Below are 57671 nucleotides of genomic sequence, written 5' to 3'. Positions count from 1 at the left end.
ATGGTGAGAAACCCCCGACGGTCCATGCGGCCACTCCCAACCAGGTCAGCCAGTGCCTCGACGGTACCGGCCTCGGTCCAGGGAGCGGTGAGCCCGGTGACTTCCCATACGGGGAGCCAACGCGGCCATCCTTCGTCCTGGACCTGTTCGTACGGGACGCGCAGCAGGTCAGCGAGGACGCGCTGAGCGTCGGCGTCCGGCTCCTGGCCTTGCTCCCACTTCCATACGGTTGTGCGATTGGTGGCCAGGGGGATGCCCAGTTCCTTCCCCCGCGCCTGCATAAGCCGGGCGAACTCTGCCTTCCCCCACCCGCTCGACTGGCGGACGAAGGTCAGTGGGTGCACTGCTAACGACTCGCCGGCCACGTCATGCCTCCCCGTCAACCTCATTCGATAATTGGGAGGTTACCCACGCTGACGTGCACATGAGCACCCTCAGCGTCGAGAGAAACCCCCTAGAAACGTTCCCGCCTGGTCACCGGATGGCTTGACTGATGCACCAGGCCGCTCAGCTGTCGAGCCCGAGGACCAGGACGTGGTCGGGTCGCAGATACCCCGCCGGCCAGTGAGCCCGGTTCTGCACGAGATCACCGATCTACTGATGGAGCCTCGCCATGCGCTATCCGGCGACGAGCACCCCCTTGTCGACGAGTCGGCCCGCGATCACCACACACCCGGTGGGCGATGTACTGCTTGGCGCCTCCATCCGGCGGGGTTCATGGACGGAGGACATCAGCAACTCCGGCGAGATGCGAGACGCCCGCCGGTGCCGACGCTGCCAATGCATCCTCAGTCGGTATAACGAGGAGCCGTACTGCAGCGGCTGTTCACGCAGGGCACGGCATCAGCCTGAGCCAACTCCCTGCGTGCCGACTGCAGTATGGGCGCGTGCGGACGTTCGGGAAGCCCTGCTCGCTCGCGACTTCGGCAGGCTGTGCCAACTGGTGCGCGTGGCCGGCGATCTACGCCAGAGCGACATGGCCGAGCTCACCGGACTGAGTCAGGCATTCTTATCCATGCTGGAGTCAGGCACACGAAGGCTGACTAACATTGACAAGATTGTCGAGCTCCTTGGCGGACTCAACACTCCGGCGGAACTTACTGGGCCCATGCTCCGAATGCCGAACCGGATGGACGAGCCCGACGGATGGCGCGCCGTGCACGAATGATTGAATATTGAAGGGGAATCCGCCCGTGGCCAACACATCGCCAAAAGCCACAGGATAGAACTAACAACATCACGTGAATGGTCCCGTACCCCCGGCCAAAGATCACAGGGTGGGCCATGTGGATCACGGGCCAGCGCCATCACCTCCATGGTGGGCAACGGAGATGCTCGGGCAGCGCACCTAAGAGGTCTGACCTCACCATCAGCGTGACGGCAAGTTCGCTGTCCACCTCTGCGAACCCGCGATTGTCTCGAACCGATACCCTCGACTCGTTCCTGTCCGCCCTCTGAGGCTTCGGTCGTAATGTGCCGACCAGGTGAGGAAGAGACGATTGGCGTCCCTTCATCCTCAGCAGGCAGCCGAAGGCAATGGAGTATGTGCCCTCGGACAGGACGAGGGCGAAGCCGAGTGATGGGGAGCAGCATGGACTTCCGGCCGATCGAACGCGCTTCTGAGGCGTTCCAGCAGTCGGTGACCACCAAGGAGATTCAGGCGATCTGCCAACGTGTCTTCGGCATCGATGCCCGAGCCCTGTCTGCCACCGAGTTGGGTGCGGGCATGTACAACAACACCTACCTCATCGAACTAGAAGGCCAGGAGCGGCCAGTCATCCTGCGAGTTGCGCCGGAACCAGGGCGGCAGTTCCGCTCCGAGCATCAGTTGATGCGCAACGAGTACGCCAGCGTGCCGTGGCTCGCAGGAATCGCATCGCTGATGCCGCGAGTGATCGCTGCGGACTGGTCACACGAAATCATGGGCCGGGACTACATGGTTCAGAGTCTCCTCGACGGCGTCCCGGCACCGGAGCGCATCGGCGACTATCCCCGCACGCTCTGGCCGAAGTTCTTCCTCCAGATGGGCACGATCGCGAAGGCCGTGCACGCGGTGCGTGGCCCGCACTTCGGGCCGGTATCGGGACCGGCGTATCCGACATGGAGTGCGGCCGTGGTTGCTTCTCTGGAAGAAATCGCCGCCGATGTCGACAGCCTTGGACTGGACGCTACGGACCTGCGCGAAGTTGCTGCTGTCGCTTGCCATGACAAGGCTGTCCTGGACGAGATCACCGAGCCGCGGATGATCGCTGGTGATTTCTGGACCGTGAACGTGATGCTCGACGCCGTTGCGCCGGAGCCAGTGATCACTGGGGTGCTCGATTTCGACCGCACGTGGTGGGGCGATCCCGAGGCCGACTGGACGATCTACATGGCGAGTAAGAAGCCCGGCACCGAGCGGGATGCTTTCTGGGAGTCCTACGGGCCGCGGCCGTCGACTGCGGGTGCAGCCCGGCGGTCGGACATCTATCTGGCGAGGCACATCGGTGCCATTCGTCTGGAGCGGCATCGGCTCGGGAACGTCGACCTGGTGCCTGAGACTTACAAGGAGATGCAGGACGTACTTGGCCGGCTTCAGGCGTGATCTGCGACGTCGAACTGCTGAGGAGGTTCACGCCTCGGCGTGGATGTCAGCTCCGTCTTGTGCGGATCGGAGTTCGGTCACGAATTGGTCCTGTGGCGTGACGTAGGCGCGCAAGTCGATGTCATGCAGTAGTACGGGGAGCCGGTCCAACAGATAGGCGCCGGCGGCGATGAGGAAGGTGCGGACTGTGGCGTCACTGCCTCGTTTCCTGCGCGGCGCTTGGTAGAGCAGGTACGCAGCCTGCAACCAGGCCGTCAACGCAGAGGCGGCGGAAGCGTGGTCGCGGGCGAGAAGGATCATTGCGTTGTGAAAGATCTTCCCGCAGTCCGCTTCCGGGGCGCTGGCGACGTAGATCAGGTGTCCGTCGGTGATGATGCGGGACGTGTCCCCGCCCCGTGCTGCGATCCGGGCGACCATTTCGGTCGCTGCGCGGTGGGCGGCATTGCCCCGCAGCAGTTGCATTCCGTGCACCACTTCGCCGTCGTGCATCGTGACTCGGTTGCGCACAACGTCCGTGTCCGGTGTTTGGGAGAACCTCGCGAAGGCTTGGGTACCGAACTGCCGCATGGTTCGGCTGGCTGGAGTCTCAGTTCCTCTGAGGTAGGTCCGCGTCGTCGGGTCCCAACGGGTGCCCTCCCGGAGTCTCTCGTGTTCGCCGAGCCGGAAGAGGTTCGGATTGTCGTCGGTGACTGGTGTGCGAAACCGCTCTGTCCAGGTTGAGCCGTATCGGCCGACAGGCTGAGGGCTGGCCTCTGCGATCCGGTACCGCCAGTCTTCTGCTGCTTCGAACACCTTGCTGAAGACCGTGGTCCGATCGTCGATGTCCCGGGTACCGCGTAGACCGTCGTCGAGTGCCTGATGGAGTGAGGTTGCGACCTCGGCTTGTTGGTAGGCGAACTTGCGCAGGCTTCGCTGTGCGGTCGGATCGTTGGTGCGCAGGATGAGAGCCGGTGTCGGGAAGCACTCAGCGGTGATCGACGCGGGAGTTGGATGAGGCACTGTCAGACTCCCTGCGTGGCGTGGCTGTCCGTAGGTTCGACAGGCTCGACTTCGATGCGGATCTGGGCGAGCAGATGGTCTGCATATGGGGAGACCGTGTCCCGGTTGGGGCCGACCACGACGAAGCTGCCGAGGCGGGTGGCATTCCTTTGGGCTCCGTAGACGACTTGTCCGGTTTCCGCGCGCAGCCGGACGATCGGGACTCGTGGCCCGCGCTCAGGTAGCCCGGTCATCGCGGCTATGCGCCCGCGGCGAGGGCTGGTGAGGAACCGAACGGTGGCGTAGCCGTTGCTGGTTGGGGTGAGGTCGGCCGCACGGCCCATGGCCGTGTCGAGACAGGCTGCCCATGGATCTATGCCGAGCGCGTGCTGGATGAGAAAGCCGATCTGGCCGGCGCCGATACGGGCTCCAATTTCGATGACAGTGCATCGGCCGTCCGTGCCCACGATTACCTCGGTGTGGGAGGCGCCGTTGCGGATGCCGACTGCGGCGATCGCCTTCTCCACTTCGTGGTGCACGTTCTGTTCTGCGACGGGCGGCAGTGCCGCGGGAAGGCTGTGGCCGGTTTCGACTCGGTACGCACCGCGCGTGACGGCTTTCTCGGTGATGCACAGGTGCGTCGTGATGCCGTGCCGTGTCATCGATTCGATGCTGTACTCGGTGCCGGCAACGTAATCTTGGACCAGGACGTTGGCGTCGCAGGGCGTCCCGTACATGCCGTGCGGTGCGTGAGCAGCCCGCCAAGCCGCTGGTACCTGCGCCAGATTGGTCAACACGGTGACTCCGGCGGAGCCGGCACCGTCGACCGGCTTAATGACGCACGGAAAGGCGATGGCTCCTGCGGCGCACAGGGCGCGTAGCTCGTCCTCGCTACTGACAAGACGGCTGTACGGAGTGGTGACGCCTGCAGCGGTGAATGCCCTGTACATGGCTGCTTTGTCGCGTGCCGCGGCTGCCAGAGCTGGGTCGTTGCCCGGCAGCCCAAGGTCTGCACACACATGGGCGAGGAGCTCGGTGAGGTACTCGTTGGTCGTAAACACCGCGTTGATGTCTTGGTTGCGGACGTAGGCGACGATGTCGCGCAGAGTCTGGTCGGGGCGGTCGAAGTCAGTGAGCAGGCAGCCGGACAGTAGAGCCTTCAGCTCGGCGTCGTACGTGGCGTGTATGGCCGAGGTTGTGGCTGCGTGCACTCGGTAGCCGGATCTAACTGCGGTCTGAACGATCGCACCGGACTCGGGGCCGCCCGCCTCAAGGAGTAGTACGCGGGTTGTCACGACAGATAGTCCTCGTGGGAGCCGTCACGGACCGTGTCGAGGGTGAAGCAGTGGAAGCCGCCGCCGAAGAGCCGACGGTGCCGGTGCCGTACGGGAACGACGGTGAAGCCTTCGCTTTCGAGGGCCTTGATCAGGTTCGTGCAGTCTTCGTTGACGAGCACCATCTCCTCGTTGATGGACAGGACGTTGAGGTCGATGTACGGGCTGGTGAGGACCAGGTCGGTGTCGTCGTAGGCGGGGAACGCCCCTGGGTCGGGCTCGGGCGGGACGATGAACTTCCACGCTTGTAGGGCCTCGGGCAGCAGGTCGCGGATGCCGTCGTGCCGGGCGAGGAACACCCCAGGTCGCAATGCCAGCAGCATCGAATCGATGTGGTTGTCGGCCATCCGGTGCACCCGATGGATGCGGTATCGGTCGCCGAGGTGCCGCTCCAACCAGTCCACGCCCTGGCGGTGGTTCTCCTGGGCGATGTTGACGACCAGATCGCGGCCCAGGCGCAGGACCTGGGCGCCGTCGAGCATCATCTCGAAACCGACGTCGTACGGGCTCGGTTGTGGGTCGGCGACGGGCTCGGTGGGTCCACCCAGGGTTGTCGCGGCATCCCTGGCGTAGGACAGGTCGAAGGAGAGATCGGTGAGGGTGGGGCGCGGCATGGTCGTCCACCGGGCGCCAGCCTCGTAGTAGCGGCGGAAGACCGGGGCCAGGAGGCGGGTCTCCAGGTAGCGGGAGCGGATCGCCGGCGGTGTCTCGATGATCTCGTCGCCAAGGATCAGCGTGTTGTCGCGGATGTTCAGGGCCGGGGTGGGCTCGGCCTGCCAGCCCAGCCCGGCGATGGACGCGGCGTTCGGCGGCAGCGGCAGAGGCCGGTGCACGGTGACGCCGAGATCGGCGAGCGTGGCGGCCAGTGCCTCGACGTCCTGGTGGAGTTCCTCGGTGAAGCGCCGCTTGATGCTCCAACTCTGCGGCGTACCGCCGCCTGCGGCGGTCAGGCGGGGGTAGGCCCAGTCGGAGCGGAAGCCGGTCAGGTTCTCGTGGTGGAACAGTTCGAAGGTGACGTCACGCTCGTGGGATAGGTAGTTCTCTGCGGAGCCGACGATGATCTCGCGCAGGGGAGTGAAGTCGTCGTAGCTGGTCAGCTGCATGGGGTTCCTCATCTGCGACGGGGAGGGATTCGGCAGGGCGTTTACCGGGTGCTCGCCGCGGCCGGCAGGCGGCGTTCGGTGAGCTGGCGGCCGTGGCGGGCTCGCAGCACCACGCCGTCGTCGGTGAGCTGAAGGGTGCGCTGCTCGCTCCACCCGGCGAAGCGGAACTCGCTCTGTCTGACCGGGACAAGGGCGAAGGTCCGGTCGGCGGTGGTCAGGCTGAGATGTCCGTCAGCCTCGCTTAGCTGCACGGGTTGAAGGGGACCGTCCAGCGGCTGGTCGTGATCGAAGTCGGTGAGGCCGCTCGGAAGGCTGGCGGGGTACGGGAATGCGATGGGGCAGGGCGCGGCTGCGGGGGCGGGCTGGTTGAACAGCACATCGGCACGGGCGAGGGCGACCTGCCAATCGACGGGGAACAGTTCGGCCAACTCGCGGGTGAGCAAAGCGTCGATGACTGCGTGCACCCGGGTCGCCGGTCCCGTGTTGCGCACCAGGTGCTCCCGGGAAAAGTCTCCGTACCAGAAATCGCCCGGCTGCCAGCAGTGCTCCACGCCGTCGAGGACGAGGACCGCGCCGGGGTGGGTGACGAGGGGGATGTGCAGGCGCATGAAGCCGCGGTGCAGCGCGTACTTCGGGTCGCAGTGGGGCCGGGAGACGGCTCCCGGGCCGAGCGCCATCAGCCGTACGGCGTTCAGCGGCGCCGGAACTCCATCGAGGATCTCGCGCAGGTACGGCAGCCGGTCGATCCACACGGTGGGCGCGAAGTCGACCGGGCCGGGGCCGCCGGGGTCGGTACGGTCCGGGTCGCCGTCGGGGCTGCGCAGCGGCAGCACCCGCCAGTCAATGGTGGCCGCCTGGCCGATGCTGCCGCCGGGGGCGTGGATGCGCTGGGGCTTCCAGCGGTGGCCGGTGACCTTGGCCAGCTCGCTTTGGAGACGGTCTGCGTCGAAGGAACAGGCGAGCCGAGCCGCCTCGGCGAGCGGTGCGGGCTGGGTGCGTTCGGGTGTGCTCATCACGGATTCCCTCTCCAGGTCCGGGGTCAGCAGCGGGGCCGGGCCGGTACGCCGACGTGGTCGCTCGCGGCAAACGTGTCCGCGGGGACTGTCGCGAACCGCTGGTCGAGCGCGTCCCACATCGCCTGGCGATCGGCGTCGGTGGCGTAGGCGAGGCAGAACACGAACTGGGCGCGCCCGGGTTCGATGGGGATGACCGGCATGGAGACGATGACGCCCGTGCGGGTGGCGGGGTCATAGCCGCAGCCGAGCTCATGGGCGGCCTCGAGAAATGCGTCGAAGTCGGGGACGGCCCAGGTCGGGTGGACGTGATACTCCACCACCGACCGCTCGGGGGCGGCTGCGGTATCGACGATGCGGTGGGCAATGGCCTGGTAGATGTGCAGGCTTCCCGAAACCTGAGCGTTGACCTCGGTGAACACCACCCGCCCGTCCGGCAAGGCAATCGCGTCCGCACTCAGGTGCCCGCGATAGCCAAGCGCCCGGTAAACCTCCGCCAGCCGCGTCCCGCCCTCCAACAACTCCTCACGGATGTTCTCGTCCACCCCGCGCAGGGGCACGATCTGGTGGCTCAGGCGCCGCCCGACGTACAGCAGCATCCCCATCTCCGTCGGCTGCGTTCCGTCATCGGCGGCGTAGTGCTCCGAGTACACGGACGCCGCGTCAGGGACGAACTCCTCAATGACGGCTGGGAAGCGACCGGAAGCGGAAGCCCAGTCCCAGCGTTCCTTCCAGTACGCCTCAATCGCCTCCCTGCCCCCACTGTCGAGGTGGTAGAGGTGACGCGCGCCGACGTGGTCGGACGCGAGGGAGGCGTCGCGCACCAGGAGCTGGTTGCCCACGCCCGCCCCGTTGTGGGCCTGCTTGACCATGACGGCACCGACCTCGTCCAGCAGGGTGGTGGTGGCGTCGATGGCCTCCCGTTCGCTGCGGGCAATGGCTCCGGCGGGGATCTGCACTCCGGCTCCGGCCGCGAGCGCGCGGAAGGTCGCCTTGTTGTTGCCCAGTTCCCCACCGCCCTGAGCGAAGAAGTCAGCCCCTGGGAACCGGTCTTCGATGCCCAGCGCGGCGGCAAAACGGGCCACGTGCGCCGACGGCCATAGAGCGAAGACCTCCTCGACGCCGCCTGGCCCGCGCTCACCGAGTACGTCGCGGACGGTACGGACGAACTTGTCACTGGTGAGGCTCTCGGGGTCCAGCAGGCGGCCGCCATGGCGGCCGATCGGAGGCACCAAGATATGCAGGTTGGCCGGGTCCACGCCCGTGAACGAGGCCTGGTAGGTGAGGAACTGCGGGTCGGGCTCGTCGCACAGCACGACCACGTCGCCTGCCCGGGCGAACCACAGCACACGCTGTGTCCAGGCCCGCAGGTCGCCACGGTCGCGGATGGCAGGGTCGATGTGATTGGCGATCAGGATCCTCACCTGTGTACTCCCGTCTCGGGGTGGAAGGCGGCGGGCAGCACGTCGAAGGCGCGCATCGTCGCGGCGCGGCGGCGCTGCGGCTCGGCAGCCGCTTTCAGAGGCGCCGCGTGCTCCACCAGGCTGGACACCAGGGCGCGCAGGGCCATCTGGGCGGGCACTGTGCCGATGCAGGCGTGGGTGCCCCAGCCGTAGCCGAGGTGGCGGTTCGGCGAGCGGTCCAGCAGCAGCCGGCCGGGGTCGGGGAACTGAGCCGGGTCATGGTTGGCTGCGGCGAACAGGACCGTCACGGTCTCGCCCGCCGTCACGGTGACGCCGCCGATCTGGCAGGTCTCGGTTGCGATCCGGCTCGTGCCCTGCACCGGCCCGTCGTAGCGAATCAGTTCGTCGACGCCGCTGCGGAGCAGGTCCGTGTCACGCATTCGCTGAAGGGCGTGGGGGTTCTGCAACAGAGAGTGCACGGCGTTGCCGATAGCCGCGACCATCGTGCTGTAACCGCCCTGGAACATCACCCGGGCCGTGTTGCGTACGAAACGGTCGAGGCCGGCATCGGAGGCATGGCGGGCGTGCTCTCGGACATGCGATAACAGCCCAGGTCGGCCGCTGGTAAGGAACCACGACTCCACCAGCATGCTCAGCTCCTGTCGGGCAATCCGGCCCGGCTCGACGACGGATGGATCGAGGCCGCCGTCCATGCTCCTCATGATCGCGTCCGACACCTGGGCGAAGGAGCCGTGATCGGGCTCGTCGACGCCCAGCAGGTCCGAGATGACTGCCACCGACAGCGGCGCCGCGATCTCCGCCATCACGTCGAACTCCGCGCGGCCGGAGAGCTGATCGAACCGGGCGGCCAGCAGTTTTCGGGCACGCACCTCAATGGCATCGAGGTCCTGGGCCCGCAGCGCGTTCATGAACAGTGAGCGCACCGGCGCCTGCTGCGGCGGGTCCATCGACTGCACGCTCAAGGACGGCTCCGGCACCTCGGCGCCCATGCGCCGCCGGTCGCGGGCGAACCGAGTGTGGTCGCGGAGCACGGCGACACAGTCCGCGTACCGGGTCAGGGCCCAGGACCGCATGCCCTCATGCCAGAACACCGGCTTGGTCTCCCGCAGCGCGGCAAGACGCGGGTAGGGGTCGGCGAGCGTCGCCGGATCCAGGGGGTCATACGTGAGCATGGGGACCGTGGGTGGCATGGGCTCTCCTCGCGAGTCAAGGCGGAGTGTCCAGAGCGAGCCGGGGCCAGTGGGTGCCGGCCCCGGCCCGACGCTGGGGATCAGTGGTCGTACGTCATGGCCGTCCTCCTTCCCCTTGTTGCTGGTTGGCGGCGGTGCAACGGGCCCGGGGGACCCCCCGGGCGGCCCGCCCCTTGGACGGGGGCGGGAGTCCTGAGTGGGCGGCCGTTCATAAGCTGGTCTGCTGCGGTAATGCGCAGCTGGGCCCAGCTCCTTCTGCCCCAACAGCGGGCGTCGGCGCGGGTACCCCGACCGGCGAGGCGGCACGAACAACCGCATCAGGTGTGCCGCAGGCGCAGCGGGATCAGCTGACCTCCGCTGTCGCCGCACGACGCCTCAACCATCCAGTCGTGTAGGCCCGGACGCACGCGAGCCCCGGCTGACGGGCTGGCACCCGCTGACGCGTTGGCCCGTCCTAGAGGGTGCTCTGGAATCATCGGAAGGGCACATCTCGGCGGTGATATCACGGGGGTGATAGTCGACGGCGCGCCGCGTGATCAGTGTTGTTCTGCATGTCTAGTCGTCGTCTGGTTCTGCAGTCGAGGAGCGCAGCATCGGACCGGTGAGTTCGGCTGGCGTACCCAGTCCATCGAGGAGAATGATGATCTTGTCGATGTTCGTCAGACGGCGTGCACCCGTTTCCAGCATCGACAGGAACGGCTGACTCAGCCCGGTTAGCGTGACCATGTCATCTTGACGTAGGCCGCTGACTGCCCGTACGAGAGTGCACAACCTCCCGAAGTCTCTGGCGGCAAGCGCCGCCTGAACACCCGCATCCGTCCACACCTCGGGCAGCACTCGCGGTTGCCTCGGGGGTAAACCCGCGGGGACTCGCTGACATCCACCACAGCGTGAATCGCCGTTGTAGCGGCTGAGGCGGCAGCCGCACCGAGAACAGCGACGGTAGCGTTCGGTGATCGCATTCGCCCCGGCATAACCTTCTTTTAGCACCGCTATCCCCTCGTCCCCGTCGGGCATGCTGATTTGTTCGCATCCATCGATGCCGCTGCGCCGCTCATTCCACCCAGGCCCCTCGGCGATCAACGCGGTAGGGCCCAACGCCACCACGCGATCGACACTCTGTATGCGGACGGTTACCGTCGAAAGGGTGGACATGGGGGTCACTTCAAGTGCCCCTGCGCTGTCCCCGCTGTCCGCCCGCGAGGGGTCGATTCTGCGTGCAAGACTCGTCTGACAGAGAACGCCGGACGGATGAGATGGAGGGCACGGCATGATCGACGACCGCCCCGTCTGGTCAAGGCGCATGGAGTCCGAGCGCGCCGCCCGTAGCTGGAGTCCCCTCGATGCAGCCCGTGCCATGCGCGCCCACTCAAGCCACGATCTACCCGATGAGCGGACGCTCGCGCGATCCTGGCGCCGCTGGGAGTCCGGGGCAGTCGAGCCCCGGGACCACAAGGCGCTGATCGCGGCCGTCTTCGGCACAACGACCCACGCCTTCTTCCCGGTAGACCATCTCCGGGACGGGAACGCCGAGGTGCGGGACGTCTCCGGCATGGACACCGTAGAGATCGTCGCCCGGCTGCGCGCCTCAGACGTCGACGAGGCCACCTTGGATGCGCTCCGTATCACCGTGGACAGGCTCTGCTCGGAGTACGCCTACATGCCCGGCGACCAACTGCTGGTCGAGGGCAGAGCCTGGCTCCACCGAGTCGCTGGCATGCAGCACCAGCGCCTCACACTCGGACAGCACCGAGACGTCCTCGCCCTTGCAGGCATGCTCACCTTGCTTGTGGGCTGCGTCGAGTACGACAGCGGAGGTGCGACCCGCACCCACGCGGAGGCCACTCGGCAGGCCGCACTGTCGATCGGTCGCGAGGTCGGACACTCAGGAATTCAAGGGTGGGCGCACGAGATGCGCGCCTGGTTCGCACTCACAACCGGAGACATGCGCGGCGTCCTCGCCGCGGCCGACGACGGGCTCGCCATTGCCCCCAACCAGTCCGTGGCAGTCCAGTTGTTGGCTCAGAAAGCTAAGGCCTGGGCGAGGATTGGGGACCGGCGGCAGACGGAGGTTGCCCTCGACGCCGGGCGCCGCCTCCTGGAGGCTTTGCCGTACCCGGAGAACGTGCAGAATCACTTCGTGGTGGACCCCGGCAAGTGGGACTTCTACTCCATGGACTGCTACCGCAAGGTCGGCGACAACCATCTCTCCGAGAACCTGGCCCACGAAGTCCTTCGAGCTGGTACGGACTTCGACGGTACGGAGCGTTCACCCATGCGCAACGCCGAGGCCCGGATCACCCTGGGCGTAGTCGCTGCCCGAGGCGGTGACCTCGGAGCCGCCCTCGCTTACGGCGAGCAGGCCCTCCAAGGTGACCGGCAGTCCCTGCCTTCACTGATGATGGTGGCCGGCGATCTCAGCGCAGTCCTAATCCAGCAGTACGACGGCGATCGCGAGGCACGCGAGTTCGTCCAGCACATGCGCACTCTGCACTCCCGCTGAGTTTTCGGAGGGATACTGGGCGGTCGTTCACCGAGCCCTACGGCGATGGGTGTTCGAATGACCCCGGAGGGCTTCGCTGGGAGTGGGGTGAAGCCATCTGGAGGTCTCATCATGAGCCCACCGGCACATCGAGACCATCGAGCAGCCGGACGATCTGTTGATCAGCTCAACGGATGGCATGGCAGACACGAGTGACCGCTTGGTCCAGCCATCAACTACTTGAACCTGCCTTCTTGGCGAGCATCGTGACGAAGCCCTGCCCACCGGCTACGGGGAGGCCGAAGGACAGGGCGGCTCGTGATCAGGACCCGGCAATGTCGAGACCAGGCGCTGACAGGTCTATCGCAGTTCACGCAAGAGCGACTCGGCGATCGTGGCCATGGTGTCCGTCAGCGGCGCCTTCCTGCCCGTCCGCCGGTATGCACGCTCGACGTTGGCGCACAGCAGCAGGCGAGACAGCTTGCCGCTACGGCTGGACAGCTCGTCGGAGAACAGGGACAGGACTCGCTCTGCAAAGGTCGGCACGGCCAAGCTTGCGGACCACAGACAGGCTGCATCCCAGCCCGCCGGCCCCATGCCCCAGCTCTCCCAGTCGATGATCGACAGGCGGGGCCCGCACAGGTTGGCGAAGCCGAGGTCGCCGTGGGCGCAGGCCCAGTCGTTGATCGTGGTATCGATGTCGTCGCCGTACACCTCGTGGATCCGTCGGGTCAAGTGAGATTGCCCCATGGACACGCGATCCGTGGAGTGCTCCGAGAGGTTGGTGAGGGCGGTCCGGAGGTCGATCCACCACTGCTCAGGCAGTCCCGGGTCCTCAGTGATGTCGCTCGTGGAGGAGAGGGCCCCTTCGTCCACGAGCGTCATCTCGTCCGCACGCCACACCACGCCGCGTGTCTGGTCGGTCCAGAGGGCCGCTGCCGACCATCCGGGCCGAGGCACGCCATCGATGGCGGCTGCAGCCTCGAAGCCGGTCCAGGCCTGGGTGTCGATCTTCTCTGCACGTCGCCAGGCGAGCCGGACCCATGTGCCTTCGTCGGTTCGGAATCCGGCGGTGCCGTTGTACTTGCTGAAGTGGCCGTCCTCGCGCTTGAGCTGACGACCGAGCCGCCGCTCGACGTCGTCGAGGACGTCGTCGAGCGGAACGGTCGAGAGATCATCCAAGGTGGCTTGCACTAGTGGTCCTTCCTGGACGGGGCTCCTGCGCTCACGGTAGCCCTCTCGCGCAGCAGTGCTCGATACACCGCCACCGTCTCAGTGTTGACCTCAAGTCGCGAGCCACCGACAGCTTCAGCGAGGTGCTCGACTCGGGAGGTGCCGACCGCGAGACGGGTGACTTCGGGGATCGCGAACGCTGCGGCGACGCCTGCCTGAAGCGTGCTGCACTGCTGGCCCGGGACGAGAAACGTGGAGGTGTCCACTGTCTGCCAGATCGAGTCGTCCGCGTTTCCCGCGAAGGGAGCCATGCCCCACAGCTCTGTGATCCTTGCGCGGTCGACGAGTTCGTCCACCGCGTTGAGGATCCCGGCGGAGACGGTCAGGCCGGCGCGGACCATTGCCACGTCCGGGCGTGGAATCTCCCAGCCGGCATTGAGGAGAGGCCGAGGGTCCCAGGTGGAGAGCCCCCAGCTCTTGCAGATTCCCGCCTCGCGCATCTCCAGGAGCGCGGCGCACGCGTCGGCGAAGCCGTCGACCGAGGACTCGGGGTTGTGCAGGAGCACTGTGTCCGGGGTACGGCCGAGTTCCTGGGCCGACTGCTCGACGGCAGCGCGAATCCGCGCCGGGTCGAGGTCGTGGCCGTCGGGGAAGTAGCCGACCTTCGTGGAGATGTTGAAGGCGGCGAGCAGATCGTCGGCAATCGCCGCGAGGGTACGGTGGGAGGTGAAGTGGTGGTAGTTGAACGCGGTGTCGAGGTCAGTGACACCCTGCTCCAGGGCGCCCTCTAGAAGGTGTCGGGTGTGACGAGTTCGGTGTAGGCCGAGAGCGATTCGACGGTCAGCGGTGCGCACAGCCCCTCCTGGATCAGGTTCTCGGCGAGCGTGGTGAGGTCTTGGTCGTCGTCGGTGAGGCGCACCGGGTGCCCGGACAGAAGACTGCGAAGGGCGGGTTCCGCGCGGCCGTGGAAGGTGAGGCGCTTGCCGCCGCCGACGACCTGGACCGTGTCGCCAGAAGGTGTGATGACCGGTTCGAACTCGGTGACAGCCGCGGTGTATTGGAGCGGGCCGAACACCGGGATGTGGGGCATGTGCCGAGCGGGGGGCGTGTTCGCGCGCAGTTCCGCGAGGTATCGCTTGGGGTCGTACTCGCGGGCGAGGTCGGTCAGCTTCGTGGCGAGCACGTCGCCGTCGACGCTGTCGTCGCTGCGCTCCAGGTCCGTACGGAAGTCCTCGTCGGCGCGCGCGGCGTCGGACAGGAAGTTGGCCCAGGTCACACCGGTCCGCTTGGTCAGGCCGAAGGTCACGTGGAGCGAGTGGCCGTCGTCGCCGGAGCCGATCCTCGTTGCGGTGTGCCAGAAGCCGCGGGGTATGTGCATGACGTCGCCGGCCTGCATGGTGCCCTTCCAGAGCACTTCCTCCGACGGAGTGAGGTTGCGTTCGGCGTCGCGGTACATCGGTGCTGGGCGGGAGGGGCCTCGGACCTCCCAGGACTTCTCGCCGGAGAGCTGGACGGCGATCACGTCGTGGTCGTCCCAGTGCAGGTTGAAGCCGTCCGTGTCTCCGGCGGCCAGGTAGGCGTTGGCGGAGGTGAGCTCGCCGGACCACCAGCCCAGGGCGCGGCAGGCGACTTCGAGGGTTGGGTCGAAGGAGTCGACGTGGTCCAGGACCACGGTTCCGCCGCCGTTGAGGATCCGGCCGAGGGCCGCCATGTCGGCCTGGCTGACGGCCTGCCTGCGCCGGTTGACGTTGGTCGACAGGAAGAGTGAGGGGTGCACCTCGTCTCCCTCGGCGTAGCAGCGCAGCTGGGGGTTGGCGAGCTGGCGGTGCCGGATGGTCTCCAGCAGCCGGTTCGGGGTCATCAGCTGGGTTGTCAGGTGCGGGTCGGCGAGGTGCCCGCGAGCGAACGCGGTGCCCACGGGCCCCGGCCCGCCCCAGCCGAGCGCCTTCTCGATACCTGTGACGAGCCGGTGCTCCATGGGTTCCTCCTACTCCTTGGGAAGGTTCAGGTCGCGGTTGTCGCCGTCATCGCCCGCGCTGTTCTGCGAGCTGGTGATGTCGGACCGCTCCGCCTCGCTGCGGTCGTGGGCCACGGCGAGCTGCTCGACGGTGACCAGCAGGTTGACGCTGGTCCCGCCGCCCTCCTTCTTGGCCTTCGTGCTCTTCGCGGTCGGGGTCACTCGGCACTCCTCTCATCGGGACCTCTCGGCAAGCGAGTGGCCTGGGGATCCTGCGGATGCACGAGACGCAACCGCTGAGTGGTGTGGTGCAATCTGGCGCGATACGCGTCAGAAACCGCCTCCGGTGTCCGTGGTGCTTGGGCGGAGCAGAGGCGGGGCCTGTCGACGGCGCGATGCGTTGCGGTCGTGCCGGCGTTGGTCGTCTGCACTCCAGGAACGATGCGCTCCGGACGTCACCCGATACTTGTGGGCTGCTCGTCCATGGTCTTAACCCTGGTTCTGATGAGGGGACTTCGCACATCACGGCCGTGATATCACCAGGGTGATCGGAGGGTGCTCGTCATCGGCTGAGCTCCGAGTGATGCTCAGGGGAGACGAGACCTTGTAGGTTTTCGACGGGGGAGCGGTCCTCGGCGAGCAGGGAGGGCGAGAGCGAGTGATCTCAACGCGGGCATGGGCTGATGCTCGGCGGCTGTGGGACTTCCAGCAGATGGGCCATGAGCCGCGCCCTTGTTCCGTGGCTATCGGACTAGGAAGCCACGACCTGGGAGTTGCCGACACTACCGTCGACCTGTACCGACGCGGGATGATGCCGCTCATCGTCTTCACTGGGGCCACCAGCCGTACGACGCGCGAGCGCATGCCCCGTGGCGAAGCCGAGCACTACCGAGAGCGGGCCATCGAACTCGGGGTTCCCGTGGACGCCATCCTCGTCGAGCCACGGGCCCGGAACACGGGCGAGAACATCCTCTTCTCTCGCGCCTTGATCGAGGACCGGGGCGTTCCTGTGTCCTCAGTCCTGCTGGTCAGCAAGCCGTACGAGGAGCGACGGGCGTACGCAACGGCGCGGAAGCTCTGGCCGGATGTCGAGTGGGTGAGCGCGTCCACATCCATGACGCTTTCCGAGTACGTCGATTCGATCCAGGACGCACGCCTCGTCTTCGACATGCTGGTCGGAGCTCAACAGAGGCTCATGCTGTACCCCCGACAGGGGTTCATGATCGAGCAGGCGATCCCCGACGACGTGGCGGCGGCTTTCGAACGGTTGCATAGCGACGGTTTCACGAGCCGACACGTGCAGGCAGGGCCGGCAGGGGCCTGAGATAGGTCCGCAACCTGCCTCAGGCCGGGTCCTAGCACGTCGCGTCGGTGATATCGCTCGGGTGCCCCGGCGACTCAAATGGCCGCATCACTCCGGTGATATCACCCCCGATATGTGCGGCGATTGAGCTCGACGAGCACTCTGGGGCGGTGCTCAACATGTCATGTGAGCACGCCAGTTGAGGGATGAACACACAGTCTCCTGCGCGACGACGAGTGACAAAGCGTCATCGCCGCAGCCGGGTCTGAATTCGGTCACATGTCGCTTGTGACCGCATCTCGCAGCGGCTTCCGCGGAGTTGAAGCCGTGCTCAACCAAGGGACCACGTCCGGCGAAGGGGCCGATGATGACCTTGACGCTCAACACCGAGCAGCCAATGAGCACATCTCGACTGCTGTGCACCCTGGCCATCGAAGCGATGACCGCCAACGAGGCGCGTCGCCTCGCGCGTGGCCATGTCGACAGCCACCGGCCGGTTGATGACGAGGGTGTCGCCGTTGAGGCGATCCACCAGATCGGTGGCAAAGTGCCGCTGAGGGATAGCGCTGAAGCCTCCGAGACCAGCTGGCAGCTGGCGTTGGTCACTGAACTTACTCGGAACTGGAACTGGACGCAGACCCCGGGCGGCAAGGCCGTGTGCGCGCTCAACTGTACGAAGTTTGACGGCCGTGCCGTCGCGAAGCCCCGACCAGCCGAACGCTGCTGAGCCCACCACTTCTTGTCACGTGCTGCCCGTAGTACAGCCATGCCGCCTTTCATCCCAATTACGAAGAGTGAGGCACTATGGGAATCTCTTTACCAGGGTGCGGCCCAGACTCGACCCCCTTCCGGCGCGCCATCGTCACTGGCGGCTGTGGGTTCGTCGGCTCGCACCTGTGCGATCTGCTGCTCGACAGCGGTGTCGACGTGGTGTGCGTCGACAACTTCCTCACGAGCACGGCGGACAACGTCGTGCACCGTCAGCCGGACGACCGGTTCGAGTTACTGATCCACGACGTCACGGATCCGATCTCGATACCAGGAGACGTTGACCTCGTACTCCACCTCGCCTCGCCAGCCTCCCCTCAGGACTACCTGCGTCTGCCGGTCGAGACGCTGCAGGTCGGTTCCCTCGGAACCTTCAACGCGCTGGAAGTGGCCCGGGAGAAGCAAGCACGCTTCGTGCTCGCCTCCACCTCCGAGGTCTACGGCGACCCGCTGCAGCACCCGCAGCGGGAGTCGTACTGGGGCAACGTCAATCCGGTGGGGCCGCGCAGCGTGTACGACGAGGCGAAGCGGTTCGCGGAGGCGGCCACCACCGCCTACCGCACCAAGCACGGTGTCGACACCGCAATCGTGCGGATCTTCAACACCTTCGGGCCGCGGATGCGCGCGGAGGACGGACGGGCGGTTCCGACCTTCATCCGCCAAGCGCTGACCGGTGAGCCGCTTACAGTCACCGGCGACGGATCGCAGACCCGGTCACTGTGCTACGTCGACGACACCGTCCGCGCCATCCTCGCCGTCGCCGCAGGCAGCCAGCCCGGCCCTGTCAACCTGGGCAATCCCGCCGAGACCACCGTGCTCGAACTCGCGCACCTGGTGCGGGAACTGAGTTGCTCCGCCGCGCCGATCGAGTTCATCGACCGGCCGGCCGACGACCCCGGGCGTCGCAGGCCCGACATAGCCCTCGCCTGGGAGCAGTTCGGCTGGAAGCCGGAGACCGATCTCCGCAAGGGACTGAGCACCACCATCGACTGGTTCGCCACGCAGCTCAACGACACCGCAGCGAGGGAACGATGACGCGACACGCACCGCGACAGGCAGAGGCCGACGAGGCGCCGTTAGAGAACCACCTGCCTGATGACGGGCTCCAAGGCTTCATGACGGACGGCTACGCCGTCTTGCCCCAGAGGATCACGGAGGACGTGCTTGGGGCCCTCCGGACCGAGGCTGACGGCCTGATCCGGCGCTTCGCCCAGGACGGGTTCCGTTCGGACGACTACTGGCACTTCACGCCCGCGGGTACGGACGCGCCCGTTCTCTTCCGCATCCACAACCTGGAGAATCAGGGATGCCCGGCGGCGGCACGCCTCTACGCCGGCGAAGGCCCCCTGCACTCGATGGCCGCTTCCATCCTGGGCGTGCCCGTACGCGCAACCGCCTGCGCCATGATCGTCAAACTGCCGGGGGTGGCCGCCCCGGTGCCCTGGCACCGCGACCGGACCAATGTTCCGCCGCACACCGTTTGCAACCTGAGCGTCTTCCTCGACGACTCCGACAGGGGCAACGGATGCCTCGAATTCGTCCCCGGCTCCCACCTGGCGTCCGGTGCGGAGGAGGCCGAGGTACTCCAGGCGCAGGGCCCGGTCCGTGCTCTCCCGCTCGCGGCCGGCGACGTCGCCGTACACGACGTGCGCATCGCCCACGCCTCGCGCCGCAACACCTCCCCGCGGATCCGGCGCAGCATCGTCATCGAGTTCGCCCCCGCCGACCTGGAGCTGCCGTGACCAGTCCCAACCTCACTGGCCAGAGCCCCAAGGTGCGGGTGGCGACCATCACTGTGGGCACCAACGAGCGCCGCTGGTTGGAGCCCTGTCTCTCGACACTCCTGGACAGCGACACCCCCGGGATCGACCTGACGGTCTGGTACGTCGACAACGACTCCCACGACGGCAGCACAGCATTCGTCGAGGACCGCTTTCCCGACGTGCGTGTCATCCAGAACCGGAGCAACGTCGGCTTCGCCTGTGCCAACAACATCGGCATGCGGGCCGCGCTCGACGACGGCGTCAACTACGTGTTCCTCGTGAACCCGGACACCCAGACCCCGAAGTCGCTGGTGCGCGAGCTGGCCGAGTTCATGGAGTCCTGGACCGACTACGGCGTCGTCGGTCCCATGCAGTACGAGTACGACGAGTCGGGCAGTACCGCTCTGGGCGCGTACAACGACTGGTCGAAGACAGCTCTGCGCTGGGGCGAGCAGCACGCCTTCGCCGGAGACTGGCCGAGCCACCCCTCACCTGCCGGATCGCCCTTCGGGCGGGCTCCGAACACCCTGGAGCACGCCTACGTACAGGGGGCGGCCTTCTTCGTCCGCGCCACGCTGCTACGTACCGTCGGACTCTTCGACAAGGTCTTCCACACGTACTACGAGGAGACCGATCTGTGCCGTCGCGCCCGCTGGGCCGGGTGGCGCGTCGCCCTCCTGCTCGACGTCGGGATACAGCACTTCGGCGGCGGAGGAACCACGGGTAGCAGTTACCGGCGCATCCAGATGCGGCGCAACCGCTACTACTACCTGCTCACCGACATCGACTGGCGACCGCTGCCCATGCTGCGGTTGGCGGCCCGGTGGCTGAAGGACGATCTGCGCGGACGTGGTGTGGGCGGAGTGACCACCTGGTGGCGCGGGACCTGGGAGACCACCGAGGCCGTGTGCTGGCTTGTGCGCCGAGCACGACTGATCCGGGCCCGGCGCCGCGCCCACCGCCAACTCGGCCCACAGGCCGGCGGTCCCGCCCGACCGCAGGCAGGGAGCGCTCGATGACCCGACCCCGGATTCTGTTCGCCGGCGTCTTCCACTGGAACGCGGGCTCCAGCCACATGATCGCCGAGTACAGCCGATCCGCCTCGACGGCCGGATGCGAGATCGGCGTATCCAGCCAACTGTCGCGCCTGGATGGCACGGTGAACGTCCACCTGCCGCTCGTGGACGACATCACCTGGGCCACCCACCTCGTCCTCGTATTCGAGAGCAGGCAGTTCCTCTCAGCCCAACAGCGTGAACTGTGTGAGGCCGTGCCTCGCCAGCGACGCATCATCCTCGACCCCGACGGCCACTGGGGCCCGTACGTCACCGCCGGCGTGGATGACAACGCGGGTGTGGACACCATCGAGTCCTGGCACAAGCTGTATGCCGACCTCAGCGATCTGATCCTGCAGCCGCGCCTGAACGAACAACTCCCCGACGGAGCCGAGTTCTTCAGCTACTTCGGAATGCCCGACATCCACCGGCTTGCCACCGACCTCCCGCACCCGCAGGCACTGCCGTACCAGCTGCAGTACGTCGGCGCGAACTGGTGGCGCTGGAACGAGATGACCGATCTCATCCGGGCCGCAGCCGCAGCAGGGCCGCCTCTCAGGCGCATCCGGGTGTGCGGACGCTGGTGGACCGGCGGCCCGCACCCCGACCACGTGGCCGCCACCGCGAACGAGCCCGGCTGGATGCAGGATCACGGAGTCGAGGTGGCGCCGCCCGTTCCGTTCGGGCAGGTGGTCGCCTCCATGTCCCAGGCGGCGATCACGCCAGTGCTTGCCCGACCGCTGCTCGCGCAGTTGGAACTGCTGACCCCCCGGATGTTCGAAACCCTGGCCTCGGGCAGCATCCCCGCACTCTGGCCGGACCTGGGCTACCTGTCCGCGCTCTACGGCGACGACGTGGAGCTGTTCCTGCTCGACGATGATTGGGCCGACGCCCTCGCCCGAATGATGCGCGAGCCAGCCCGGTTTCGCGAGCGCCTGGCGACCATCCAGCGTCGAGTCCACGAGCGCTTCAACTATCGCGCCGTTCTGGCCGAACTCATGCGGTTCACCCGATGACCCTTGCGAGGTCCGCTGTGTCCAACGTCCTGATCACCGGCATCACCAGCTGCGAGAGCCGAGGCGTCGAGGCCCTGGCTCGCGCCATCGCCGAGCAACTGAACACCGAAGGAGGCAACAAGGTCACCGTCCTCACCCAGACCCCGGTGCTCGACGCGGAAGCCCTCGCCCCCACTGGCTCCCTCTGTGTGGCCGATCCCTTCGTCGTCTCCCGCTCCTGGCAGCAGATGCGTCCTCAGGAGAGCCCTGCCGAACTGACGGCACGCCGCGAACAATTGCTCGCCGAAACCGACCTGGTCATCGCCACTGGGGGCGACCTGCACACCTCGGATTACGGGGTATCCACGCCGTACCTGCGTGCCCTCATCGCCGCGCAAGAGAGGGACATCCCGACGGTCATGATCGGCCAGTCCGTCGGCCCCTTCGACGACCCGGCCGATGCCGAGGCATGGCTCACGGTCGCCGACCGGTGCCGTCTGCTCACCGTCCGGGAGAGCGCCTCCCACGGCTACCTCATGGGCAAGCTCGGCCTTCCCGAGCACCGCGTGCAACTGTCCTCCGACCCTGCCTTCCTCCTGCCGACAGCCAACGGCGAGCGGACATCGGCCGTGCTCAACTCCCTGGGGCTAACCCCCGAAGTCCCCTACCTCTGCCTCGCCCCCAGCCAGGGCATCACTCGCTTCAGCGCCGTGGATGAGGCCCAGCACGCAGCAGCACTGACGCGACTGGCCACGGCTCTCGTCCGTACTCGGAAGATGCCGGTCGTCCTCGTGCCGCATTGCCACGACTCCCGGTCCCACAACGACGACCGGATCCTCGCCGCCCGCATCGCCGAGGCCGCCGGCATGCCCGAGGTCATGGCGCTGCCCGGCGCGCTGACGGCTTCTGACTACAAGGGCGTGCTCTCCCACGGCGAACTCGTCATCTCCGAACGCCTGCACGCCGCGATCGGCGCACTGTCCAGCGGCGTCCCGGCGATCGCGATCGGTCACTCGCACAAGTTCAACGGGGTACTCGCCGAAACCTACGGCGACACCGTCGACGTCGACGACATCCACGCAGACGTCCGGGCCTTCGTCCAGGACAGCACCGTCATCAACCGGCTCGTCAACGACACCGACGTGGCCGGGCTGCGCGCCACCCTGCGGCAGCGGCTCCCTCTGATCATGGAACGGGCCCGCGGCGATTTCGCGCAGATCAACGGGCTCCTCGGAGTCTGAGCCTCCCCGCCCGCAACACGGTCGGCTGATCGCACCGCATCTCACACGACCTGCTGCGGCCCACTTCTGGGCCGCAGCGGGACCCCACCCACACAAAGGGAGACACGACATGCCCACGCATCTGGTGACCGGCGGCGCCGGTTTCATCGGGTCCCACCTCGCCGCAGCCCTGATCGAGCGCGGCGATGACGTCGTCGTCCTGGACAACCTCGACGGCGGCAAGACCGAGAACGTGCCCGTCGGCGCAACCCTCGTCGTCGGCTCGGTCGCCGACCAGGCCGCTGTCGCCGAACTCTTCGCCTCGTACAGCTTCGACAGCGTCTACCACCTGGCAGCCTTCGCCGCCGAAGGCATCAGCCACGCAGTCAAGCACCACAACTACTCCATCAACCTGCTCGGCAGCATCAACCTGATCAACGCCTCGCTGGCCGCCAAGGTCAAGTTATTCGGCTTCGCCTCATCGGTTGCCGTGTACGGCCACGGACACGTCCCCATGCGCGAGGACGAGCAGAGCATCCCTGCCGACAGTTACGGCAACGCGAAACTCGCCGTGGAGCGCGAACTCGCCGTCACCATGAAGCTGCAGGGCCTGCCTTACTTCGCCCTGCGCATGCACAACGTCTACGGCGAGCGGCAGAACATGGGCGACCCATACCGCAACGCCGTCGCCATCTTCCTCAACCAGATCATGCGCGGCGAACCGATCAGCGTGTACGGAGACGGCAGCCAGATCCGCGCCTTCACCTACGCCCCCGACATCGTCGGTACCTTCCTCGCCGCGGCCGACCATCCGGGCGCCTGGGGCCAGGTCTTCAATGTCGGTTCCTCGCAGACCACCACCGTGCTGGAGATGGCCCACGCCGTGCGTACCGCCATGGGCGTCCCCGACCACCCGATCACGCACCTGGCGGCCCGCGATGAGGTCCACGCTGCGTACACCGACAACAGCCTCGCCCGTAAGACGCTCGGCGACTGGACCGACACCGCGCTTGCCGAAGGACTGCGGCGCACCGCGGCCTGGGCTCGCGAGCAGGGCCCCGTGGAGCCCACGACCACACTCAGCATCGAGAACGACACCACGGAGAAGCCCGAGTGGTTCGAGTGGGCTGCTGGTCGGGCGGCCACGGCATGACCGGCTGCACCCTCGCTGTCGACGTCGGCGGCATCCTCTATTACGACGTACCCTTCGACCTCGCCTGGCTCCAGGGCGTCTGGGAGCTCGCACAGGCGGACGACCCGGCCCTCACCAAGGACGCCTTCCTCCAGGCCATGCGCGACTTCTACCGAGGCCGCGTGCCCGGAACACCCCCGCCCAGCCTCTTCCCGCCCAACGGCACGAAGAGCTGGCAGCGCATCCGCGAACGGTGGACCTCGCTCATCCAGCCCATCCCGGGAGCCGTCGACGCGCTCAGCGACCTCGCCGGGGAGTACGAGGTGTGTATCGTCGCCAACCAACCTCCGGAATGCCTCGCCGCCCTGCGTGTTCTCGGCATCGAGCACCAGGTCCAACTCGTCGCACTCGACTCCCTCGTCGGCTACGCCAAACCCGACCCCCGGCTCTTCAAATGGGCCCTGGACCGGCTGGGCTGGAAGCCGGAACACACCATGGTCGTCGGCGACCGGACCGACCACGACGCTGCTCCAGCACTCGCTCTCGGCTGCTCAGTCGCGATCGTCAACGTCGACAGTGGGTGGAGCGCGCCTGCTGGGGTCGATCCCGAGATCGTGACCACCTATCGCGAACTGAAGGCCCGGCGCGGCCGCACAACCGAGGGGAGCACAGGTTGCTGGGCCATCGCCGCCCTCGGGGACCTGGCCGATGTGCTGCGGGCGATCGGCCACAAAGAGCGCAGCCCACGGCCCAACCAGGAGGTGCGTCCGTGACCCCCGGCGCCGACCTGCCCCTCACCATCGCCATCTGCAGCAACCGCCCCAACAGCCTGCCGGGAGCCGTCGTCCGTACCGCCGCGGCGATGGGCCCCCGCGACCGGCTGCTGATCATCGCGGACATGCCCGCCCAGCACCTTCCCGCACTGCCCACGAGCGCCTCGCCGCCTCCGTCACGTATCCGCGTCATCTGCAACGAGGGAAACCAGGGACTCGCCCACAGCCGCAACAAGGCCTTGAAGGAGGCCACGACACGGCACCTCGTCTTCCTCGACGACGACATCGTGCCCACCGCCGAGGCTCTGACGCAGATACGGGCCGCTCTGACCGCTGGCGTACAGGTCACCGGGACGAGGATCACCGCCCATCTTCAGGGGCTCCGCCGCCCGTGGTTCCTCACCTCGGGACAGCTGCACTACCTCGGATCCCACGCTCCTGCCCGGCCGGCCTCGATCTGGGGCGGCAGCTTCGCCATCGACTCGGAGCACGCCCGCTTGCTCGGAGTCGGCTTCGACGAACGCCTCGGCCGGATCGGCAGCTCCCTCACCTCCGCCGAGGACACCACCTTCGTGCGAGAGATGATCGCGCGCGGCGCCACCGCGACGATCCTGCACGACGCCGAGGTCCAACACCTGATCCCCGCTCACCGGTTGACCTTGTCCTACCTGCTGCGCCGCGCCTTCTGGCAGGGGCGTAGCGAAGCACGGCGCAACGACGCGCGGCGAGGCATCGAGAAGGAATGGAACCGCAACCGGTCGGGGGACGGCGCCCGTCCAGTGCGAGCCGCCCTCGCTGTGCTTTACACCGCCAGCGTTCTTCTCGGAGTTGCCCGGGAGGCCTTCACACGAAGCCGGACCAGGGCCACCGACATCGAGACTGGGAGTGACCGATGAAGGTGGCCATGGTCATTCCGCCCTATCGGTACGGCGCTGACCCCAGGCAGTGGATCACCGTGCCACCCCAGGGCTACGGCGGGATCCAGTGGGTCGTCGCCACGCTCATGGACGGACTGCTGGCGGCCGGATGCGAGATCCTGCTCCTTGGAGCGCCAGGAAGCCCCGTGCAGGAGGGGGTCACGGTATCTGCCGCGGTCGAGGCGCCCGACATCCACGCCGCCATTGAGACGTTCGGCCCGGACATCGTCCACGACCACTCGAACACCGCCGCACTGCCAATCGGCGACCCCAGGCCAACGGTGAGTACACACCACCTCAACGGCATGCCTGAGCGGCAGATCAACGGCATCTACCTCTCCTGCGCTCAACGCACCGCCGCGGGGTCCGTGTCCGCCCCGGTGATCCGGCTGCCGGTCAACCCCTCGCGATATCCATTCCAGGAGGCGAAGGACGACTACCTCCTCTTCCTGGGAAGGGTCTCCGCGCACAAGGGCGTACACGAGGCGGCCATGTTCGCGCACGCCGCCGGCCTGCCGCTGACGGTCGCTGGACCAGCCTGGGAGAAGGACTACGTGAACGCCCTGCTCACCGACTTCCCGCACACCGTCCGCTACGTGGGCGAGGTCGGCGGCAGCGCCCGAACCCGACTGATCGCACGCGCCCGAGCACAACTCGTGCTGTCCCAGCCGTGGGGAGGACCGTTCGGCGGACGATGGATCGAGCCCGGCGCCACCGTGGTTTCGGAGGCCGCAGCCAGCGGCACCCCGGTGATCGCCAGCGACAACGGATGCCTGCCCGAGATCGTCCCCGGTGTCGGCACGGTGCTCCCGGTCGGGCAGGAGATCACACCCAGTGACGCGAAGCGCGTGCTGGCATCGCTGCCCCAGGCCAAGGCCGTGCGCGAAACAGCGGTGGACCGATGGGGCCACCACGCCATCGCCAGCCAGTACCTGGCGGTATACACGAGAGCGGTCAGAGGCGAGGTCTGGACGTGACCTCGGCAGGTCACGCTGTGCGCTGCTTCGCCAGACGCTGGCGGCGCGCCTCGTAGAGAACGACGGAAGCAGCGTTCGACGCGTTCAGGGAGCTGGCCGAGCCCGTCATCGGAATGCTGACCACGTGGTCGCAGAGCTCACGCCAGGCCGCGCTGAGGCCTGCGGTCTCATTGCCGACGAGCAGAAGGACGGGCTGGGTCAGGTCGAATTCCGAGACGTCGGCGTCACCGTCCTCGTCCGTGCCGACGACGGCCACCGGTCGTCCCTGAGCGCGCTCCTTCTCCAGCCACTCCATGACCTCGTGGTGCGACTGGCTGCGCACCACGGGCACGGCGAAGAAGGATCCCGTGGAGGCGCGTACCGACTTGGGGTCGTAGGGGTCCGCGGCGTGCCCCGTCACGATGAGCCCGTCGGCGCCGAACGCGTCGGCCGACCGCACGATGCTCCCGATGTTGCCGGGCTGCGTCGGCCGGTCGAAGACCAGACCGAGGAAGTCGTCGCGAACCTTGATCCGAGACAGGCTGTCCGGCGCCATCTCGACCACCGCCAGGACCTCCGCAGCCCCGTCGGCCTTCTCGCTCAACTCGGCGAGCAACTGCGGCGCCATCGCGACGCGCTCGGCGCCGACACCGCGCAGCAGATCCTCCGCCCATCGGGAGAGCGGGCGGCTGGCGTCGTAGAGCAGGGAACGAACGGTCCAGCCGTGCTCCACAGCCATCGTGATCGGACGTACGCCCTGGACCAGGAACTCCTTGGCACGCCCTCGCTTGGTGCGGTTGTTGAGCAGCGTCTGCAGCTGCTGGAAACGGGCATTGCGGGTCGTGATCCGCTGCACTGCCACCCGTCCTCCAAACCGAAGTTGATTGTTGCGAACCCGCTCGTCCCAGGTGGAACACGGCGACGGGCACCCAGCAGGTTACACGGATCTGGATCGTAACTGTACGTGTTCGTTCGATCACGCCAATCGGGTGCGTCATTCAGTGACAGCGCACGCGAGATCGTCCTGTTGACAACCGCTACAGCAGTGCTGGGAACGGACAGCTGACTTCCGACGCAGTCATGGAGTTCTCACGCCGAACCCCATTTTGCTTGGGTGTCCGTGTTCCTGAGCGTCTCGATGCGATACGACAACTGCTCCGCAGCAGCCGTGTCCCCGCGATCCGCACGCCGAATGAAGGAGCCGAGTGTGTGCAGGTCCCGAATGCCACATAGGAGTGGAAGACCAGGCCAACGCCGGATGTCGTAGCCGTACTGAAGGCTGAAGTCATCCAGCTCTGCGGAGGTGCGGCCAAAGCGCACTCCTTGGAAGGTGTTGGCCAAGTCGATCTCTCGCGGACCGGACGCTGCCTCGTCCCAGTCTCCAAGCCTGACGTCCTGCTCGTCCCAGAGGGTGTTGCCCGGATAGGCGTCGCCGTGGATGTGCCCGTGCCCCAAGGGGAAATCGAGCTCTCCGTAAGCATGGAGGAGTTCTTGCCGGCTCTCCATGAGCCACGCCCGCTGGTTCGGTGCCAGGTAGGTGCTGGATTCCACGGCGGTCTTGAGTGAGGCAAGCGGTTGGTGCCGCGGCAGTGTCACCGGCGGGGGCGGTAGAGAATGCAGAGTTCTCAGTAGAGCGCCCAACCGTCCAGACGGAGGCGCCCCGTGCGCGGGCTGCGGGTAGTGCCGCCAAAACGTGACGACGTACGGCTCGTATGCCACCGGCTGGGACACGTCGACGGGCTCCGTCGCCGGAAAGCCGTTCGCGATGAGCCAGCGCGTGAGAGAGACGGCCGTTGTCAGGCGCCGCTGCTGCGAGACGGGACTGACACGGACCACAACGCCCTCTGCAGCAAGTAGGAACACAGAAGTGGCGTGGTGGTGAAGCGGGACGAGGGAGCGGTCTGTCAGACCTGATGCCCGGCAGGCCATGCGGGCGGCGGACTCGGGAGAGACCGTCATTGTCATGAGGTGAGGGCCTTCGCTCTCGTGTCGATCACCTGATACCCGCGAGTGGCGTCGGCGAGCTCGCGAACAACCCGGCTCCGGGCGAACCGTGGTTCTTCGAGAAGCTTAGCTACTCCCTGCACAGCGTCGCCGAGCTGTCGGATACGACGGTCGACCGGCAGTTCCAGGATGGGCTGTAGTTGCTCGCCAGCTCCCTCTATCTCCCCTGCGGCGATGCGCGCTGTGACGATGTCGAGGCGCGCCAGTGCTTCGTCGCCGTACGATCGCTGCTCCTTCGGGCCCATCTCGTACAGATCGATCGCGGCGGCGGCGTGCTGCTCGGCCCTCTCGTGTTCGCCGAGGAGGGCGTACGTTCCGCCGATGTAGTACTCCTGCTTGGCTTCCGGGAAGGTGAGCAACCCCCCGAATCTCGTGAGTCCGTTGGGGTCTGTCTGCTGCTCGCGGGCACGCTCAAGTTCCTTCAGAGCCGCCAGTGCCGTGTTCCGGTCTCCGACGCGTGCCGCGGCCCTGGCCCCGATCGCCGCGGTTCTGACCCGGGTCTCGCCGACGGGGGCGAACTGGATCGCCTGTTGCGTGTACTCAAGGGCTGTGTACCGGTGGGTTGACCACTCCGCGATCAACGCGGCTGTGCCCTTGACCCATGCCCGGAGATCGTCGTGGTCGGCATGCTCAGCGAGGGTCCCGGCCGTCTGGAGCTGGGCGACAGCGGCGTCCTGGTCACCGAGATTCTGTGACGCGTGGGCGAGGAGCAGGCAGCTCGTGCCAGCGAGGAGGCACAACTCGCGTGTTTGGCCCGGGGGTTGGTGGCCGCTCAGCAGCGAGAAGAGTTGGTTTCTCGTCGACAGCAAGTCGTGGAAGAGCGGGTACAGCGGAGCATGGACGTAGTCCGTCGCGATCCGGGTGATCCTCGATTCCAACCCCTCAAGCTCGACGTCGCTCACGTTGCTCTTCGTGACCACTTCTGCGAACTGCAGCGACTGGGCCGCAGCTTGTGTCGCGAGCTCATAGAGGTCCGCTGCCTGCTCGCCGGTCGCAACCTGGAGATCGACGGCGGGCGGGCCTGGGTGCGGCAACGGCAGTGGCGTGAGGGCTGACTGATACTCACGGAACGGTGGGGGGAGCAAGGCGTCGGGTGTTTCGATGCCGTTAAGGAACCTCGCGACCTTGTCGAGGTTCGTCAGCCGGCGGGTTCCTGCTTCGAGCATGGACAGGAAACCCTGGCTGAGCCCCGTCATGTGGGCCATGTCCTCCTGGCGGAGCTTCGCCCGCTCGCGGATGAGACGGCTTGCCCGCCCGAAGTCCCAGGCGGCGAGTGCAGCCTGAACTTCCGGATCGTGCCAGACCGTGTCCGGAACGCGGTCTTGAAGGCGGATGTCGAGACGTCTGTCGCGTGCGCACGTGGAACAGCGGTCCTCATCGTTGTACTGGCTTAAGCGGCATCCGCAGTCAGCGCATACGCGAGTGGGCCTTGGCATCACACCCCCGTTTCTCGTCTGCGCCCAAGAGCGTAGGCGGGGCGTGCGCCTGCCGGTATCACTCATGTAATACGGGCAGTTGAGGCCTTCTACGGGGCAGCCGCAATCAGGTGCGATTGCGGGTCGTCGTGGCGATCGCGTCCAGGAGCCGAGGAACGCCTTCGAGACTGTCGAGGACCAGGTCGGCGCCGGCCGCGGCAAGTTCGTCGGCGGTGGTCTTGCCAGACGCGACTCCGATCACAGGAGCTCCGCCGTCAAGCCCAGTACGGACGTCTTCGAGCGAGTCTCCGATGATGACGGTGTTGGTGCGGGTGAAGGCGGTGGTCCCGTACTTGGCCTGGGCTCGTTCCTGTGCGACGGCGACGAGAGCTGGACGGTGGTCGTTGTCCGAGGAGTATCCGCCGATCTCCGTGTCAAGGAACTCGTCGAGGTGGAACGCTTCGAGCTTCAGCAGCGCGTTGGGCTTGAGGTTTCCTGTGACGACGGTAGGAACACAGCCCGGTTGCGCGTGTACGGCCTTGAGAGCGTCCACGGCGCCAGGCAGAAGCACGCCTTGCTCACGAAGGTCGTCGGCGTGCGCGGCGAGGCGCTGCGGCAGGAGTTCCACCATACGCGGCACCAGGCCGGGGACGTCTGCCTCGGGGACGCCGTTGTCCAGGAGCAGGGATCGAATGGCGAGGGGCATGGTGACGCCGGTGCCGCGGGCCGGAAGGCGTTCCGCGGGGCGGCCGACGATCTCGGCGAAGGTCTCCCGGTACACCTGCCGGTCGATGTCACCGACGTACAGCAGGGTGCGGTCGATGTCCCACAGCACGAGGATCTGCCTGGCGTCGGTCAAGTTCGGCTCCCTGTTGCCGTCATGGCGGCGCGTCGCTCCAGTACGTCTTGAGCGTACGGGCTGTGGGCGACGGGGTGGAGTTGTTGGATCATGCTCGTGACGTGGCTATCGAACCGTGCCGACTGAAGCTTCTCGGCGAGGTCGAGGACCTCGTGTGCCGTGGCGCAGCCGGCTTCGAGGTCACCCTGCTCGATGTGGGCGGTTGCGGCGCGGGAGAGGAACAGCCCTCTGGTGCGGTGGTCCGCTGGGTTGAGTGCCTCCCGCGCCCTCGTGAAGCTGGCGACGGCGCTGCGGGGGTCGCCGAGGTCGAGGTAGCAGCTGCCGGTCTGTCCGTGGATCTCGCCGTCGTTGATCCAGTAGAGCCAGTGCGGGTCGTGTTCTGACCTGCCTTGGGCGCACAGTTCAGCGGCTCTTCCGAGCGCGGTGAGCGCCGCCTGGCGTTCGCCGAGTTTGGCGTGCCCGCGGGCCTGTCGGGTCAGGAGCATCGCTTCGAGTGCGGGCGTGCCGAGTTTCCTGATCTTGTCGCGGGCCCGCTGTGCTGCTGTGACGGCGTGGTGCGGAGCTCCGGTGGAGTAGCCGTGGATGGCGATGTAGGACAGGGCGCCGGCGCCGAGCCGTGCGTCTTGTGAGGCTTTAGCGGCGCGGAGTGCGGCGTAGAGGTAGCTGAGTGGGCGGTCGCGGTCGCCGGAGTCGAAGACGAACCATCCGGTCTGGGTGGCGGTGTCGGCGATGATCGCCGCGAGCCGTCGCCCTGTGGCCTCGTCGTACGACGTTTCTTCCGCGAGCTGCTTGAGGAACTGGAGGTGGCGGTTTCCGAGATTCGTGAGGGTGCCGCTGCCGTCACTCGCGTCCATGGTTCGCAGGCTGTCGGTGGTGCGCTGGAGGCCGTCAAGGAGATCGTCGGTGAGGCGGCTTCCCTGCATAGCTCGATGGAGGGGTTCGGCTTCGGCGGTGTCCCACGCGCTCACGAACGCGGTGAGGGCGACGCCGCTTGCGGTGAGGAATCGTCGACGGTCCATCGCGCTGCCTCCTACCGCGGTATCCAGTGCTGCCACCATACGGGCCGCGGTCCAGGGCAGGCTGGGATCAGCGTCGCCGGCGAACTGGGCCGGCTGCTCCTGCGTGGCCGGGGCAGGAGGATTCGGGAGTGGAAGCGCGACCAGGTCGGCGGGTACACCGAGGCCGGTGAGGAACTCGATGATCTTGTCGATGTTGGTGAGGCGTCGGTTGCCCTTCTCCAGCATGGACAGGAACGCCTGGCTGAGGCCCGTGAGGTGGGCCATGTCCTCTTGACGGAGACCACCGCGGAGTCGGATGAGGCGGCTGGCTCTACCGAAATCCCAAGCTGCGAGCGCGTTTCGCACATCTGGGTCGTTCCAGATGTGTTCCGGGATGGTAAGGGCGTGTTTCTCCCGTGTTCGTGAGCGAATGCAGGCGGCGCAGAGAGTGTCCGTGTTGTACTGGCTCAGGGAGCAGCCGCACCGGTCACAGCGTCGCTGCGCCTGCTGAAGCACTCTTTCCTCCCCTGGCCGAGCGCACGTGGTTCCCGGCCTTTCCGGAACCGGAATCACCTCAGTGATATCACCCTCGGAATGTGCGTAATCGCCTTTCGGTAAACAGTCTTAGGGATCAGCCAACGTCCTTGTGACAGCAGTTGCTTGGTCAAGCGGCTCAGTCAGTGTGTCCGGACGCACAGGAGATCCCGGTGATTGTCTCGCCAGGCCGAGTTGAAGCCGCCCCTGATCCGCCCGCTGCCCAGCGGCCAGTCGCACCTTTGGTGCCGCGGGCCGGCTGGCAGCGGTTGCAGCGTCGCTCCCTCTCACCGGAGTCGGCGTTGCCGCTCGCACAGACCGAACTGCCCTGGCGGATCCAGCTCGCGTCCCATCCGCTGCCGCGACTCGGGCCCGTCGATGTCGTGCAGGCTGGACTGCTCGTTGGGTTGCGTGCCGTCGAGGGTGCCCGAATCCGGGGACTCGCTGTGGGGCCGGTGCTCTGCTGCCACGTGCACTCCCGAGTCCACATCCCGGTCGAAGCAGGCGCGGCAGACCGGTGGCACGCTCCGCAGACGCTTTGTCGGTCGGGCCGCATGTGGGAGTGCGCGCTCGACGGACACGCCGCCGGGTACTTGCGCTGCGCGACGGTATGGCTGCTTCCCCCTGACGGACATCCAGAAGGCACCGACAGCGCCGCGCTCCTTCACTGGCTCGCCCTGACGCGGTCGGCCGGCGCGCGCAACAGGGAGATGGCGTATGGCGGTTAGCATCTCGGCCGTCGTCCTCCTCGGGATCATCACATTCCTGCTCATCAAGAAGGGCGGACTGAAGGCGGCGCACGCGATCGTCTGCACGCTCTTCGGCTTCTACCTCGCCAGTTCGTCGATCGCGCCAACGATCTCCAAGGCCACGGCGAGCCTCGTGGACATGATCGGCGGGATCAAGTTCTAGGCGCCTCGCCGACGACCTCCGTGACATGGGGCAGCCCGCTTTCGTCTCCGCTCAACTATCGCCAGTCGGGCGGTCCCTCGATTCACCGGTCCCGTGCTCTGTCGCTGTCCCCTTCGACCCCCATTGAGAGAACCGATGAGACACGAAACAGCCGTCGCGGCATCCATTGGCCTGGCCGCCGTGCTCGTTGTCGCGCTCGGGCTGGCTGCATACTTCGCCTGGCTTTCCGCCAAGCACCGTGCCCAGGCTGCGCGTTGGCAGGAGATCGCCGCTGCCCAGGACATGGCCCTGATCGCGCTGATCTCACAGGGCCTTGAACCAGTCACGGGCTCGCTCCAGAGGCCACAGCCGACGTCGGCAGAGTTCGCGGTTCCGGACTGTCTCGCCGGTTCCGCCTTCGTGGAGAACCTCCGCGTGCTCGGCGAGCGGTATGTCGCCGACCTGCACCAGGTGCAACAAGCGACTGCGGCTTCGACACGTCAGCAAGTCGAAGCCGAGGCACGCGAGTCAGCGAAGGGAGCCGTCAAGTCCTTCGCCACCGCGATGGTGAGCACCGGCATCAACGTGAGCAGCGAGATCGCCCAGGCCCTCCGCCGGCATCATGGCAGTGCGATCTTCGCGACGCTGACCAAGATCGATCACGGCGTCCAGCAGATGCTGCACCAGGCACAGTCCTACGTCGTGCTTGCTGGAGGGTTGCTTGGGCAGAGGTGGCCGGCCAGCGCACTCACGGACGTTGTCGGGGCGGCCCAGGGCGCGATCCCTGACTACGCGCGCATCCAGCCGTACGCGTCGGACCGGGCAGTGATCGCCCGCATGGTCGGGCCGGTGAAGCTGATTCTGAGCCACCTGCTCGACAACGCTGCTCGCTATTCGCCGCCCCAGACCCACGTGGAGGTGAGCGCTCAGCACGGCCACCACGGCGTCACTCTCCTTATTGACGACGCCGGCAAGCGCATGAGCGAGGAGCAGTTGGAGCGGGCGCGGCGCATCCTGGACGGCCGCCATGAGGTCGACATCCTCAACATGGAGGCGCATCCGAGGGTCGGCTTCCCGGTGATCGCGCTCCTTGCCCGCCGGTATGGCATCAAGGTGGTGCTGTCGGACTCCAACCGCTACGGCGGCATGTGCGCCTCGGTCTTCCTGCCCGAGGCCCATCTCACCACCGCCCTGGCCGAACTCGAACCGGCCCCGCAGCCCACCAGTGTGGAAGCGCACGCGCCTTCGCAGCCTGTGCTGACAGAGAACGGGCTGCCGACACGCACGTCTCGCCAACCGATGCATCAGCCCCAGCAGGACCCTCCTGGGCGCCGTACGAGTACCGAGCCGGCACGGCCCGCGGTCATCGGCGCGTGGCAGCAGGCAACCAGACAGGCTCGCGGCACGGCCGCAACCCCGCTGGAACACGCCCAGGACACGGCCGTCCGCACCGACCAGGAAGAAAGGTCCCTCGACTCATGACGACGCAGGCGAACAAGCTCGGCTGGATGCTCGGGGACCTTTCGAGCATGCCGGATGTCCGCTACGCAGTCCTCCTGGCCACGGATGGGCTTGCATTGGGCCACTCGGAATCTGTGGACCGCGACACGGCGGACAAGATCGCCGCATCTACCAGCGGCTTTCACTCCATCGGCGTCGCCATGGCCCCCTACACCGGCGGCAAGAAGAACGGTCTGCGCCAAGTCGTGGGCGAGTTCGACGAGGGACTCCTGTTCGTCAAGACAGTCGGCCACAACGCGTTGCTGGCGGTCTCGACGACCGAGACGGTGGACGCCGAAGTCCTTACCTACCGGATGAACGGACTGACCGAGCGCCTCGGTGCGGAACTGTCCAGCCCGGCGCGCAACCAAGGTGACGAAGGCGGCGCTCGGCCATGAGCGCTCTGCGGCGCGATCCCGACATGGTCCGAGCGTATGTCCGCACACGAGGGCACTCATCGCCGTCCCGCGACGGCCTGACTCTGACGACCCTGGTTCGCGCCGCAGACCGCCCACTCCACGGCCTCGACGTCGAAGCCCAGCGGGTCCTGCGGATCTGCCACGGTCCGCTCGTGATCGCCGAGATCGCCTCGCTCCTCGACCTGCCACCCACCGTCGCCCTCATCGTCGTCTCTGGACTTCTCGATACCGGCCACCTCGACACCCCGGCGTCGGCACCGGCCGACCAGCCGGACATCAGCGTCATAGAGGAAGTGCTCAATGGACTCCGTGCTCTCGTCTGAGCACCAATACCTCCCCGCCACCGTGACCCGATCAGCGAAGATCCTGATCGCCGGCCACTTCGGGGCAGGGAAGACGACGCTGGTCGGCAGCGTGTCGGAAATCAGACCGCTGAGGACCGAGGAGCCGATCACAGAAGCCAGCACCGGCATCGACGACCTCGCCGGCCTGCCCAGCAAAACGGAGACGACGGTCGCTTTCGACTTCGGCCGCCGTACCCTCAGCCCCCGACTGGCCCTCTACCTGTTCGGCACCCCAGGCCAGAACCGGTTCACTCCCTTCTGGGAGCACCTCTTCCACGGGGCACTGGGCGCGCTGGTCCTCGTCGACACCCGTCGGCTCCAAGACTCCGACACCGTCCTTGGGCTCTTCGAAGAACGCGGCCTGCCATTCGGCGTCGCCGTCAACGAATTCGAAGGCGCTCCACGATACGACCTCGACGAGATCCGGCAGGCCCTGGCCCTCGACGACGACGTAGTGCTCACCTCCTGCGACGCCCGCGACGAAGTGTCCTCCATCCACGCGCTGATCGCGTTCGTCGAATACCTCCACCGATCCAGCCGACTGGAGCACCTGTCGTGAATACGCCGCCACCGACACCGCGGACCAGCCACCACGCACCCGCAGGTCAGATGCGATTCGCCATGTACGCACCGGAATTCGCAGCCGACCCCTACCGCTTCTACGCGCAGATGCGAGAGCACCACGGAACGCTGGCCCCGGTCTACCTCGACCCCGATGTGCCTGCCACGTTGGTGATCGGCTATCAGACCGCAGTCCGCATCCTCCACGACCCCGTACGGTTCCCCGCCGACCCGCGGGTCTGGCAACAGGGCGTCCCCGCGCACTGCCCGGTCCTGCCAATGCTGGAGCACCGTCCCAACGCCCTGCGCAATTCCGGGCCCGCTCACGCTCGTTACCGTGCCGCGAACACGTCCGCCCTCGACCATGTCCGCCAGCACGAACTGCAGAACATGGTGCAGCAGATCGCCATACCCCTGATCAACGAGATCTGCGAGGCGGGCCAGGCGGACCTGCTGACGCAGTACGCACAACCTCTGTCGTTCCAGGTCCTCAACGCGATCCTCGGCTGCCCGCCGGAGATCGGGCAACGTGTAGCCGGCGGGATGGCCGCGATCTTCGACGGCGTAAACGCTGAGGCCGGCAACGTCATGCTCATCGAGGCTCTCGGAGAACTCGTCGACCTCAAGCGTCGCCATCTCGGGATGGACATCACTACCGGCCTGCTGATGCACCCGACGCAGCTGAACGATCTGGAGCTGATGCACCAACTGGTCACCCTCTACGGCGCCGGAATCGAGCCCGAACAGAACACCATTGCCAACACCCTGCGGCTAATCCTCAGCGATGAGCGGTACTCCGGCGACGTACTGCGGGGGAGCCTCAGCGTGCGTGACGCCCTCGACGAACTGCTCTTCGTCGACCCTCCACTGGCCAACTTCTGCGTGTCGTATCCGCCACGCCCGGTCGAGGTCGACGGCGTCGTCCTGCCAGCCCATCAGCCGGTCGTCATCAGCATGGCCGCCTGCAACAACGACCCCGCGGTCATCTCGGACCAGCGGGCCGGCAACCGCTCCCACCTGACGTGGAGCGCCGGACCCCATGCCTGCCCCGCTCAGCCCCTGGCCTACCTCATCGCCCAAGTGGCCATTGAGCAGATCCTCGACGCCCTCCCAGAGATGGAACTTGCCGTCCCCGCCGACCACCTCACCTACCGCCCCGGCCCGTTCCACCGGTCCCTGACCGGCCTGCCGGTCCACTTCCCCCCGTCGCCGCGCCTCACTCTGACCTAGGGAGAACCCGACATGGACCGCACCCAGCCCCTCGTCCTCGACCCCACCGGCCGTGCCCGCGCGGCCGAAGAAGCCGCCCTCCACACCGCCGGTCCCACCACGCTCGTGGACATCCTCGGCGTGACCGCCTGGTCGGTCAGCGACCCGGCCATCCTCAAGAACCTCCTGAACGACCCCCGGGTGTCCAAGGACGCCAGCAGGCACTGGCCAGCATTCATCAGCGGCAAGATCACCGAGAAGTGGCCCCTGGCCCTGTGGGTCGGCGTGGACAACATGTTCACCGCCTACGGAGACAACCACCGGCGGCTGAGGCGTCTCGTCAGCAAGGCGTTCACCGCCCGACGCACCGCCGAGATGGTGCCGCGCATCGAACAGATCACTGCCCGCCTCATCGACCGAATAGCCCGGACCCAGCCCGGCGAGGTCGTCGAGCTGCGCGAGGCCCTCGCCTTCCCTCTGCCGATCCAGGTCATCGGCAATCTCATGGGTCTGCCCGAGGACGTGTGGCCCCGCTTCCGCACCGTGGTCGACGGCGTCTTCGACACCACGCTCAGCAGCGAGGAGGCCCGCGCCAACACCATGGCCCTGTACGGCATCCTCACCGAGCTGGTCGAATCGAAGCGGGCCACCCCTGGCCAGGACATCACGTCGGCACTCATCGACGTACGCGACGACGAGGGCGACGGCTCCGTTCTCACGGAGCAGGAACTCCTGGACACGCTGCTCCTGATCATCAGCGCCGGCTACGAGACGACCGTCAACCTGCTCGATCAAGCCGTCACCGCGCTGCTCACCCGCCCCGACCAAATCGCTCACGTCCGCGCGGGACGCGCCTCCTGGGACGACGTGATCGAGGAGTCCCTCCGCTACGCCTCGCCCATCAGCCACCTGCCGCTTCGGTATGCCGTCGAGGACATCCCCCTCCCGGACGGGATCGTGATCCGTCAGGGCGAGGCGATCCTCGCCTCGTACGGCGCCGCCGGCCGCCATCCAAACCTGCACGGCACCACCGCGGGAACATTCGACGTCATGCGGGACGACAAGCAACATCTCGCCTTCGGACACGGCGCGCACTTCTGCCTCGGCGCTCCCCTGGCCCGAGCCGAAGCGCGCGCCGCGCTCCCCGCCCTCTTCGACACCTTCCCGGACATGGCCCTCGCCGTGCCGCCCGAGGAGCTCGAGCCGGTGGCGAGCCTCCTCGTCAACGGGCACCGCACAGTGCCCGTGCGGCTGCAGTCCATGCGCCAATCCGACTGAGCCGGGGATACGGCTCTGCAAGGGCCCGCTCTACCGAGTGAGAAAGGCCCAGCTCAGCGGCCATTGTCAGTACCTCTTGACAGGCTACGCACCCATACGCGAATACCTAGAGAAGCTGTCCAGTCACATGCTGTGCACGGATGTGGCTGGGAGGCTCGGCGAACGAAAGGGCGCACCGAGGTGACCAACATGCCCGGCGCACTCCACCAACTGGTGGAGTCGGTAACCGACACGTACACCGTGGTTGCCGAACACCCCCGCCCCGGCACCATCAGGCCGTCCCTCTGGGAAGTCCACGCGCCCGGGGGCCGGCGGTGGTTTGCCAAACAGCACGTGGGCCCCAAGCTGCACCGGCGTGAGGTCGATGCATACCGGAAGTGGACGATCTCCCTCGGCGACGGCCGGACGCCCGACCTGGTCGCCGCCGAGGCCGTCTCACACACCGTCCTGGTCACCGCTGTGCCCGGGCACAGCCTCGACGCGCTCCGGCTGCCGGCCGAGCAGGAGCGCAAGGCCTACGAGCAGGCGGGTGAACTCCTCGCTCGCCATCACGCGGCGGCCGGCGGCGAGCCCGCCGCGGACACGAGCGAGGGCGAGTGGGAGGAGACGGTGTCGAAGGTCCTGGTGTCCGCCGCCGCGTACGTGCCCGAGCACGAACTCTCAACAATGCGAGCCCTCCTGAGCGAGCCGCCCCCACGGCTACCGCAGGTCGCTGGACACGGCGACTACATGCCGAAGAACTGGATGTGGGACGAGTCCGAGCAACTGCTGAGGGTCATCGACTTCGAACGCGCCGAACTCCAGCCCGCACCACGCCGGGATCTCAGCCGCCTGCGCTACCGGATCCTGCATCACAACCCGGACCTCAACGCCGCGTTCCACCACGGGTACGGCCGCACGCTCACCGAGGAGGAAGCGACGGCGTGCCGGGCGTACGGGGCCCTGGACGCTGTCGACTCCCTGGCCTGGGGCATCCAGCATCACGACGTCGGCCTGGTCGACGAAGCCCACACCATGCTGGAGAACCTGCGCCTGGAGACCGGCAAGAGCGTGTGGAGCGGGTGGCGCACGTGAATGCCTCCGCCGGAACCTCCGCCTACTACCGACGCTTTCACTCGGGTATCCCCGTTGCCCTCGCCCCCTTCGCCGACAGAGGAGTGCCCACGGAGGACAACGCGTTCACCGTCCCCACGGCACCTCGTCCCTCGGCACACGAAGGCCTGTGATCCCTATGGACGAAGCAGAGCAGGGTGCGGCGTTGACTGCTGACGTGCTGGAGGACCGGTACGGACTCGTCGTCGACCTCGTCGAGCCGGTGCACATGGGCACGGACACGATCAACCGGCGCGTCCTGACCGACGACGGGCTGCGGTTGTTCGTCAAGCAGTACGCGGCGATGGCCGACCTGGACGAGGCACGCAACGCGTGGGACATGTCGGAATACTGCCGGGCCGCGGAACTCCCCGTTCCACGCGTGTGGCCCGACGCCGACGACAACCTGGTCACCATCGCGGAAGGCAGCGCATGGGCCGTCGTCGACGAGGCTCCCGGCCGGGTGACCACGTCAGCGATGACGGTCCCCCTAGCCGAACACATCGGCGTCGTCATGGGGCGCATGCACCGTGCGCTCGCCGCGTACCCGCTGCCCAAGCGCGTGCAGCAGACCCGCTGGCGGACGGAGTCCGTCGAGGACGCTGTAGCGAAGTGCGACAACGTGATGGCCAGAGCCACGCGGCAAGGCCACGACCGTCTCGGCCAACTGCGAGTCGACCTTGACCAGCGACGTACGGACTTACGCACCCACGCTGCCGCGCTGCGGGAACAGCTGCCCGCGACGCTCGTGGAACAGGCGCTGCACGCGGATCTCACCCGCACCAACCTGATCACCCTCACCGATGCCGTCACCGGCATCATCGACTTCCGCTGCGCCAGCGCGATGCCGGCCTGGGAGCTGGGGCGAGCAGCGTTCGACCCGCGCACGGTCGCGACCAGCACCGAGTGGACTGCTTGCGCCCTGGCCATGGTGGGCGCCTACCGCTCGGAGCATCCCAGCCTCCCGATGCATGAGGTCCGGGCCTGTGCCCGGATCGCCCTGCTGTACATGCTGTTCAGCTTCTACGGCGCTACCACCGCCGAGTACGACCTACCTCGGGAGGCGGAAGTGGATCTGAAGCGGTACTGGAGTGAGCGTCAGACCGCCATCCGCCGCCTGCTCGATGACCTTGAGGGCCTCGAAGCCGAGCTCACCGTCCTCGGGGCGAGCGGGGACACCTCATGACCATCCTGCGGCTATCAACTGCGCAGCATTCCACGGATGTTGAGCAACAGCCTCAACCGCACACGGCATACAGGGGGACACCTTGGCGTATCGAACAGTGATCGGCCTGCATCTGGTCCTCATCCGCGACCAGCCCATGCTGGGCTTCCGTACGACCATGGCCGGGCACCGCGCGTCGGTGGAGGGCCAGAGCTGATGACCACCATCCCGAATCCCGCTGCCACAACCGCACCGACGGACGAGGGGGAGGTGTCGGATGAGGAACTTAAGTTCGTCATCCCCGGCGACCGCCGCATCGAGGCCGCCAACGCGATCACCACCCGCTCGATGGCCAAACGCCTGCCCCAACTGATCCGCCGATCCCTTGCACTGGGCTGGCAGGTCGACCGCGCCGCAGTCATCGCCCTGCTCAGCGTCCAGGTCCTCTCGGGTGTGCTGGAGGCGTTCGGGCTGATGGCCACCACCGGTGTGATCAAGCCGCTGATCGCCTCCCAGCACATCAGCAGCGACCAACTCCGCTCCGCCGTACCGTCTCTTGTGGTCCTGTCGGGGGCCATCGGTCTGCGAGCCCTGCTCGGCATCGCCTCCACCACGCTGTCGGCCCGACTCGCCCCGCGCATTGCCCGGGAGGCCGAACTCGAACTCCTCGACGCGGCGACCAAGGCGGAACTGGCCGCGTATGACAACCCTGGATACAACGACCGTTGGGACGCCGCCGACCGAGGTGTGGAAGTCTCCAGGGACCTTCTCACTCAAGCCCAGTACATCCTCGCCGCATCGGCATCGCTGGTCGCCTCGGCGTTCGTCCTGACCGCTGTGCACCCGCTCCTGCTGCCGTTGCTTATCCTGGCCGCCCTACCGAAGGGCCTGGCCAGCGTGCGAGCAGCACGTATCAGCTACATCGCCTCGCTTGCCACGTCGAAGGATCGGCGGCTGCTGGGCATGCTGCGCTGGTACCTGGTCGACAAGCAGACCGCCGACCAGGTCCGCTCGGGCACCATGGCACCGTTCCTGCTCGACAAGTACCGCACGGCCGGGGCGCGGATCGACACGACGACTGACCAGGCCACCTGGCGCTCTGCCAGGATCTCCCTGGTGGGTGGGGCCGCGGGAGGTCTCGCCCACGCGGTTGTGTGGGTGGCCCTGGCGCTGTTGGTGTCCGCCGGGCAGATCTCGGTCGCCGCCCTCGGCACCGCGTTTCTCGCCCTGGGCCGCGTCAGCGCAGGACTGGACGGGATCGTCGGCTACGGAGCCCAACTCTTCCGTACCGGCATGTACTTGGACGACTGGGCGGACTTCATCGACGAAGCCGGCGGCCACCGCATCGACCGCGGCCCCCGGGCGCCGGCCGCGCCCACGGTCGTACGCGCCGAGAACATCACCTTCCAGTACCCGAGCGCCGACCGTCCCGCCCTCGACGACGTCTCTTTGGAAGTCCGGCGCGGCGAAGTCGTCGCACTGGTGGGTGAGAACGGCTCCGGCAAGACCACCCTCAGCAAGATCCTTGCCGCTCTCTACCTTCCCGATCAGGGAGGAGCCGTCACCTGGGACGGCACCGACACCAGAGACCTGGACGCGCATGCCACCTGGGAGCGTGTCGCCGTCGTACCGCAGTCCTACGCGAACTGGCCAATTTCGGCGAGGGAGAACATCACCCTCGGCCAGCCCACCGAGGACGGGGACGCCGCGGTGCTCGCCGCAGCGCATGCCGCGGGCGCCGATGAGGTCATCGACGGACTGCGCAGCGGCTTGAACACCCTGCTGGCCAAGGAATGGTGGGGAGGGCAGGAGCTGTCCGGGGGACAGTGGCAGAGGATCGCGCTCGCCCGCGCCTTCCACCGGCCAGCCGGACTGCTCGTCCTGGACGAACCGACCGCAGCCCTCGATATCTATAGGTCCAGCAGGTTGCGAGGCACACGAGAGGTCCCGCGGTGGGGCCCGTTGCCTCAGCAGTATCTGAGGGGTCATAGGTATGTCAGGTACGTTCGTGATCATGATCGGAAAGTACAGGGCGGAACGGGCGCTCTCGCCAGTTGATGAGTCGGTGGCGTGGGTGGTCGTGGACGAGGCGTTCGCCCTGCACATGGAAGCGTCGTCGTTCCTCGCGGAGCTGAGGTCGGCTGGGCGCTCGCCGAACACGGAGCGGGTGTATGCGGGCAGGGTCGCGCTGTACCTCTGCTGGTGCGCCGAGCACGGCGTGGACTGGTCCCAGGCAGGAATGCTGGATCTGGGGAGGTTCCTGCGCTGGCTGGTGGCGGAGCCGCTGCCGTCGCGCGGGCGAGGGCCTGCGCTGGAGGCGCGGTATCGGCGGGAGTCGACCGCGAACGCCGTGATGACCACGGTGTGTGAATTTCTCCGGTTCGGGGCTCGGAACGGCTGGGTTCCGACGGAGATCTCCGCGTCACTGTCGGAGCCGAGGCACCTGTCCTACCTCCCCGCGGGCTACGACCCGGGCGAGGACGGCCAGTTCCGCACGGTGCGGGCGAGGAACTTGAAATACGCGGTCGCGGTGGAGGGCTACGAGTGGCTGACCTACGAGCAGGTCGACCTGCTGGTCGCGGCCACACGCCGGGCTCGGGACCGCTTCCTGGTGGGAATGTTGAGTTGCACGGGGATGCGGATCGGGGAGGCGCTGGGGCTGCGGCGTGAGGACATGCACCTGCTGTCGCATTCCGGTGCGCTCGGCTGCCAGGTGACTGGGCCTCATGTGCACGTGCGGCGGCGACGCAACCCCAACGGGGCATTGGCGAAGTCCCGCGTCTCGCGGTCGATCCCGGTCACCGAAGAGGTGGTGGCACTGTATGCCGACTACCTCCATGAGCGTGGGGGCGTCAGGGAGGCGGAGGACTGCGAGATGGTCTTCGTCAACCTCTTCCGCGGGCCGCTGGGACGGGCGATGACCTATGCCTCGGCGAAGGATCTTTTCGACCGGCTGGCCAGGAAGGTCGGCTTCACGGCCCGCCCGCACATGCTGCGGCACTCCGCCGCTACCCGCTGGGTACGTGCCGGGGTGGACCGCGACGTGGTCCAGACTCTGATGGGCCATGCCTCGGCCTCGTCGATGGACCCGTACCTGCACGCCAGTGACACGGATCTGCGGGATGCCGTCGAGCGCGTCGGTGCAGCCCAGGGAGCTCGCCGATGACCCTCGCGCTGATTCGCGACGACACCCCTGCTCTGCTCGCAGGTGTGGACCTGGCGTCCTGGACCTGCTGGCTGCAGGACGCCATCGTCCCCGGCTGGCGCCCAGGGGAGTGGGATCCGCAGGCCCTGCTGTTCACCGGAGATCCGAACAACTCCCGTACCCGCGCGAACTTCTGCCGCACAGCGGCGTGTTCGACGGTCGTGCACACCCGCAGCTTCTGCAGCGGATGCGTGAAGGCACTCTCGGTGAGTGGCCTGGACGCCGAAGCGTTTGCCGGTCAGTACCTCCCGCAGCGGATGGCCGCGACGTCCGGGCAGTCCCCGGCGCGGTGCGAGGCGCGACAGGAGGCTCGGCGCTGCGGTTACCCGGTCTCGGCGCGGGGCGTGTGCAAGGACCACTACGCGTTGTGGCAGCAGTGGAAGCGCAAGGGCGGACTGGGCGGAGACGATCCCGGCCCGTGGCTCGCGTCGGCTGATATCCGGGTGGGGGTGGAGGAAGTCCCGATGTGTGTGGTGCTGGGCTGCCCGACGGCCCAGGACTCCGGCTTGCCGCTGTGCGCGTACCACCGTCGGCGCCGCACCGCTGACGCGCGGACGGGCAACGCGGGCCAGGACGCGGCCTCGTGGGCTGAGGGGCAGGTCCCGTTCCTGCTGCAACACCAGTTCTCCTTGCGTCAGTTGGCACCGGTGCTGCGGCTGGAGTTTCTCTACGCGGTCCAGCAGCGGGATCAGCGCGGGGCCAAGCTCGACACCCAGTGCGTACGCCACCTGACCCGGGCCTTTGCCGGGTACGGGAGTCTGCTCGAAGTCGACCGGCCCACTGCGCTGGCCATGGTGGAGCGGGCCTCGAACAACACCCGAGCACATGTGAAGGAGTTCTTCCGGCATGTGCAGGCAGGCTACGAGCAGGCGGGTGGCAGTGGGCCCCGGGATTCGGAGGTCTGGGACGCGGTCACCGCCAAGATAGCCTCCCGCTACAGCCGCTCGGGGCGCCGCTACAACCAGGGCACCGTCGACTTCGGCCGGATCTCCCAGCTCTGGCTGCGCGAGAGCGTGCTGGCCTGGGCGCGGACCACCGATCCGGACAGCTACGCGCTGAACCGGATGATGAACTCCTGCGTCCGGGCGTCCCAGGCGCTGGACGCTCGCCCCGGCGGCGGCCAGGACGAGGCCGAGTTGGCCTTCACGGACATCGACGCCGTGGTGGAGGGGTTCAGGGACGCGCGCAAGCCCGACGGTGAGCGATACTCCAACTCTGTGCGCCGGGACCTGTTGGCGAAGTTCTTCCAGATGCTCGACTTCGGCCGCAGGGCCGGGCTGCTGGACCGGATGGCCGGCGGCTTCGCCCGCCAGCAATCCCACAGTATTCCCGGAGACGAGGACAACGAGGACGAGATCGGCAAGGCGATCCCCGAGTCGGTCATCGCCCAGCTCGACACCCACCTCGACCGGCTGGGCAACGGCTTCCCCTACGGCGAGATGGCCCCGCAGGACGTGCGGCTGATGTTCCGCACCGCCTACACCGTGTTGCGCGACACCGGGCGGCGGCCCATCGAGGTCACCTCACTCAAATCCGCCTGTCTGGAGGCGGAAGGCGGGGAGTTCACCCTGGTTTGGGACAACCACAAGAAGAAGCGGTACCGCCGCCGACTGCCGATCACTAAGGCCACCGCGACCGCGATCCAGATCTGGCAGCAGCGCCGCCAGCAGATCGGCGGACCGGCTCACAGCCGGTCCTACCTCTTCCCTGCGATCTCCGAGGACACCGGGGTGCACCACCTGCTGGCCGGCAACCTGGCCCGGGCGATCCGCGCGTGGGCGGACCACCTGCCTGTGTTGGACTCCGAGATGCCCGGTCTCGACGGTTTCCCGATGCCGTTCGATTCGACGCTGGTGTTCCCGTACGCGTTCCGGCACTCCTACGCCCAGCGGCACGCCGACGCGGGGGTGCGGCCCGACGTGCTGCGCGATCTGATGGACCACCGGTCCATCGACACGACCATGGGCTACTACAAGATCTCCCTGGAACGGAAGAGGTCCGCGGTGAACACGCTGCGGCTACAGGTCGTGGACCGGGCGGGACGCCCCGCCCCGATGCACTCCGCAACCGCGTACGAGGCCCGATCCGTAGCGGTGCCCTACGGCAACTGCACCGAGCCTACCAACGTCAAGGCCGGCGGGAAGAGTTGCGCGCTGCGATTCCAGTGCGCCGGCTGCGGCTTCTACCGCCCCGATCCCTCCTACCTGCCCGCCATCGAGGAGCACCTGCACGCGCTGCGGGCCGACCGCGAGACCGCCGACGCGATGGACGCCGTGCCGTTTGTCCTGCGCAACCTCACCGACCAGATCGACGCCTTCAAGGACGTGTCCGACACCCTGCACCGCCGCCTGGCGGACCTCCCCACCGACCAGCGGGCGGAGATCGAGGACGCTAGCCGGATCCTGCGTAAGGCCCGCGCGGCCGAGGGACGTGCCCTGCTGCCCCTGACAGTGATCCACCGGGAAGACCGTGGGGCATGACGGCGGCCACGCGCACCCCAGGCGAGGTGCTGCGCGAGGCCCGGCGCAAGGACAGCCGGGCCAAGCGAGCCAAGGTCGTGGCCGTCGTGGACGCCATGCTGACCAGCGGTGACCTGATCACGTTCACCGGGGTGGCCAGGGCAGCCGGCGTGTCCAGCTGGCTCGTCTACGCTGACGGCGTGCGCGAGCACATCGAGGCGGCCCGGACCAGGCAGCAACGCCAAGCGGCCAGGGCCACGCAGGCACACCCGCCGGTCGGCGCTGCCAGCCTGCAGACCGAACTGGAGCTCACCCGCGCAGACAATGCCCGGCTGCGAGCCGAACTGTCCCAGGCGCGGGCCGCCGTCCAGCGGCAACTCGGTCACCAACTCGACCAGTTGGGCTCCGCCGACCTGACCGCGAGGGTGGAGGAACTGACCCGGCAGAACCGCGAACTGCGCTCGGAAATCGACGGACTGAACCAAGTGAACAAGAACCTTGAACGACGCCTGGCCGAGACCGGCGAGGACCTCAACGCAGCCCGCACCAGCCTGAGACGCATGATCCGCGCCGAGAACCAGAGAAGCGTCGTCGACTGACAGTCGGACATCGGTTCCGTCTTCGTCCTGGGAGCAGCAGGTTGCCCGACATCACCCCCGGGCAACCCTCTACGTACCTCCTTGTGTAGTTCCTTGAGGCGATCCAGTGGAACCGGTCTCAGCCTGCCCGGATTCTACTGTTTGCGCATCAGCAGATGGCCTCGGCGGAACCGCTCCTCCTCGCCCGGCTCGCGCAGCATCCGGCCGACTTCGTCGATCGGCCAGCGGTAGGTCGGCGCCACCTTCAGGTCAGGCGTCGCCCAAACGTTGAGAGAGCGTGGCTCGGAATTCCGGGACGTTCAGGCCGCACTCGCGCAGCAGCGTGACGCTGTCCTTGTCGTTGTCCAGGATCAGGGCCAGCAAGTGGCTCGATGTGAAGTGCTTCTTGGTGTAGCTCTGGGAGAGCTGGAGGATGTGCTCCATCGAACTGGACCACGGGAGCTCTCGCTTGTTGGTCGGCTTGCTGGCCGGTTGACCGGCCGCCTGTGCCGCGTGCAGGGCCGCGTACTCGACTCCCGCGGCCTTCAGCAGGCTGCTCGCATCGCTCTCATGGTGAGCGACGCAGAGGAGCACGTGCACGGGGAAGACTTCGTTGCGGTGCAAGGACCGGGCTTCGGCAGGGGCCTGTGCAAGGTCTCGAACTGCATCCTCTGACATCAATTCGGGCATGTGCTCAGTATTCTGTCGCGTCGAGTTCGTCGTCTACCGGTCTGTGAACAATGGCTGAGGTCTGCTGACATCATTCCTCTGCATCTGTCTCCCGCTCGCGCGTTCCCTGTGCGATGACGACGCCTGCACCCACCGCGAACAACGTGAGAGCTACGAGAGCTGCGGTGACGTTGCCGTCGGCGGTCAGCGGCCATACGAGGGCGCCGCCACGGGACTGACCGCTGGAACTGGCCAAGGTCAGCGCGGCGATCGCCATGCTGATCGGCGCGATCCACGCGAGTCGGCCCCCGACGATGCGGCTGGCGATCAGCCCCAATCCTGTGAAGCCGACGACATTGCGGACTGCGGCGACGTCCCCGGGTGAGCTGGGCAGTGTCGGTTGGGCGATGGCTGCCCATGCCGCGGCCCACAAGACCATGCCGAGGAGCAGGGCCGCGCGGGGGCCCCATAAGTTTCTGGACGCCAACTGCTCCTGTCGGAACAAGCCACTGCGTGCTGAGGCCGCGATCAGACTTCCTGACATGGCCGGCGCGAGCGTGGCATAGGGGACTCCCGCGCCGCTTCCGACGCGGAGGTCGATGAGGTTTTCGCCGGCCAGCAGTGAAACTGCGCTCACCGCAGCGATGACGGCGAGAGAGGTTCCGACGCTGCGTGCCCGGAGAAAGGAAAGGTAGCTGCGTGAGGAGAGGCGGGTCACGAAACCGTGTCGAAACTCTGGGGGGACAGTCCGCACGTTCTGAAGTCGTTGACGTGCTGGCCGAACCACTCGCGTCGCTTCTCTTCGGTCGCGTTGCGGAATTTCTGCTCGGTGTCCCGGAACCGGGAGGGGAGGCGGATTTGGGTGTCGAGAAGCCAGGCGCTCACGACTTCTGTGTAAGCCCGTCCCTCGATGTCTTTTCTGCGGCCGCACGCGGCCTGATCGACCAGGTCCGTCACGAAGTAGCTGCGGGCGAGGTCCGTGTAGCCGGGTGCCTCGTCGTCAAGTGTGACTCTGAGGGTTCCCTTGGGGAGGGGAGAGAAGTCTCCTGTGGCTCTCTGCTCCAGGCGGTCGAAGGCCAGCGGAGACGTTCCGAAGCGTGCGGACAGCTCGTGGAATGCGTTGCTCACGGGTTGAGCCGAGTCCTGGAACGCAGGGTGGACACAGACCGTCGGGCTCTGACCCTTGCATACAGGTTTCGGACGCGCGAACCCACCGGCGAAGACGTATCCGTCATAAGACTGCATCATCAGGCCGAAACACAGGGCCAGCGCCAAGCTGGTGCCGCCCGCCGCGAGGTAGATCTTCCTGGGCACGCTGGAGATGGCGCATAGTGCGGCGAGGAGGACCAGGACGCATGCGAGCCAGGCGCCTTGTGTGAGGAAGATGTTGGACTGCCACTCGACGAAGACGCTAGGGCGCTCGCTGGTGACCGGCGCGAGAAGGTAGAACCAAGAACCTGGGTAGTCCAGGTTAAGGACGATGTACACGTAGGCGGCCAGCGCGACGATCGGCGCGACGACAGTTCGTGGAATGAGCCAGCCGGCTAGGTATCCGAAGGCTGCGTGGACTGCTGCGCCCATGCAGGCCGAGAAGAGGGCGCTCACCGACACACTGCCGTATCCGCCGACGTAGATCGTCTGAATCGCGAGTGCTGCATAGACGAAGAGCACGGCTCCGACCGTCCACGTGACGGCAGAGGCTAGCTGTACGACCGGCACGAGACCGTTTCGGTCATCGGAGAGTATCCGGAGATACGCGAGGCGCCGCTGCCGCTCGCGTTGTGCGATCCAGCAGGAGATGCCGGCGGCGACGGGGCCGAGCAGCTGTATGCCGCTGAGGATTGCCAGGGAGTTGGCGTCCCAGGCGTTGACGCCAGGGATGAGCGAGCGCCATGCGGCCATTCCGCACAGGAAGATGAGGATCGGAAGGGCGTAGAGCATTGGGCTGCGCCGAACCTCGGTGAAGAACACGCTTCTCACGACGGCTCACCCTCTCCGATCAGGGCTGCATAACCGCGTTCGAGGGGGGACTGCCCTTCGCCGATCATGTCGCCAGCTTGCGCCAGTTCCTTGGTATCGCCGCTGAACATGACCGCTCCGTCCTGAATCACCAGAACGTCCTTGCAGGTGGCGGCGATATCCTCGATGAGGTGGGTGCTCAGAAGGACAGTGCTCGTCTCTCCCAATCCCTTGATCACGGTGCGGAAGTCCAGGCGCTGCCGTGGATCCAGCCCGACGGTCGGCTCGTCGAGGATGAGGATCTCGGGAGAGTTGACGAGGGCGGAGGCGATGCCGACTCGGCGGATCATCCCGCCCGACAGACGCCCCATCGGCTGGTCAGCCTTCTCGGTCAGCGAGACGTACTCGATGGCGTCACTGACTGCTTGATCGATCCGGGCGGATGGTATTCCCTTGAGCCACCCCGCGTATCCTACGAATTCCTTCACAGTGAATTTCGGGATGTATCCGAACGACTGCGGAAGGAACGAGCTGCGTTGGCGTATTTCCTTCCGCTCCTGACGGCGGGTGGGGTTCAGCCCAATGATGGACATCTCCCCACCCGCCGGTTGCATCAAGGTAGCCACGGTGGAAAGCAGCGTGGTCTTTCCTGCACCGTTCGGCCCGACGATCCCGGTGATCCCTTTACTACGCACCACCAGGTCTAAATTATTCAGCACGACCTTGCGGCCGTATCGCTGGACCAAGCCTTTCGTCGCCACTGCAGGTTCCACTACTCTCCAACTACCCTTCTGCATGGTGCCCGATTCACGCCCCGGAGTCGCTAGCAGGCGCGAATGTCCCGCGGATTCGAGTCGTGGTAGTCACTTCCCGTGGTCCAGAAGGTCCTTCCGTAGTACCCCCTGGTGTTGCCGTTGTCGCAGGTGGCCACGAATCCGTGCCAGTTCGTCCTGCCTGACACCGTCCTCGAAGCCACGAGCGGGTCCGGAGAAAATGCCTTGTCCCACTTCACTTCGGCTCGGAAGTAGCGAAGTGCCGTGATGTCGCAGGAGCCGAAGCCCTCGCCGTAGACCCGTCCGTTGTCCGTGAGACCTACCGTTGTCTTGGTTGCGTCGCAGCCGGCTGGGTCCGCCGCCGCCATCGTTGCGGCCCCGATACTCAGGCCGAACGACGCGACAGACAGCGCCACGACGCTGGCCATCTTTCGTGTGCCTCTCATGCTTCTCCTTTGCGGGTTCCGCATTAACATCCGACGGTCAGGTCACGGTGAGTTGAGTCGTGATAGTCCGATCCGGATGTGAAGAAGCCGCGCGAGTAGTACTTGCGCGTATTCTGGTTGTCGCAGGTGCGGTGCCCTGCGTCGTACGCGTCATAGTCATGGTCGGTGTAGCTCGACGTGAGTGGGTCCGGCGCGAAGTTCTTGTCCCACTTGATTTCACCACGGTAATATCTGCTTCTGTCGACGCTACAGAATGCCGTAATGCCGGCGGAAAGTCTCGCGTCGCTCGACAGCGTGATTGTTGGCTTGAAGCCGTTACAGTCGGCTGGATCTGCTACCGCTTGCGGCGCCGCGAAAATGCCGGCACTCAAGGCCGTACTGGCGACAAGTAGCCAGCCCGCCTTTCGTTTTACTCCCATTCCGAGAGTCCCCTTTCGTAGGAGTGATGAGTCTTCCGGGCGGTGCGACTTCAGCGGCAGCGGAGAATGAGCCATTCCCCTTCACGTGTATGCATTCCAGAGTTGAACTCCGTAAGTTTTCACTCGTCGGAGTCGAATACCGCTCCTGACCTGCACACATCAACAATGCAACGTGCGTGGCGCGCGATGCGGGGTCGGCTGACTGCGACGCATGAACATCCGCGGCGTTGAACGATCATGGCGCGATCCGCACGGCGCCTTCGATCACTGCATGCAGGCCGAGGGGCTCACGGAACTCGCGGCCAAGTCGTCGGCGTGCCGGGCACCACCATGTTCAGCGGCACCATCGGAGGCGCCCCGCAACTGTGGCTAACCCGCCGACTCGCCGCACTCGTCACGCCGGCCCACGCGGCCGACGGCCGACAACTGGGAGCGGGCGACGCAATGCACACCACCGGCCCGGCCGAGCGGCGAAACATCGCCTTCAGCCTGCTGGCGCAGCACTCCTGGTCGACGGCTGGCACAACTCCGTACCGGTCCTCGCAGACCTCGCCCCGACGTCGTCACCTCGATCCGGGAAGTCGTTTTCCAGCACCTCGGCCTGGACAATTGACGCTCGCGGGGCAGCCAGCACGCAAGCGGCCACCCCGGGGCTCTTCGCTCCCTGGGCGTCAGTCACACGGCGGACACCACGAGTTCAACCTGAGTAACCCCGCCTATCTCCGCGATAGAGGGTCTGGTCGATGTCCTGTCACACACCGTGCCTCACATACCTGAGGAGCTGATTTCGCCCTGACCTGCTCAAGCGGCTTGACAACCCTAGATAAAGATGGACCCGAGGGCCGAGCACCGCATCTTCACCGGACTACGCCGCCTTGCCGCAGACCGTGCAGTCGTCCTGGTCACCCACAGGCTTACCAATGTGTCGATCGCCGACCGCATCGTGGTCCTCAAGAAGGGCCGCGTCATCCAGCACGGCAGCTTCGCCGAGCTGCTGGCCGACCGCGGCGGCTTGTTCCGCGAGTTGTGGGACCTGCAGAACGAGCGGACGGGTCAGGTTCCTGCCCCCGCTTCGTCCGGCGACGATGTGGCGCCCAACCAGCACGCCCTGTTCTAACGCCTCGGAGGAGCGAGAGGAGAAATGACACAAACCACCATACCGGCCGAGGCCGCAGACTGGGCCAGAATCCATGTGGGCCGGCATGCCGCCTGGGCCCTGCCCGCCGATCTCAGCGGCACCCAGTCGTGGCGCATGTCCTCGCCGCAAGGGCTCATCGACGTCCGTGTCACGCGAACTGATGAGGACTTCGGCCGCGAGGTCTACGCGCATCGGAACGCCATCTGTCGTCTCGGCCCCAGCCACGGCCCTCGACTGCTCGCCAGCGAGCCCCGGCTCAGGAGCTTGCTGACGGTGCAGCCCAGGGCATGGCGCGTCGAGAACGCAGCTCTTCAGTTCCTGCCACGCGTTCACGAGGACGCCGGTCAACTGCTGCGTGTACTGCACGCCAGTGTCAGCCGGGTGCGTGAAGCGAAGCCACGCGCTACGCGGTCCACCGTTTGCTATGCACGGCGCGTCCAAGGGATGGCTGACCAGATCGCTGCGGTGGCTCTTCCGGAGCAGGCCCAGGCCCTTCGACGATCGGCGGCCCTCGTGCTGGGGCACGCCCGGGAACTGCCGCCCGCGTTCTGTCACGGCACGTTCGGTCCGGCCACCTGGGAGTGGCAAAGCCAGTCTCAGACCTTGTCCTTCACCGGGTTCGGACGGTCCCAGATCATGGCTGCCGTCGTTGACCTCGCGCGGCCGGCGCTGTTGTGGGCCATGCAGCCGCACCTGCGTGATTGGTTCTTCAAGGGTTACGGCCGCACGCTCTCGGAACATGAGCTGCTCATTCTCGGCCCCCTGTCGGTGCTTGCCTGTGGCGAGGACCTGCTCCACGCGATCCATCGCCGCGACAAGGAATCGATCTCAGCAGCAGCCGCTGCCCTCAGTCAGGCCATGGACCAGAACGGGATCACGCTCGACAGCGACTCGACGGCACCCGTTGACGGGCAGGAGAGGTGGTGGTAATGAATCCCGTTCTCGCCGCTGACTCGCCCGTGCCGGGCGGCATGCTCCCTGCAGCCCGTGCCGCACGCGCTCCGGATGCCAGGCCCGGCCGTGCGATGGCTTTGCGCTCACCACATCCAGATCTACGCCTCCACGCTCCTTCCTGGGCCTCTGCAGGTCTAGGGGTATCGGGAGGCTGTCCGCTCGTACTCGCTGGCACGGCAGTGCGGTCACGACGAATCCGAACTGCCGAGCGGCGTACCGATCATGGTCGTGCTCGAAGAGTCGGTCCTGCACCACCACGTGGGCGGGAGCGATCTCATGTCAACGCAGATCCTCCACGTACTGGGGCTGCTCGCGTTCGAATCGGCCGTTTCGGTGGCGGTGATTCCTCTGCACGCGGCGCGGTCCACGAGGCAACTGCCCATGGAGCCCTTCGTGATCATCGACGGACACGAAGTGCTCCTCCCGATCGCTCCCGTGCCGCTCCTCGTGGAACACCGCGACCGAGTGGGCCGCTACTCCTCCGCGTTCCACCGACTACGCCAGATCGCGCTCACCTGCCTGGAGGCTCACGAGTACCTGGCGCGTCTTCTGCCTCTGCCCGCTCCCAGACCCCTCGACGATCAGTTGGAAGGAAGGAAGCTCTCATGCGCAGTAACCGTGTGACCGCTGCCGCGCTGTTCACCCTCGCGGGCACCGGCCTCGCTCACCTCGTTCTCAGTGAACGCCGGCATCGCGATCGAACCGTTCTGGAGACCGCACGCATACACCAGCAGCTGCTCGCCGCTCAGGTGGAACGACCCGGTCTCCGCGCGATCTGGGGAAGCCTGACACCGCTCGACTCGACCGAGCGCCGCCTGCACATGTACCGCAATGCCTGGGTCTCCGCGTGGGAGGCGATGTACCGCGTCGGCGCCCTATCCCCTGCCGGAGTGGACGGTGGCGCGCGCGCCCTCTTCGCCACACCTGAGGGCCTGTGCTGGTGGGCCCGTGTCCGTGAAGAGCGGGCCAGGGCCGCGGCCGGCACACGCGCGCGCCGGTTTCACGCCCTGATGGACACCGCCTACCAGGACGAGACCGGAACCGTCTTGTCGCCGACTCTCCCGCAGCGGCAAGACCTCAACTTCGCATAGGGCGTCATCGCGCGGCCGGCACCGACAGCCACGCGGCCTCTGTCATTCAGGCCCGCGTGACGTTCGGCCATAGGAGGCCGTCGAAGCGGACGGCCCATCCTGCGCACTTCATCTGTCCAAACCAAGGCCCATGGACCAGGCAAGGAGCCTTACCGGTGGGATACACCACGCCCGACGAGTGGGACGCGCACTACATCAGCGGCAAGACCTTTCGGCACCTCGGCGACGCCGAGCGCCAACTGCTCGCCGTACACGCCCCTGCCCCCGACGGCGGCCTCGCCCTCGATGTCGGCTGCGGACTCGGTGAACTCGCCTGCTATCTCACCGAAAGTGGCTACACGGTCGACGCCATCGACTACGCTCCCGCCGCCCTCACCCACGCCGAAGCCCACAACACCGTTACTTCGGCGGTTACTTACCAGGTGTGCGACATCGAGCGGGATGGTCTGGACGACCTGCCCCACTCCGCCTACGACTTGATCATTTTCCGCCTCAGCTGGGCCTTCATCCGCGACCGCACCCGCGTCATGAGCCGCCTGCGCGAACACCTGCGCCCGGACGGCACCGTCTGCGTCATCACGCCCATCACCACCGCTGTGCCGGACGGCCAGCGGGACATCGCCCTCGACGACGAGGAGATCGGCCTGCTGTGCGCGGGCTGGACGATCGCCGAACGCCACGACGCGGACGACCTCGCGTTCATCGTCCTGCGCGGTCCCGCCCCCGCCCCGGTCGAGTGCGCTGGCAAGGGGCGGCCTTCCCCGCACGCCCTGACGGGTGCTGGCGTCGTCGTCACCGACCCCGTGGGGCGGATCCTGCTGGGCTGGTCGGAACGGCGCGGGGTCTGGGAGCTGCCCGGCGGCAAAAATGACGCTGACGAAAACTTCCTCGCGGCGGCCGTACGGGAGCTTCAGGAGGAGACCGGTCTGAAGGCCAACCCTGCGGGCGCGCGGCTGCTGGCCCTGCTGATGGACTCCACCCACGGCATCCCGCGCATGACGGCCGCCGTACGCGTCGCCGCCTACAGCGGCGAAGTGGCCGTCACTGAACCGGACTTGATCCGCCGCTGGGAGTGGCACGAGGTCTCCGACCTGTCCCACCTTGCCCAGCCGCTCTTCACGCCGAGCGCGCACGTCATCGATACCGTCTGGCCCGGCCTGCTGACCGGCCTGCCTCCCGTCCAGCGTTACCCGATCACACCCGCCGAAGTCCCCGAGCCAGCCCAACAGGCGGCCGAGGCCTCCGCGTTGCGGAAGGCGATGGCCGACCGGCTGATCGAGGACGGCTGGATGGACGCGGGCAGCCCGATCGAGGCCGCCGTCCGGTGCGTCCCCCGTCACCGCTACCTGCCCGGCAGTGAACTCAAGGACGCCTACGACCCGATGCAGGCGCCCGTCACCAAGCGCACCCCCAGCGGGAAGGCGACCAGCAGCGTCTCGGCCCCCTGGCTGCAGGCCGTCATGCTCCGCGACGCCGACCTCAACCCCGGCGACACGGTGATCGAAGTCGGCTCCGGCGGCTACCACGCCGCCCTCGCCCAGGAACTCGTCGGCCCACGCGGCACCGTGCTGAGCATCGACATCGACCCGTTCGTCACCGACCGCGCCCGCCGCCACCTCGACGACACCGGCTACCACCAGGTCCGCGTCCACCTCGGCGACGGTGAGCAGGCCCCGGCCCAACTCGCCAAGCCCGCAAGCGTCGACGCCCTGATCGTCACCGTCGAGGCCCGCGACATCCCGCCCGCCTGGATCGACTCTCTCGTCGAGGGCGGCCGCCTCGTCGTCCCGCTGCGCATCCACGGCTACACCTGGGCCATCCCCTTCACTAACCGCGACGGCGTACTGATCGCGGACAGCTACACGGTGTGCGGGTTCGTCCCGCTCCAGGGGCCCGGCCACCGCGCGGACCACGTCACCCGGCTGCGCGGCGGCGAGATCACCCTACGGTTCGCCGACGGCACCCCCGTCGGCACCAGCCGCCTCGACGCCGCCCTTGACATGCCGCGCATCGAACGCTGGACGGGCGTCACCATTCCGGGCAACGTGCCCTTCGACATGCTCATGCTGTGGCTGGCGACCCACATCGAGGGCGGGTTCGCCCGCCTCGCCGTCGACGCCGACCTCGACACCGGTCTCCTGCACCGCCCCGGCGGTTGGGACGCCGCCACCCTCATCCGCGACGACTCCCTCGCCCACCTGCTCACCCGCAAACTCCCCGACGACGAATCTCGCCCCAGCCTGTGGGAGTTCGGCATCCACGCCCACGGCCCGCAGGCCGATGCCCTCGCCGACACGATGGCCGGCCTCGTCACCGCCTGGGACCGCACCGCCCGCACCACCAGCCCCCAACTGAGGGCGTATCCCGCCGCAACCGTCGACCGAGACCTGGCCGTAGGGCATGTCCTGGACAAGCCGCACCGCCGCCTCGTCTTCACCTGGACATCCGAGACACCCTGAACAGGCCCGCGGCGCGAAGCCATGCAGCACCCTCACCACGCCGTCTCGCTTCCGTCCGCCGACACACCCCCGCACGGGGTCGTGAGGCTCCCCTGCGTGATTTGGAGAATCCCATGCCAAGTGCGCCTCATCACCTACAACACGCTCTTCGGCGGCCGGGACGACTTCTGCCTTGGCAATGACACCCGCTGGAAACCAGCCGCCCCGTTCCTGAAGTCTCTGGAAGGGGATGTACGCGCTGCAGGAGGGCAACTTCTGGGACGTGCTAGGAAATCGGCGTCTCCAGCAGGCCCGCGGCGATCTGGGCGCGAGCAGCGCCTTCCTGGCCAAGGCCAACACCACCGGCCACCGCTTCCACACCGCACTGTTCTTCAACCATCGCTGGAACGTCGTCGGCGAGGGCGCGGAACGGAACAAGTACCACCACGTCCTCGGCTGGGCCACCGCCCGCCTCGACAACCACCCCGCCGAGTGGAACTTCCGTAACCTCCACCTCAGCCCGATCTCCCCCGCCCACCGGACCTTGGAAGTCGAGCCGCTGCAGACGCTCGCCGCGCCGGGGGCCGCCTCTCCGTGCTCCTCGCCGACGCCAGCACCCTCGGCATCGGACACCCCGAACCGGACTGGAGCCCGATGCCGCCGACCTGGCGCCGCACCCACCTCGTCCGCGGCAACAACGGCGAGTGGATCGTGAACCGCGAAACGATGGATGTGCTGGCCGAGGCGGGTTTCGTCGACGCCGCCGACCACCTGGGCGACCACCGGCTCACCGCAGGCTTCGGGAAAGCTGATGTCCCTCGCCGCCAGGATCTGTTCCTCCTCAGCGCCGCACTCACCGACGCCATCGGTACCCAACTCCCCACGCACGAAAGCGAGTTAGAGGTGCCGACGCTGTCTTCCCGACCGCAGCCCAAAGTGGGTGTGCCGTCATCGGCGGCCGGGACGACGGCACGTGGCCGGTGACGCCGCCCGGGGCGATGGAGAAGGTATAGATCGCGGCCCTGCGCACGCTGTCGCAGGTTTCTCCGGTGGTGCGAGCGAAGATGGGGCCTGTCGATGAATTAGTGGGTTTCTTGCGGTAGTTGGGCTCGTTGATGCGGTATGGGTCGCTTCGATGAGTTGATCGGTTCGT

The 57671-nt window shown here is 67.0% G+C and carries 57 protein-coding genes and 2 pseudogenes (1 of these 59 running past the window's edge); 33 read left to right on the top strand and 26 right to left on the bottom strand.

Going from position 1 to position 57671, the window contains the following annotated elements:
* Positions 1-389 carry the start of a transcriptional regulator gene (locus tag H8R17_RS03140; protein WP_187821560.1) on the bottom strand. 979 nt of this gene lie to the left of the window's left edge, so 389 of the gene's 1368 nt are visible here — the first part of the coding sequence; the start codon lies at positions 387-389; the stop codon falls past the left edge of the window.
* A gap of 224 nt (positions 390-613) precedes the next feature.
* Here H8R17_RS03140 and H8R17_RS03135 point away from each other — a divergent pair, with 224 nt between their 5' ends.
* Together H8R17_RS03135 and H8R17_RS03130 are read left to right on the top strand one after the other, a co-directional pair.
* Entirely contained in the window at positions 614-1168 is a 555-nt protein-coding gene (locus tag H8R17_RS03135) for a helix-turn-helix transcriptional regulator (protein ID WP_316959298.1), read from the top strand.
* Between the two features lie 423 nt (positions 1169-1591).
* Positions 1592-2584, top strand: coding sequence for a phosphotransferase family protein (locus H8R17_RS03130; protein ID WP_187821559.1), 993 nt, complete (start codon positions 1592-1594; stop codon positions 2582-2584).
* A gap of 27 nt (positions 2585-2611) precedes the next feature.
* On the opposite strand, the gene H8R17_RS03125 is transcribed toward H8R17_RS03130, so the two are convergent.
* The 7 genes from H8R17_RS03125 to H8R17_RS45565 form a co-directional block, all read right to left on the bottom strand.
* On the bottom strand, positions 2612-3583 hold the full coding sequence (locus H8R17_RS03125; RefSeq protein ID WP_187821558.1) for a hypothetical protein: 972 nt from the start codon (positions 3581-3583) through the stop codon (positions 2612-2614).
* A gap of 2 nt (positions 3584-3585) precedes the next feature.
* Positions 3586-4857, bottom strand: coding sequence for an ATP-grasp domain-containing protein (locus tag H8R17_RS03120; protein ID WP_187821557.1), 1272 nt, complete (start codon positions 4855-4857; stop codon positions 3586-3588).
* Entirely contained in the window at positions 4854-5999 is a 1146-nt protein-coding gene (locus H8R17_RS03115; RefSeq protein ID WP_187821556.1) for a glycine amidinotransferase, read from the bottom strand. The genes H8R17_RS03120 and H8R17_RS03115 overlap by 4 nt, the downstream gene beginning before the upstream one ends.
* A gap of 41 nt (positions 6000-6040) precedes the next feature.
* Positions 6041-7012: an aspartyl/asparaginyl beta-hydroxylase domain-containing protein gene (locus tag H8R17_RS03110; RefSeq protein ID WP_187821555.1), complete on the bottom strand. Its 972-nt coding sequence runs from the start codon at positions 7010-7012 to the stop codon at positions 6041-6043.
* A gap of 26 nt (positions 7013-7038) precedes the next feature.
* Positions 7039-8436: a hypothetical protein gene (locus H8R17_RS03105; protein ID WP_187821554.1), complete on the bottom strand. Its 1398-nt coding sequence runs from the start codon at positions 8434-8436 to the stop codon at positions 7039-7041.
* Complete coding sequence (locus tag H8R17_RS03100; RefSeq protein WP_187821553.1) at positions 8433-9626, bottom strand: cytochrome P450; 1194 nt, start codon at positions 9624-9626, stop codon at positions 8433-8435. The genes H8R17_RS03105 and H8R17_RS03100 overlap by 4 nt, the downstream gene beginning before the upstream one ends.
* 555 nt (positions 9627-10181) lie before the next feature.
* Positions 10182-10463, bottom strand: coding sequence for a helix-turn-helix domain-containing protein (locus H8R17_RS45565; RefSeq protein ID WP_223124591.1), 282 nt, complete (start codon positions 10461-10463; stop codon positions 10182-10184).
* Positions 10464-10896: 433 nt separating this feature from the next.
* On the opposite strand from H8R17_RS45565, the gene H8R17_RS03090 reads away from it, so the two are divergent.
* Positions 10897-12129: an XRE family transcriptional regulator gene (locus tag H8R17_RS03090; protein WP_187821551.1), complete on the top strand. Its 1233-nt coding sequence runs from the start codon at positions 10897-10899 to the stop codon at positions 12127-12129.
* 339 nt (positions 12130-12468) lie between these two features.
* Here H8R17_RS03090 and H8R17_RS03085 read toward each other — a convergent pair whose 3' ends face one another.
* The 4 genes from H8R17_RS03085 to H8R17_RS03070 are packed head-to-tail and all read right to left on the bottom strand — an operon-like array spanning position 12469 to position 15460.
* The gene (locus H8R17_RS03085) at positions 12469-13302 is read right to left on the bottom strand and encodes an aminoglycoside phosphotransferase (RefSeq protein ID WP_187821550.1); all 834 of its coding nucleotides are present in this window, start codon (positions 13300-13302) and stop codon (positions 12469-12471) included.
* Positions 13302-14135 (bottom strand): aldo/keto reductase, encoded by an 834-nt coding sequence (locus H8R17_RS03080; protein WP_187821549.1) that lies wholly within the window; start codon positions 14133-14135, stop codon positions 13302-13304. Before H8R17_RS03080 ends, H8R17_RS03085 begins: the two co-directional genes overlap by 1 nt.
* A complete protein-coding gene (locus tag H8R17_RS03075) occupies positions 14069-15259 on the bottom strand; it encodes a JmjC domain-containing protein (RefSeq protein WP_187821548.1) in 1191 nt (396 codons plus the stop codon). The genes H8R17_RS03080 and H8R17_RS03075 overlap by 67 nt, the downstream gene beginning before the upstream one ends.
* A 9-nt stretch (positions 15260-15268) precedes the next feature.
* Positions 15269-15460 carry a hypothetical protein gene (locus H8R17_RS03070; protein WP_187821547.1) on the bottom strand — a complete coding sequence of 64 codons (192 nt, stop codon included), beginning with the start codon at positions 15458-15460 and terminating at the stop codon, positions 15269-15271.
* Positions 15461-15896: 436 nt separating this feature from the next.
* On the opposite strand from H8R17_RS03070, the gene H8R17_RS03065 reads away from it, so the two are divergent.
* The 11 genes from H8R17_RS03065 (at position 15897) to H8R17_RS03015 (ending at position 26141) form a co-directional block, all read left to right on the top strand.
* Entirely contained in the window at positions 15897-16562 is a 666-nt protein-coding gene (locus H8R17_RS03065) for a YdcF family protein (RefSeq protein ID WP_187821546.1), read from the top strand.
* Positions 16563-16914: 352 nt separating this feature from the next.
* Positions 16915-17268: a hypothetical protein gene (locus H8R17_RS03060; RefSeq protein WP_187821545.1), complete on the top strand. Its 354-nt coding sequence runs from the start codon at positions 16915-16917 to the stop codon at positions 17266-17268.
* 77 nt (positions 17269-17345) lie between these two features.
* Positions 17346-18344, top strand: coding sequence for an NAD-dependent epimerase/dehydratase family protein (locus H8R17_RS03055; protein WP_187821544.1), 999 nt, complete (start codon positions 17346-17348; stop codon positions 18342-18344).
* Positions 18341-19051: a phytanoyl-CoA dioxygenase family protein gene (locus H8R17_RS03050; RefSeq protein WP_316959297.1), complete on the top strand. Its 711-nt coding sequence runs from the start codon at positions 18341-18343 to the stop codon at positions 19049-19051. The genes H8R17_RS03055 and H8R17_RS03050 overlap by 4 nt, the downstream gene beginning before the upstream one ends.
* Positions 19048-20091 (top strand): glycosyltransferase family 2 protein, encoded by a 1044-nt coding sequence (locus H8R17_RS03045; protein ID WP_316959296.1) that lies wholly within the window; start codon positions 19048-19050, stop codon positions 20089-20091. The genes H8R17_RS03050 and H8R17_RS03045 overlap by 4 nt, the downstream gene beginning before the upstream one ends.
* Complete coding sequence (locus H8R17_RS03040; RefSeq protein ID WP_187821542.1) at positions 20088-21143, top strand: glycosyltransferase; 1056 nt, start codon at positions 20088-20090, stop codon at positions 21141-21143. The genes H8R17_RS03045 and H8R17_RS03040 overlap by 4 nt, the downstream gene beginning before the upstream one ends.
* Complete coding sequence (locus H8R17_RS03035; RefSeq protein WP_187821541.1) at positions 21140-22363, top strand: polysaccharide pyruvyl transferase family protein; 1224 nt, start codon at positions 21140-21142, stop codon at positions 22361-22363. The genes H8R17_RS03040 and H8R17_RS03035 overlap by 4 nt, the downstream gene beginning before the upstream one ends.
* A gap of 109 nt (positions 22364-22472) precedes the next feature.
* Positions 22473-23495, top strand: coding sequence for an NAD(P)-dependent oxidoreductase (locus tag H8R17_RS03030; RefSeq protein ID WP_187821540.1), 1023 nt, complete (start codon positions 22473-22475; stop codon positions 23493-23495).
* Positions 23492-24247, top strand: coding sequence for an HAD family hydrolase (locus H8R17_RS03025; protein ID WP_187821539.1), 756 nt, complete (start codon positions 23492-23494; stop codon positions 24245-24247). Before H8R17_RS03030 ends, H8R17_RS03025 begins: the two co-directional genes overlap by 4 nt.
* On the top strand, positions 24244-25143 hold the full coding sequence (locus tag H8R17_RS03020; protein ID WP_187821538.1) for a glycosyltransferase: 900 nt from the start codon (positions 24244-24246) through the stop codon (positions 25141-25143). The genes H8R17_RS03025 and H8R17_RS03020 overlap by 4 nt, the downstream gene beginning before the upstream one ends.
* Positions 25140-26141 (top strand): glycosyltransferase, encoded by a 1002-nt coding sequence (locus H8R17_RS03015; protein WP_187821537.1) that lies wholly within the window; start codon positions 25140-25142, stop codon positions 26139-26141. The genes H8R17_RS03020 and H8R17_RS03015 overlap by 4 nt, the downstream gene beginning before the upstream one ends.
* A gap of 10 nt (positions 26142-26151) precedes the next feature.
* Here the strand turns inward: H8R17_RS03015 and H8R17_RS03010 are convergent, their stop codons facing one another.
* The 6 genes from H8R17_RS03010 to H8R17_RS02985 form a co-directional block, all read right to left on the bottom strand.
* Entirely contained in the window at positions 26152-26982 is an 831-nt protein-coding gene (locus H8R17_RS03010; RefSeq protein ID WP_187821536.1) for an RNA methyltransferase, read from the bottom strand.
* A 227-nt stretch (positions 26983-27209) separates the two neighbouring features.
* Entirely contained in the window at positions 27210-28049 is an 840-nt protein-coding gene (locus H8R17_RS03005) for a phosphotransferase family protein (protein WP_262504990.1), read from the bottom strand.
* 32 nt (positions 28050-28081) lie between these two features.
* Positions 28082-29560: a helix-turn-helix domain-containing protein gene (locus H8R17_RS03000; RefSeq protein ID WP_187821534.1), complete on the bottom strand. Its 1479-nt coding sequence runs from the start codon at positions 29558-29560 to the stop codon at positions 28082-28084.
* 106 nt (positions 29561-29666) lie between these two features.
* The gene (locus tag H8R17_RS02995; protein WP_187821533.1) at positions 29667-30398 is read right to left on the bottom strand and encodes an HAD family hydrolase; all 732 of its coding nucleotides are present in this window, start codon (positions 30396-30398) and stop codon (positions 29667-29669) included.
* The gene (locus tag H8R17_RS02990) at positions 30395-31762 is read right to left on the bottom strand and encodes a helix-turn-helix transcriptional regulator (RefSeq protein WP_316959295.1); all 1368 of its coding nucleotides are present in this window, start codon (positions 31760-31762) and stop codon (positions 30395-30397) included. Before H8R17_RS02990 ends, H8R17_RS02995 begins: the two co-directional genes overlap by 4 nt.
* A gap of 455 nt (positions 31763-32217) precedes the next feature.
* Positions 32218-32400, bottom strand: a complete 183-nt coding sequence (locus H8R17_RS02985; protein WP_187821532.1) for a hypothetical protein — start codon at positions 32398-32400, stop codon at positions 32218-32220.
* A 247-nt stretch (positions 32401-32647) separates the two neighbouring features.
* On the opposite strand from H8R17_RS02985, the gene H8R17_RS02980 reads away from it, so the two are divergent.
* The 13 genes from H8R17_RS02980 (at position 32648) to H8R17_RS02920 (ending at position 46652) form a co-directional block, all read left to right on the top strand.
* A complete protein-coding gene (locus H8R17_RS02980; RefSeq protein WP_187821531.1) occupies positions 32648-32842 on the top strand; it encodes a hypothetical protein in 195 nt (64 codons plus the stop codon).
* Positions 32843-33022: 180 nt separating this feature from the next.
* Positions 33023-34303 carry a sensor histidine kinase gene (locus tag H8R17_RS02975; protein WP_187821530.1) on the top strand — a complete coding sequence of 427 codons (1281 nt, stop codon included), beginning with the start codon at positions 33023-33025 and terminating at the stop codon, positions 34301-34303.
* Positions 34300-34719, top strand: coding sequence for a roadblock/LC7 domain-containing protein (locus H8R17_RS02970; protein ID WP_187821529.1), 420 nt, complete (start codon positions 34300-34302; stop codon positions 34717-34719). The genes H8R17_RS02975 and H8R17_RS02970 overlap by 4 nt, the downstream gene beginning before the upstream one ends.
* Positions 34716-35063 (top strand): DUF742 domain-containing protein, encoded by a 348-nt coding sequence (locus H8R17_RS02965; protein ID WP_187821528.1) that lies wholly within the window; start codon positions 34716-34718, stop codon positions 35061-35063. The genes H8R17_RS02970 and H8R17_RS02965 overlap by 4 nt, the downstream gene beginning before the upstream one ends.
* Positions 35041-35643 (top strand): ATP/GTP-binding protein, encoded by a 603-nt coding sequence (locus H8R17_RS02960; protein WP_187821527.1) that lies wholly within the window; start codon positions 35041-35043, stop codon positions 35641-35643. Before H8R17_RS02965 ends, H8R17_RS02960 begins: the two co-directional genes overlap by 23 nt.
* A 62-nt stretch (positions 35644-35705) precedes the next feature.
* Positions 35706-36875, top strand: coding sequence for a cytochrome P450 (locus H8R17_RS02955; protein WP_316959294.1), 1170 nt, complete (start codon positions 35706-35708; stop codon positions 36873-36875).
* 12 nt (positions 36876-36887) lie between these two features.
* Complete coding sequence (locus tag H8R17_RS02950) at positions 36888-38132, top strand: cytochrome P450 (protein WP_187821525.1); 1245 nt, start codon at positions 36888-36890, stop codon at positions 38130-38132.
* A 189-nt stretch (positions 38133-38321) separates the two neighbouring features.
* Entirely contained in the window at positions 38322-39206 is an 885-nt protein-coding gene (locus H8R17_RS02945; RefSeq protein ID WP_223124589.1) for a phosphotransferase enzyme family protein, read from the top strand.
* Positions 39207-39390: 184 nt separating this feature from the next.
* A complete protein-coding gene (locus H8R17_RS02940; protein ID WP_262504978.1) occupies positions 39391-40410 on the top strand; it encodes a phosphotransferase enzyme family protein in 1020 nt (339 codons plus the stop codon).
* A 195-nt stretch (positions 40411-40605) separates the two neighbouring features.
* The gene (locus H8R17_RS02935; RefSeq protein ID WP_262504977.1) at positions 40606-42447 is read left to right on the top strand and encodes an ATP-binding cassette domain-containing protein; all 1842 of its coding nucleotides are present in this window, start codon (positions 40606-40608) and stop codon (positions 42445-42447) included.
* On the top strand, positions 42404-43555 hold the full coding sequence (locus H8R17_RS02930) for a tyrosine-type recombinase/integrase (RefSeq protein WP_187821522.1): 1152 nt from the start codon (positions 42404-42406) through the stop codon (positions 43553-43555). Before H8R17_RS02935 ends, H8R17_RS02930 begins: the two co-directional genes overlap by 44 nt.
* Positions 43552-46074 (top strand): site-specific integrase, encoded by a 2523-nt coding sequence (locus tag H8R17_RS02925; RefSeq protein WP_187821521.1) that lies wholly within the window; start codon positions 43552-43554, stop codon positions 46072-46074. The genes H8R17_RS02930 and H8R17_RS02925 overlap by 4 nt, the downstream gene beginning before the upstream one ends.
* Entirely contained in the window at positions 46071-46652 is a 582-nt protein-coding gene (locus H8R17_RS02920; RefSeq protein WP_187821520.1) for a DUF6262 family protein, read from the top strand. Before H8R17_RS02925 ends, H8R17_RS02920 begins: the two co-directional genes overlap by 4 nt.
* Before the next feature lie 134 nt (positions 46653-46786).
* Here H8R17_RS02920 and H8R17_RS49060 read toward each other — a convergent pair.
* The 7 genes and pseudogenes from H8R17_RS49060 to H8R17_RS02885 all read right to left on the bottom strand — a co-directional run.
* A pseudogene (locus tag H8R17_RS49060) lies at positions 46787-46903 on the bottom strand (SAM-dependent methyltransferase); the annotation flags it as partial.
* Positions 46902-47309 carry a Clp protease N-terminal domain-containing protein gene (locus tag H8R17_RS02910; protein ID WP_399476224.1) on the bottom strand — a complete coding sequence of 136 codons (408 nt, stop codon included), beginning with the start codon at positions 47307-47309 and terminating at the stop codon, positions 46902-46904. The pseudogene H8R17_RS49060 and the gene H8R17_RS02910, both read right to left, overlap by 2 nt.
* An 82-nt stretch (positions 47310-47391) precedes the next feature.
* The gene (locus H8R17_RS02905; protein WP_187821518.1) at positions 47392-48018 is read right to left on the bottom strand and encodes a hypothetical protein; all 627 of its coding nucleotides are present in this window, start codon (positions 48016-48018) and stop codon (positions 47392-47394) included.
* A complete protein-coding gene (locus H8R17_RS02900; protein ID WP_187821517.1) occupies positions 48015-49280 on the bottom strand; it encodes a hypothetical protein in 1266 nt (421 codons plus the stop codon). Before H8R17_RS02900 ends, H8R17_RS02905 begins: the two co-directional genes overlap by 4 nt.
* A complete protein-coding gene (locus H8R17_RS02895; protein ID WP_223124587.1) occupies positions 49277-50020 on the bottom strand; it encodes an ATP-binding cassette domain-containing protein in 744 nt (247 codons plus the stop codon). Before H8R17_RS02895 ends, H8R17_RS02900 begins: the two co-directional genes overlap by 4 nt.
* Before the next feature lie 62 nt (positions 50021-50082).
* Positions 50083-50478 carry a hypothetical protein gene (locus H8R17_RS02890; protein WP_187821515.1) on the bottom strand — a complete coding sequence of 132 codons (396 nt, stop codon included), beginning with the start codon at positions 50476-50478 and terminating at the stop codon, positions 50083-50085.
* A 23-nt stretch (positions 50479-50501) separates the two neighbouring features.
* Positions 50502-50897: a hypothetical protein gene (locus tag H8R17_RS02885; protein WP_187821514.1), complete on the bottom strand. Its 396-nt coding sequence runs from the start codon at positions 50895-50897 to the stop codon at positions 50502-50504.
* A gap of 829 nt (positions 50898-51726) precedes the next feature.
* Between H8R17_RS02885 and H8R17_RS02880 the strand changes: the two are divergent.
* The 5 genes and pseudogenes from H8R17_RS02880 to fxlM all read left to right on the top strand — a co-directional run.
* Positions 51727-52014, top strand: a pseudogene (locus tag H8R17_RS02880) (ABC transporter); the annotation flags it as partial.
* A gap of 24 nt (positions 52015-52038) precedes the next feature.
* A complete protein-coding gene (locus H8R17_RS02875; protein WP_187821513.1) occupies positions 52039-52965 on the top strand; it encodes a hypothetical protein in 927 nt (308 codons plus the stop codon).
* 192 nt (positions 52966-53157) lie between these two features.
* Positions 53158-53613, top strand: a complete 456-nt coding sequence (locus H8R17_RS02870; RefSeq protein ID WP_399476223.1) for a Scr1 family TA system antitoxin-like transcriptional regulator — start codon at positions 53158-53160, stop codon at positions 53611-53613.
* Positions 53595-54080, top strand: a complete 486-nt coding sequence (locus H8R17_RS02865) for a DUF6082 family protein (protein ID WP_187821511.1) — start codon at positions 53595-53597, stop codon at positions 54078-54080. The genes H8R17_RS02870 and H8R17_RS02865 overlap by 19 nt, the downstream gene beginning before the upstream one ends.
* Before the next feature lie 155 nt (positions 54081-54235).
* Positions 54236-56539, top strand: coding sequence for a methyltransferase, FxLD system (fxlM, locus tag H8R17_RS02860; protein WP_187821510.1), 2304 nt, complete (start codon positions 54236-54238; stop codon positions 56537-56539).
* A gap of 265 nt (positions 56540-56804) precedes the next feature.
* Here fxlM and H8R17_RS45560 read toward each other — a convergent pair whose 3' ends face one another.
* Positions 56805-57032: a hypothetical protein gene (locus H8R17_RS45560; RefSeq protein ID WP_223124585.1), complete on the bottom strand. Its 228-nt coding sequence runs from the start codon at positions 57030-57032 to the stop codon at positions 56805-56807.
* 80 nt (positions 57033-57112) lie between these two features.
* Between H8R17_RS45560 and H8R17_RS02850 the strand changes: the two genes are divergently transcribed.
* Positions 57113-57502, top strand: coding sequence for a hypothetical protein (locus H8R17_RS02850; protein WP_223124584.1), 390 nt, complete (start codon positions 57113-57115; stop codon positions 57500-57502).
* The last annotated feature ends 169 nt before the right edge of the window (positions 57503-57671 follow it).

Source organism: Streptomyces sp. TRM68367, assembly GCF_014495685.1.
Lineage (GTDB): Bacteria > Actinomycetota > Actinomycetes > Streptomycetales > Streptomycetaceae > Streptomyces.
Note: the sequence above shows the minus strand (reverse complement) of the source record. Positions and strands in the feature narration are given on the sequence as shown.

Coding starts and splice junctions, on each gene's coding strand:
- H8R17_RS03025 (WP_187821539.1), top strand. CDS start 23,492: ATGACCGGCTGCACCCTCGCTGTCGACGTCGGCGGCATCCTCTATTAC.
- H8R17_RS02890 (WP_187821515.1), bottom strand. CDS start 50,478: ATGAGAGGCACACGAAAGATGGCCAGCGTCGTGGCGCTGTCTGTCGCG.
- H8R17_RS03090 (WP_187821551.1), top strand. CDS start 10,897: ATGATCGACGACCGCCCCGTCTGGTCAAGGCGCATGGAGTCCGAGCGC.
- H8R17_RS03110 (WP_187821555.1), bottom strand. CDS start 7,012: ATGAGCACACCCGAACGCACCCAGCCCGCACCGCTCGCCGAGGCGGCT.
- H8R17_RS02955 (WP_316959294.1), top strand. CDS start 35,706: ATGTACGCACCGGAATTCGCAGCCGACCCCTACCGCTTCTACGCGCAG.
- H8R17_RS02970 (WP_187821529.1), top strand. CDS start 34,300: ATGACGACGCAGGCGAACAAGCTCGGCTGGATGCTCGGGGACCTTTCG.
- H8R17_RS03015 (WP_187821537.1), top strand. CDS start 25,140: ATGAAGGTGGCCATGGTCATTCCGCCCTATCGGTACGGCGCTGACCCC.
- H8R17_RS02965 (WP_187821528.1), top strand. CDS start 34,716: ATGAGCGCTCTGCGGCGCGATCCCGACATGGTCCGAGCGTATGTCCGC.
- H8R17_RS03115 (WP_187821556.1), bottom strand. CDS start 5,999: ATGCAGCTGACCAGCTACGACGACTTCACTCCCCTGCGCGAGATCATC.
- H8R17_RS03030 (WP_187821540.1), top strand. CDS start 22,473: ATGCCCACGCATCTGGTGACCGGCGGCGCCGGTTTCATCGGGTCCCAC.
- H8R17_RS02950 (WP_187821525.1), top strand. CDS start 36,888: ATGGACCGCACCCAGCCCCTCGTCCTCGACCCCACCGGCCGTGCCCGC.
- H8R17_RS03130 (WP_187821559.1), top strand. CDS start 1,592: ATGGACTTCCGGCCGATCGAACGCGCTTCTGAGGCGTTCCAGCAGTCG.
- H8R17_RS02980 (WP_187821531.1), top strand. CDS start 32,648: ATGGCGGTTAGCATCTCGGCCGTCGTCCTCCTCGGGATCATCACATTC.
- H8R17_RS02885 (WP_187821514.1), bottom strand. CDS start 50,897: ATGGGAGTAAAACGAAAGGCGGGCTGGCTACTTGTCGCCAGTACGGCC.
- H8R17_RS03055 (WP_187821544.1), top strand. CDS start 17,346: ATGGGAATCTCTTTACCAGGGTGCGGCCCAGACTCGACCCCCTTCCGG.
- H8R17_RS03100 (WP_187821553.1), bottom strand. CDS start 9,626: ATGCCACCCACGGTCCCCATGCTCACGTATGACCCCCTGGATCCGGCG.
- H8R17_RS02930 (WP_187821522.1), top strand. CDS start 42,404: ATGATCGGAAAGTACAGGGCGGAACGGGCGCTCTCGCCAGTTGATGAG.
- H8R17_RS03000 (WP_187821534.1), bottom strand. CDS start 29,560: ATGCCAAGGCCCACTCGCGTATGCGCTGACTGCGGATGCCGCTTAAGC.
- H8R17_RS03050 (WP_316959297.1), top strand. CDS start 18,341: ATGACGCGACACGCACCGCGACAGGCAGAGGCCGACGAGGCGCCGTTA.
- H8R17_RS03035 (WP_187821541.1), top strand. CDS start 21,140: ATGACCCTTGCGAGGTCCGCTGTGTCCAACGTCCTGATCACCGGCATC.
- H8R17_RS02945 (WP_223124589.1), top strand. CDS start 38,322: ATGCCCGGCGCACTCCACCAACTGGTGGAGTCGGTAACCGACACGTAC.
- H8R17_RS02865 (WP_187821511.1), top strand. CDS start 53,595: ATGCGCAGTAACCGTGTGACCGCTGCCGCGCTGTTCACCCTCGCGGGC.
- H8R17_RS03005 (WP_262504990.1), bottom strand. CDS start 28,049: ATGGCCTGCCGGGCATCAGGTCTGACAGACCGCTCCCTCGTCCCGCTT.
- H8R17_RS03135 (WP_316959298.1), top strand. CDS start 614: ATGCGCTATCCGGCGACGAGCACCCCCTTGTCGACGAGTCGGCCCGCG.
- H8R17_RS02920 (WP_187821520.1), top strand. CDS start 46,071: ATGACGGCGGCCACGCGCACCCCAGGCGAGGTGCTGCGCGAGGCCCGG.
- H8R17_RS02925 (WP_187821521.1), top strand. CDS start 43,552: ATGACCCTCGCGCTGATTCGCGACGACACCCCTGCTCTGCTCGCAGGT.
- H8R17_RS03075 (WP_187821548.1), bottom strand. CDS start 15,259: ATGGAGCACCGGCTCGTCACAGGTATCGAGAAGGCGCTCGGCTGGGGC.
- H8R17_RS02960 (WP_187821527.1), top strand. CDS start 35,041: ATGGACTCCGTGCTCTCGTCTGAGCACCAATACCTCCCCGCCACCGTG.
- H8R17_RS02935 (WP_262504977.1), top strand. CDS start 40,606: ATGACCACCATCCCGAATCCCGCTGCCACAACCGCACCGACGGACGAG.
- H8R17_RS02875 (WP_187821513.1), top strand. CDS start 52,039: ATGACACAAACCACCATACCGGCCGAGGCCGCAGACTGGGCCAGAATC.
- H8R17_RS02910 (WP_399476224.1), bottom strand. CDS start 47,309: ATGTCAGAGGATGCAGTTCGAGACCTTGCACAGGCCCCTGCCGAAGCC.
- H8R17_RS03040 (WP_187821542.1), top strand. CDS start 20,088: ATGACCCGACCCCGGATTCTGTTCGCCGGCGTCTTCCACTGGAACGCG.